This window comes from Streptomyces sp. NPDC058086 (assembly GCF_042885015.1).
Classification (GTDB): Bacteria; Actinomycetota; Actinomycetes; order Streptomycetales; family Streptomycetaceae; genus Streptomyces.
Window position 1 is genome coordinate 1 of record NZ_JBHVST010000056.1, and the last position, 56753, is coordinate 56753.

The window sequence follows — 56753 nt, forward strand, 5'->3', positions numbered from 1 at the left end:
CAGACCCAAGTACGTCCAGTACGAGGGCCTGTGCCCGGCACGCCGAGAGCACGCACCTGACGCCGCAGGGCCCGCCCTCCGGGCGGACGACGGGATTTTGACGACAGGCCCTAGTGGTGGAAGCCGGTCGCCGCCTCCTTGTCCTGGGTCAGCGGATGCGGCAGCTTGCGCAGTTGGGGCACCAACCGGCTCAGGTCCTCGATGAACAGGTCGGCGAGATCCACCGAGAAGCCGTTGCGGCACACCACACGCAGGACGGACAGGTCCTCCCGGTTGGCCGGGAAGGTGTACGCGGGCACCAGCCAGCCGCTCTCCCGCATGCGCCGGGACACGTCGAAGACGTCGTACGCGGTCACATGGGGCGCCGTGGTGAAGGCGAAGACGGGCAACTCGTCACCCCGGGTGAGAAGTCGGAAGTCCTCCAACGCCTCGATCCGCTCGGCGAGCCCGCGGGCCAGGTCTCTGGTCGTCTGCTGAACGGCCCGGAAGCCCTCCCGGCCCAGCCGTAGGAACGTGTAGTACTGCGCCACGACCTGCGCGCCCGGGCGGGAGAAGTTGAGGGCGAAGGTCGGCATGTTGCCGCCCAAGTAGTTGACCCGGAAGACGAGTTCCTCGGGCAGCTCGGCCTCGGTCCGCCACAGCGCCCAGCCGACGCCCGGGTAGACCAGCCCGTACTTGTGGCCCGAGGTGTTGATCGAGGACACGCGCGGCAATCTGAAGTCCCAGATCAGGTCCGGGTCGAGGAAGGGGGCGATCATCGCGCCGGACGCGCCGTCGACATGGACGGGGATGTCCAGGCCCGTACGCTCCTGGAGCTGGTCGAGGGCCGCGCACAGCTCGGCGATCGGCTCGTACGACCCGTCGAAGGTGGAGCCGAGGATGCCGACGACCCCGATGGTGTTCTCGTCGCACAGCTCGGCCGCCGCCTGGGGGTCGAGGTGGAACCGGTCGCCCTCCATGGGCACCTGACGTGCCTCGACCTCCCAGAAGTTGCAGAATTTCTCCCAGCACACCTGGACGTTCACCCCCATCACGAGATTGGGGCGTGCTCCGGGGTAGCGGTCCGCGTTCCGCCGTATCCAGCGGCGCTTCAGCGCCATGCCGGCGAGCATGCACGCCTCGCTCGATCCGGTCGTCGAACAGCCGACGGTGGACGCCGGATCCGGCGCGTTCCACAGATCCGCGAGCATCGCCACGCAGCGCCGCTCCAGCTCGGCGGTGCGCGGGTACTCGTCCTTGTCGATCATGTTCTTGTCCTGGCACTCGGCCATCAGCACCCCGGCCTGCGGCTCCATCCAGGTGGTGACGAAGGTGGCGAGGTTCAGCCGCGCGTTCCCGTCCAGCATCAGATCGTCGTGGACGACCTGATACGCCGTGTTGGGCGGCAGCGGGCCGTCGGGAAGCCGGTGCTTGGGCGGGGCCTCCGTCATGCCCCCGACCGGATTCGCCTCCCCGAAGAAGGGGTTGACGGACACCGGTCGCTCGTCGGGCTTCTCGGGACCTTGGTGGAGCGGCATGGGATCTCCTGTCGAGTCGGCGGTCGGCGGGCGCTACTGGTTGATCGGAGGGTCCTACTGGTTGAGCGGATCGGGGGCCCTACTGGTTCATCGGACCGGAGGGGCGTGTCGGTTCACCGGATGGGACTCCCGTCGGCGCGCAGCTGCATCTGCGGGCGTCCGGTGACGATCAGCCAGGCCGGTACCGAGGCCAGCACCAGCAGGGGCAGCACGGCCGGCTGGGCCACCAGGACGGTCGCCGTGAACAGACTGATCCAGCCCTGCCGGGTGACGGCCAGGAGCACACCCAGGACCGCGCACACCACGGCGAGCGTGGGATCCACCTGCGGTACCAACGCGTGCGCGCACAGTCCGAGAGCTACCCCGGCGAACACGGAGGGAAAGATCCGGCCGCCCCGGAAGCCGCACGAGGTGGCTACCAGCAGCGCGGCCAGCTTCACCACGAACATCAACGCGAGCCGTCCCGCCGACCAGCCCTCCGGGTTCGCGGCGAGGGTCTTCACCTCGTCCAGGCCCTTGAAGAGCGTCAGAGACCCGCCCAGCGCCCCCAGCAGCCCCAGGACGAGACCGCCCACGGGAATCGCCACCATGGGGTGTCCGAGCCGGGAGAAGGCGCCGTGGACGTACGGGAGGGCGCACACCGCGGTCATCCCGATCGCCGCGGCCGCCGAGGCGACCACCAGGGCGCTCAGCAGGTCGCCCCAGTGGGGGCCCGGGTAGGCGGGCAGCGCGAGGTCGAAGCTCGGGTGTTCCAGCAGCACCATGGTCAGCGCGCCCGTGCCGCCCGCGAGCAGCGGTGGCAGCAGCCGGTCCCAGAGGGCGCCGGGCGCCGGCTGCCCGGCCAGCACCTCGGAGAAGATCAGCGCGGCGGCCACCGGCGTGCCGAACAGGGCGCCGATCGTGCCCGCGACCGCCAGGCCCACCCACAGCCCCACGGCGGAGCCCGGGATCACCCGGGTGCCGAGCCAGTAGGCGAGGGCCACGTTGACGGCCGTGATCGGGTTCTCGGGGCCCAGGCTCACCCCGCCCGCCAGCGTCAGGACGGTGGCGACGAGCAGCCCGGGCAGAACGCGGGGCGGCAGGGGAGCGTCGACCAGGCCCGTGGTCGCCGGATCCGGGCCCGCGTGCCCCGGCACCTTCCACACCACCAGACCCACCGCGACGCCGGTCGCCGTGAGCATCACGACCATCCACAGCACGGAGTAGCGGCCCACGCCCAGTGCGTCCGGAAGGGTCTCCCACAGGACGTCCTCGAACCGGTCGGCGAGCAGGCTGACGCCCAGCAGGACGAGCGCCGCGGCCACACCGACCACCACGGAGGGCACGATCAACGGCAGCAGACGCCGTAAGGGGGTCGCCGTGGACGCATCGGTGCTCACGGCCACACCCTAAGCGGGCAAAAGCCGCACAACATCCCGAGGGGTGCGCTTCGGTACTCGGGGGAATTCCGGCTTGCACCTCACGTGGCGTGAGGGCCGATGGTGGGACGCGTACCGAGGAAGGAGCGGAAGTGGGCTACTCAGTGGGCCAGGTCGCCGGTTTCGCCGGGGTCACGGTGCGCACCCTGCACCACTACGACGAGATCGGCCTGCTCGTGCCGAGCGAGCGCAGCCATGCGGGGCACAGGCGCTACAGCGACGCCGACCTCGACCGGCTGCAACAGATCCTGTTCTACCGGGAGCTGGGCTTCCCGCTCGACGAGGTCGCGGCCCTGCTCGACGACCCGGAGGCGGACCCGCGCGCGCACCTGCGCCGCCAGCACGAGCTGCTGACCGCCCGGATCGAGAAGCTGCAGAAGATGGCCGCGGCCGTGGAGCACGCCATGGAGGCACGCACGATGGGCATCAACCTCACGCCCGAGGAGAAGTTCGAGGTCTTCGGGGACAAGGATCCCGAGGAGCACGCGGAGGAGGCCGAACGGCGGTGGGGCGGCACGGCGGAGTACGCCGAGTCACAGCGCCGCGCCGCCCGCTACACCAAGGACGACTGGCAGCGCGTCCAGGCCGAGGTCGCCTCCTGGAGCGAGCGCTACGACGCCCTCATGGAAGCGGGCGAACCCGCGACCGGCGAGCGGGCCATGGACATGGCCGAGGAACACCGTCAGCACATCGGCAAGTGGTTCTACGACTGCTCGTACGAGCTCCACGGCTGCCTCGGCGCGATGTACGTGTCCGACGAACGCTTCAAGGCGTACTACGACTCCATGCGCCCGGGTCTCGCCGAGCACCTCAGGGACGCGATCACGGCGAACGCGGCCCGGCACTCCCAGGAAGCCTGACGGTAGGACGGTAAGGGGCACCTGCCACAGCGGGTGCCCCTTACCGGATTCCGGTTCTGCAGCCGGTCGCGCCCTACTCCTTCACCAGGACCACCGCGGTTCCGTAGGCGCACACCTCCGTGCCCACGTCCGCCGCCTCGGTCACGTCGAACCGCATCATCAGCACGGCGTTCGCCCCCCGTGCGCGTGCCTGCTCGATGAGCCGTTCCATGGCCTGGTTGCGGGTCTCCACGAGGGTCTTGGTGAGCCCCTTGAGTTCACCGCCGATCATCGACTTCAGACCCGCGCCGATCTGGCTGCCCAGATGCCGGGAGCGCACGGTGAGGCCGAAGACCTCGCCGATGACCTGCTGGACGCGGTATCCGGGTGCGTCGTTCGTCGTCACGACCAGGACGTCCGACCGGGGTCCCTGGCCGCCTCCGTATTCCTCGATGCCCATGGCCCACAGCTTTGTCCCAGTGGGCACACAGTGCATCCTGGGGGCACTGGTGGAACCTGGCACGGACACTGTGCGTTGATAGCTTTGGCCGACAGTACTGATGTACCGCTGTACTGCCGTACTGCCGTTCCAGGACCGCCGTACTTCTTCCTTCACCCCTCAGGAGCCCGGAACCGTGACGACGCTTGCCCTTGGTCCAAGCTGGCTGGATCCGAACACGCTCCTGGACAACTTCGGCATCTGGGGCCTGCTGCTCATCGTCTTCGCCGAGTCCGGCCTGCTGATCGGATTCTTCCTGCCGGGTGACTCGCTGCTGTTCACCTGCGGTCTGCTGATCACGTCGAACCAGCTCGACTTCCCGCTGTGGGGGGCCGTCGCCCTGATCTGCGTCGCCGCGGTCCTCGGCGACCAGGCGGGTTACCTGTTCGGCAAGAAGGTCGGCCCCTCGCTCTTCACCCGCCCGGACTCCCGCCTCTTCAAGCAGGAGAACGTGGTCAAGGCCCACGAGTTCTTCGAGAAGTACGGGCCCAAGTCCCTGGTCCTCGCCCGCTTCGTGCCCATCGTGCGCACCTTCACGCCGATCATCGCGGGCGTCAGCGGCATGAAGTACCGCTCCTTCATCACCTTCAACATCATCGGTGGTGTCCTGTGGGGCGCCGGTGTCACGCTGCTCGGCTCCTGGCTCGGCAAGATCGACTTCGTCAAGAACAACATCGAGGCGATCCTGATCCTGATCGTCCTCGTCTCGGTGATCCCGATCGCCATCGAGTTCCTGCGGGCGCGCTCCAAGGCCAAGAAGAACCCGCCGGCGCCGGAGGCCCCGCAGGGCCCGGCCGCCTACCAGCAGCAGCCCACGGCCCCCGTCATGGACGACGCGACGCGCCCGCTGCGCATGCACCAGCCCCAGCAGAGCCAGGACCCGTACCAGCAGGACCCGTACCAGCAGGACCGGCACCAGCAGGACCAGTACGCCCAGGGCTACCAGCAGCAGCAGCCCCAGCAGTCGTACGGCAACCAGGACCAGGGTTACTACCAGGGCCAGGGCCAGGGCTACGACCAGAACTACGGTCAGAACTACGACCCGAACTACGACCCGAACTACGACCAGGGCCAGGGCTACCCGCCCCAGCAGGGTTACCCGCAGCAGCAGCCTTACGGCAACCAGGACCAGAGCTACCAGCAATACCCGTACGGCAACTGAGCGCCCCGAAAGGGGCGCGGGGCTGTGACATATGCGGCTCCGCCGCGTGGGCGCGATCAGCCACAACAAGCCCGCAGCCGCCGCCCAACAGAAGCGTCCGAGTCCGTAGGCGCCCGGCGCTCAGAACCCTCGCGTCCGCTTCGCGGCCCTGCGCTCCCCGGCGGAGCCCCCCGGCACCCGCAGGAACAGCCGCGAGATCTCCGACCCCAGGTTCACACCGATGGCGATGGCCATGGCCAGCGCCGCGGCCTTGGAGAGCGAGACCAGCCCCTTGTCGACGTTGCTCTGGGCGATCGACAGCAGCCCGAAGTAGGTGGCCGACCCTGGGAGCAGGGGCCCTATCGCGGCGGTCGTGTACGGCAGCGCGGACGCGAACCGGTAGCGGGACAGCAGCTGCCCGAAGAGGCCCACCAGGCCCGCCGCGACGGCCGTGGAGGCGACCGGCGAGATACCGCCCGCGTAGTGCATCGCCCCGTACACCGACCAGGCGACGCCTCCGTTGAGGGTCACCGCGAGCACGGTTGATCGTTCCTGCTGGAGCAGGACCGCGAAGGTCAGCGACAGCAGCATGGCGGCGGCGATCTGCACCAGGGGCCGCTCGGAGATGCTGAGCGCCTGGTCCGGATTGAGCGCGGCGCCGAACTTCACGCCGAAATAGAGCACGATGAGGACGCCGACGATGATGCCCACGAAGAGGTACATGACCTCCAGGAGGCGCGCGGACGCGGTGATGTAGAAGCCGGTCAGTCCGTCCTGGACGCCCGCGACGAGCGCCCGCCCGGGCAGCAGCGCGAACAGTCCACCGGTGATCACCGCGGACGAGTTCGCGTCGACGTGCGCGAGCTGGAGTGCGACCCCTATCGCGGCCGGCGGCATCGCGGCCACCGTGAACTGGTAGAACTCCGGCAGCCCGCGCCCCGCGCAGAGCCAGGCCAGCCGGTCGCCCAGCATCGCGCCGAGCGCCGCGGCGACGAACACGATCGCGTCACCGCCCACGAGTACCGAGGCCGCACCCGCCAGCAGCCCGGTGCAGCCGGTCAGCACCCAGCCGGGATACGGGTGCCGGTTGCGCCGCATCTCCGCGAGGCGCCGGTAGGCCTCCTCCAGGGAGAACGCGGTCTCCGGGTCGCTCAGGTCGTCGACGAGCCGATAGACGGCCGCGAGCCGTGTGTAGTCGGTGCCCCGGCGGCGTACGGTCCGGGAGGCCGTCACGGGATCGTCCACCAGGGACGGCTGGTGCGAGATCGACAGCAGCGTGAAGGTGACGTTCGGCTCGCAGCGGTCCAGGCCGAACGAGCGGCAGACGGCGAACATCGCCGTCTCCACGTCCTCGGCTCCCTCACCGCCCGCGAGCAGCAACTCGCCGATGCGCAGCGTCAGGTCGAGCACGCGGGGGACGGCCGGGCCGGCCTCGTCCTCCTTGTGCAGCAGTTCGGGTGCCGGACGCTCGGCCACCGGCATGCGCAGCATCGTGCGCATCCGGTCCTGCCAGGGCACGTCCTTGGTCAGACTGACCACGGGGACGCCGGTCGCCGGTGTGAAGGCGGGCGGGGCGTGCTTCGCGCTGTAGGTGCGCGGGGTGCTGAACGCCGACCCCTCGGACTCGGTGCCGGCCGTCTCGGGCGGCACGAGCCCCTTGGGGACCGCGAACTCCGACGTGGTCCCCGATTCGTCCTCGACCGCCGGTGCCACGCCGTCCGGCTGCGCGAAGGCACTCCTCGCCTCGTCCGACTGCGGTTTGCGGTCCTCCGCCTCCGTCACCCACCACTCCCGCTGTTGCCGACCGTGCACCTCCCGTACGCCCCAGTATGCGCACGGATACGCGAACGGGCCGCGCCACCCCCGGAGGGGTCACGCGGCCCGCGGGAATCAGGAGGGATCAGTGACCGCCCTGCTCCTTCAAGCGCTTGTAGGAACGCTCGATCTCGGCCTCGGCCTCCGCGCGGCCGACCCAGTTGGCGCCCTCGACGGACTTGCCGGGCTCGAGGTCCTTGTAGACCTCGAAGAAGTGCTGGATCTCCAGGCGGTCGAACTCCGACACGTGGTGGATGTCCCGCAGGTGCTCCACGCGCGGGTCGTGCGCCGGGACGCACAGCAGCTTGTCGTCGCCGCCTGCCTCGTCCGTCATACGGAACATGCCGATCGCGCGGCACTGGATGAGGCAGCCCGGGAAGGTCGGCTCGTCCAGGATGACCAGCGCGTCCAGCGGGTCGCCGTCCTCGCCGAGGGTGTTCTCGACGAAGCCGTAGTCGGCCGGGTAGCTGGTCGAGGTGAAGAGTCGACGGTCCAAGCGGATCCGACCGGTCTCGTGGTCCACCTCGTACTTGTTCCGCGAACCCTTCGGAATCTCGATCGTGACGTCGAACTCCACCGGTGGCTCCTCCATGATCAACACATAGTTCTGGTGATTAAGTGTCCCTCACGCAGGTGTGTGATCGCGAAAGGGGCTGGTGGTCGTGCCAGAGCTGAGGGCTTGGCGGGCCGCGAGACCGCATGTGGTGCGGATCAAACGGACCGTGCAGCCGCACGTGACGCGGGTCGCGCAGGCCGTGCAGCCGCGTGTGACGAGGGCTGCGCAGTCCGTGCGACCGCATGTCGTGCGGGCCGCTCAAGCCGTTCGGCCGCGTTCCGTGAAGTTCACGACCCCGCAGCTCACAGCCCTCGCCGCCACCGCGGGCCTGGCACTCGCGGCCGGGGCGGTGGCCTTGGTCGGCCCCTGGGACTCCTCCGGTCAGCGTACGGCCGAGCGTGACTGGGCCGCATCGCGAGAACGGGAGGGTGGCACAGATCACGGACGTAGTTCCGATACGTCCCCCGCGGCGCCGAAGCCCGCGCCCAGCGCCGCCTCCGTACTGATCGGTCTCGGCGGCTCCACCGTCTCGGTGCCCGCACCCGGCCAGAAGGCCCTCACGAACACCCTCGACCGGCTTCTGGACGACCCCGCGCTCGGCGGGCGACGCACGGCCGTGGTCGTCGACGTGGCGACCGGCAAGCGGCTGTACGGCAAGGGCGCCGACGACGCGCAGACCCCGGCCTCCACCACGAAGATCGCCACCGCGGTCGCCGCGCTCTCCGCGGCGGGCGCCGACCACCGCATCGAGACCCGCGCGGTCCTGGAGCCCGGCACCAAGGAGGTCGTGCTCGTCGGCGGTGGCGACCCCACGCTGACCGCCCGCAAGGAGGCGGCGGGCTGGGCGAGCCTGCGCACCCTGGCCGACGAGACGGCGACCGCCCTGAAGGCCCGTCATCTGACCGAGGTGACGCTCTCGTACGACACCTCGCTCTACACCGGTCCCGCCCTGCACCCCATCGGCACCAACCCCAACCTCGCGCCGGTCAGCGCCCTGATGGTCGACGAGGCCCGCACCGACGACTCGGCAGGCGGCCCGGTCACCCGTGCCACGGACCCGGCGGCGGACGCTGCCGGGAAGTTCGCGCAGCTGCTGGAGGCCAAGGGCATCAAGGCGGCGTCCCCCGGCCCCTCCAAGGCCACGAACCGCTCGCAGTCCCTCGCCTCGGTCTCCTCGCCGCCCCTGTCCGCCCTCATCGAGCGGATGCTGACGAACAGCGACAACGACATCGCGGAGGCGATGGCCCGCCAAGTCGCCCTCGCCACCGGCCGACCGGCCGATTTCGAAGGCGGCGCGGCGGCGATCGACGCCGAGCTGAACAAGCTCGGACTCCCGCTGGCCGGCGCGCACTTCACGGACGGCAGCGGTCTGAACCGGGACGACAGGCTGACGGCGGACCTGCTCACGGCCCTCCTGGTCAAGGCCGGTGACCCCGCCCACCCCGAACTCCGGCCCATCCTGACCGGTCTGCCGGTCGCGGGCTTCACGGGCACCCTCAGCGACCGCTACGCCGACGACGCGTCCGGCACCGGCCTCGTACGCGCCAAGACCGGCACGCTGACCGGGGTGAACACCCTGGCGGGCACGGTCGTCGACGCCGACGGCCGCCTGCTGGCCTTCGCCTTCCTGGCCTCCGACACGACCGACCCGGCGGCGGCGCAGTCGGCCCTGGACCGCACGGCCTCGGCACTGGCGGGCTGCGGCTGCCGTTAGGACCGGCCCGGCCGGGTCCCGGGCAACGCCCGTACCACGAGCCCCGTGCGCCCCGGAGCACGGGCGTATCCGGCGCCGTACCCCTCACCGCACCTGGGCCCGCTCACGTACGGTTGACGCATGACGAGCATCGGTGGTGCCGAGATGGTCGACTGGAATCTCGCGGTGGCGACCGCGACACGGCTTGTGCGGCCTGGCCCCGAGGTGAGCCGCGACGAGGCCCGAGAGGTCGTCGCGGAGCTGCGACGGCATGCGAAGGCCTCGGAGGAACACGTCCGGGGCTTCACTCGTATGGGCACGGACGGCATCCACGACACCCCCATCCTGGTGGTGGACCGCCCGGGCTGGGTCCGGGCGAACGTCGCGGGGTTCCGGGAGCTCCTGAAGCCTCTGCTGGACAAGATGCAGGAACGGCGGGGGACCACCCCGGGCGGGGCCGTCCTCGGCGCCGTCGGCGGCAAGGTCACCGGTGTGGAGCTGGGCATGCTGCTGTCGTTCCTGTCGTCGCGCGTCCTCGGGCAGTACGAGACCTTCGCCCCGGCGACGAGGGAACTCCCGGCGGGTGAGAACGGCGGCGGCAGGCTCCTTCTCGTCGCGCCGAACATCGTCCACGTGGAGCGCGAACTCGACGTGGAGCCCCACGACTTCCGACTGTGGGTGTGTCTGCACGAGGAGACGCACCGTACGCAGTTCACGGCCGTGCCCTGGCTGCGCGACCACCTGGAGGGCGAAATCCAGTCTTTCTTGGGCGAGACCGAGGTCGACCCCATGACGGTCCTGGAGCGCATCAGGGAGGCGGCCCAGTCGCTCGCGGGCGGCCGTCCCGAGGGCGAGGAGGACGACGGGGGCCGGTCCCTGGTCGAGATCGTGCAGACGCCTGCCCAGCGGGAGATCCTCGGCCGCCTCACCGCCGTGATGTCCCTCCTGGAGGGCCACGCGGACTTCGTGATGGACGGTGTGGGCCCGGACGTGGTCCCGTCCGTGGGCGAGATCCGCGAGAAGTTCCAGCAGCGCCGGGCCAAGGGGGCCTCGCGGCTGGACCTCGCCCTGCGCAAGCTGCTCGGTTTGGACGCCAAACTGAGGCAGTACAGGGACGGTGAACGGTTCGTGCGCGCGGTCGTCGACCAGGTGGGCATGGACGGCTTCAACCGTGTGTGGACTTCCCCGAACACCCTCCCGACCAAGACGGAGATCGCCAAACCGGCGGACTGGGTCGCGCGGGTGCACCGCAAGGCGGAGTCGTGAACCCTACGGCAAGGTCGTGAAACGAATTCGGCCGACGGCAGGTGAACGCCCCTCCAATCACCCGTCCGAGGGACCGTGAGCCAACGGTAGGCGTGCAATGCTCGGGGAACGGCCCGTTTCTGTCACCATCTACACACTCTGTGTGACCAGACTCGGGCTCACCCCCCGAAAACTTCATGAAGGGAACCGGACATGGGTCCCCATCCTGCGGTCGCGGCGATACGCCTGGCGGTCCGCCGCGTACTCCACGACATCCTCACCGACCACACCCGTCCCCCAGGCGAGTCCTCCCCGCTCGTCCTCGTCGCCTGCTCCGGCGGCGCTGACTCCATGGCGCTCGCCTCCGCTCTCGCCTTCGAAGCCCCCAAACTCGGCATCCGCGCCGGTGGCATCACCGTGGACCACGGTCTGCAGCCCGGCTCCGATCTTCGCGCCGACGACGTCGTCTCCCGCCTCGTCGAGCTCGGCATGACCCCCGTCGAGTCCCTCGCCGTCACCGTGGGCCGCGACGGCGGCCCCGAGGCCGCCGCCCGCGACGCCCGGTACGCCGCCCTGGACGCCGCCGCCGTGCGCCACGGCGCCTCCGCCGTCCTGCTCGGCCACACCCGTGACGACCAGGCCGAGACGGTGCTGCTGGGCCTCGCCCGCGGCTCCGGCATCCGCTCCCTGTCCGGCATGGCCGCGGTCTCGGGGGCCGACGGCCGTTACCGCCGACCGTTCCTGCACCTGGACCGGCAGACCGCCCGCAAGGCCTGCATGGTCCAGTCGCTGCCCGTCTGGGACGACCCGCACAACGCCGACCCGGCCTACACCCGCTCCCGGCTGCGCCACGAGGGCCTGCCCGCCCTGGAGAAGGCGCTCGGCAAGGGAGTCGTCGAGGCCCTCGCCAGGACGGCACAGCTGTCCCGTGACGACGCCGACGCCCTCGACGCCTGGGCCCGCCAGGCCGAGGCCTCCGTACGCGACACGGCGGGCCTCCTGGAGTGCGCGAAGCTCTACGCCCTGCCGCCCGCCGTACGCCGCCGCATCCTGCGCCGCGCCGCCATCGAGGCGGGCGCCCCGGCCGGTTCGCTGTTCGCCCGCCACATCGAAGAAGTCGACCGGCTGATCACCGGCTGGCGCGGTCAGGGAGCCATCAATCTCCCGGGCAAAGTCGTCGCTCAGCGGCAGGGTGGCAGACTGGTGATTCGGCAAGGCTGAAACCGGACCCTCCATCGGGACCGCTCACGCGGCTCTCCGGGACCCCTCACTCGGGTCACGGGCGGTCCGGGTGGCCGCCCAGGAAAAGTGGGACCGGACGACCGAAAGTGATGCGGGTGGACGCGAAAGACATGAGCACCGACCTCAAGTCGGTGCTCATCACCAAGGAAGAGATCGACGCCAAGCTGGCTGAGCTGGCCGCGAAGATCGACGCGCAGTACGCGGGCAAGGACCTGCTGATCGTCGGTGTCCTCAAGGGCGCCGTCATGGTCATGGCGGACCTCGCGCGTGCGCTGTCCACCCCCGTCACCATGGACTGGATGGCGGTGTCGTCGTACGGCGCGGGCACCCAGTCCTCGGGTGTGGTGCGGATCCTCAAGGACCTCGACACCGACATCAAGGGCAAGCACGTCGTGATCGTCGAGGACATCATCGACTCCGGGCTGACCCTGTCCTGGCTCATCTCCAACCTCGGTTCCCGCGAGCCGGCCTCCCTCAAGGTGTGCACGCTGCTGCGCAAGCCGGAGGCGGCCAAGGTCGCGATCGACGTGGAGTGGGTCGGCTTCGACATCCCGAACGAGTTCGTGATCGGCTACGGCCTCGACTACGCGGAGAAGTACCGCAACCTCCCGTTCGTCGGTACGCTCGCGCCTCACGTCTACGGCGGCTGAACCTCCGGGTCCCAGTCCTCGTAAGACGATCGGGAACCCCAGCGGGTTTCGCGCCGTTGGAGCATGCGTGGGCGGGATTGCCAGTCGTCCCCTGCAGCTTCGGGTGACAATGCTGGGGTACCGTCCGAAGAACAGTCTTTATAAGTCTTTATCAAACTCACTATGGCAGGAGGGACGGGGCGGCACCGCTCCGTATGGATGGACGTGAAGCGATACTTCCGTGGGCCGGTCATGTGGATCGTGCTGGCCGTCCTTGCCGTGGTCGTGTTGATGCAGGTCGTCGGCTCGTCCGGCGGCTACAAGACGGTGGACACCGGCCAGGTCGTCCAGGCGATCAATGACAACAAGGTCCAAGAGGCCAAGCTGACCACCGGTGACGAGCAGGTCATCAAGGTGCAGCTCAAGGATGGCCAGAAGGTCTCCGGCAGCTCCAAGATCCAGGCGAGCTACATCGGTGACCAGGGCGTCAACCTAGCCAACACACTCCAGGACAAGTTCCAGAACAAGCAGATTCCGGACGGCTACACGGTCTCGCCGTCCAAGCAGAACCCGTTCCTCGGCATCCTGCTGTCTCTGCTTCCCTTCGTCCTCATCGTCGTCGTCTTCCTGTTCCTGATGAACCAGATGCAGGGCGGCGGCTCCCGGGTCATGAACTTCGGGAAGTCCAAGGCGAAGCTCATCACCAAGGACACCCCGAAGACGACGTTCTCGGACGTCGCGGGCTCGGACGAGGCGGTCGAGGAGCTCCAGGAGATCAAGGAGTTCCTCCAGGAGCCGGCGAAGTTCCAGGCCGTCGGGGCGAAGATCCCCAAGGGTGTGCTCCTGTACGGGCCTCCTGGAACCGGTAAGACGCTGCTCGCACGCGCTGTCGCGGGCGAGGCAGGCGTCCCCTTCTACTCGATCTCGGGTTCCGACTTCGTCGAGATGTTCGTCGGTGTCGGTGCCTCCCGAGTCCGTGACCTGTTCGAGCAGGCCAAGGCGAACGCTCCGGCGATCGTCTTCGTCGACGAGATCGACGCGGTCGGCCGCCATCGCGGCGCCGGCCTCGGCGGTGGTCACGACGAGCGCGAGCAGACGCTGAACCAGCTGCTCGTCGAGATGGACGGCTTCGACGTGAAGGGCGGTGTGATCCTCATCGCCGCCACGAACCGGCCCGACATCCTCGACCCGGCGCTGCTGCGTCCCGGCCGCTTCGACCGCCAGATCGCGGTCGACCGTCCGGACATGCAGGGCCGTCTGGAGATCCTCAAGGTTCACCAGAAGGGCAAGCCGGTCGCGCAGGACGTCGACCTCTCGGCCGTCGCCCGCCGCACCCCCGGCTTCACGGGTGCCGATCTCGCCAACGTGTTGAACGAGGCCGCGCTTCTGACGGCCCGCAGCGACATGAAGCTGATCGACAACTCCATGCTGGACGAGGCGATCGACCGCGTGGTCGCGGGCCCGCAGAAGCGGACCCGGATCATGTCGGACAAGGAGAAGAAGATCACCGCGTACCACGAGGGCGGCCACGCCCTGGTCGCGGCGGCGTCTCCGAACTCCGACCCGGTCCACAAGATCACGATCCTGTCGCGTGGCCGTGCCCTCGGCTACACGATGGTCCTGCCGGACGAGGACAGGTACTCCACGACGCGCAACGAGATGCTGGACCAGCTGGCTTACATGCTGGGTGGCCGCGCGGCCGAGGAGCTCGTCTTCCACGACCCGACCACGGGCGCTGCGAACGACATCGAGAAGGCCACCGCAACGGCCCGCTCGATGGTCACGCAGTACGGCATGACCGAGCGTCTGGGCGCGATCAAGTTCGGCGGCGACAACACCGAGCCCTTCCTGGGCCGGGAGATGTCGCACCCGCGCGACTACTCGGAAGAGGTCGCCGCGCTCGTCGACGAAGAGGTCAAGAAGCTCATCGAGAACGCGCACAACGAGGCCTGGGAAATCCTGGTCGAGAACCGCGACGTCCTCGACGCGCTGGTGCTCCAGCTGCTGGAGAAGGAGACGCTGAGCAAGGAGCAGATCGCCGAGATCTTCGCTCCGATCCACAAGCGCCCGGCCCGCCCCGCGTGGACCGGCTCCTCCCGGCGTACCCCGTCCACCCGCCCGCCGGTGCTCTCCCCCAAGGAGCTGTCACTGACGAACGGGGCGAACGGATCGACGTCGGCCATCGCCAATGTGACGGAGTCCGTCCCGGCGAAGGAAGTGGCTCCGGAGGACCGCTCCGAGAGCTGACCCGGCTCCCGGCGGCCCCACCAGGCCCGGAATGGATGCCGCGCCCCCCAGGTTCTAGCCTGGGGGGCGCGGCATTTTCGCACGACCGCATGTTTTGGACGCGTCGACCAGCACGCGCAAGATCCACAGGAACGAGGACCACATGACCGACCCCGTGACGCTGGACGGCGAAGGTGTGATCGGCGAGTTCGACGAGAAGCGCGCCGAGAACGCCGTACGGGAGCTTCTCATCGCGGTCGGTGAGGACCCGGACCGCGAGGGACTGCGCGAGACGCCCGGGCGGGTCGCCAGGGCGTACAGGGAGATATTCGCGGGGCTGTGGCAGAAGCCCGAGGACGTGCTGACGACCACCTTCGACCTCGGACACGACGAGATGGTGCTCGTGAAGGACATCGAGGTCCTCAGTAGCTGTGAGCACCACCTGGTGCCGTTCGTGGGTGTGGCCCATGTCGGCTACATCCCGTCCACGGACGGCAAGATCACGGGTCTGTCGAAGCTGGCCCGGCTCGTGGACGTCTACGCCCGGCGGCCACAGGTGCAGGAACGGCTCACCACGCAGATCGCCGACTCCCTGATGGAGATCCTGGAGCCGCGCGGTGTGATCGTCGTCGTGGAGTGCGAGCACATGTGCATGTCGATGCGCGGGGTGCGCAAGCCCGGCGCGAAGACCATCACCTCGGCCGTACGCGGCCAGCTGCGCGATCCCGCCACCCGCAACGAGGCGATGAGCCTGATCATGGCGCGTTAGCGCCCCGACCCGTACGCCCGCTGCGCGCCCCGTCCGTCAGGCGACGGGGGCCGCGCCCCCGTGTTCGTTGTCGTCGTCCTCCGGGAGCTTGCAGACGCGCTCCAGGAAGAAGGCGGCCGCTATCACGGCGATGCCGGCGAGGACCGAGAAACCGGCGTAGATGGCCTGGTCGCGACGGGCGGGGATGTCCAGGGACTCGAGCAGGAACGCGCCCGTACCGCCGTACATGCCCGACACCAGGGCCGCGACCAGGGCGCTCGCCTGGCCGAAGACGACCGCGCGGGCCGCCATCAGGGGGTCGACGCCCTTGGCGCCGGGGCGGCGTTCACGCTGGGCCTTGAGGCGGGCGCGCAGCGAGAGTGCCGTGGACAGCAGGACGACGGCGATCAGGGCCAGGACGATGGGGGCGGCCAGCGGGACCCGTGGGAGGGTCCCCACCGCGCTCCACAGGCGCGCGCCCGCCCAGGACAGCACACCGGCCACGACGAACACGGCTGCCAGTGTCCTGATGCGCAGCTGTTTCACGTTGTTGTCCCTTTGCCCCTCTTGTAAGCCCGTCTTGGTCGTCCTGACCTTAACGACTACTCGGGCAGCCGGAGTTCCAGGTCGGGCCGGGGCAGGACACCTTCCTGGGTGACGGCGGTGAGCAGGTGGGCCACGGGGCCGCGGTCGGGCAGCTGGGCCTCGGGCTCCACGTCGTGCCAGGGGGCCAGCACGAAGGCCCGTTCGTGGGCGTGCGGGTGAGGGAGGGTCAGGACCGGGTCGCCGGAGACGACATCGGCGTACGCCACGATGTCCACGTCGATCGTGCGCGGGCCCCAGCGCTCGTCCCGTACCCGGTGGAAGGCCTCCTCGATCGCGTGTGCCCGCTCCAGGAGCGAGGACGGCGGGAGGGTGGTCTTGAGGACCACCACCGCGTTGAAGTACGTCGGCTGGCTGCCCGGTTCGACGCCCCAGGGCTCGGTCTCGTAGACGGGGGAGACCGCCTTGACGCGGAGGCCAGGGGTGTCCTCCAGGGCGTCGATGGCGCCCTGAAGGGTCTCCAGGCGGTTGCCCAGGTTCGAGCCGAGGGAGAGCACCGCCCGTTTCGGGTTCTGCAGGGTCGTGTCGGCGGCGTCCACCCGCTCGACCACGGAGGCGGGCACCGGCTGTACGGTCGGGTCGCTCTGACCTTCGGTGAAGTAGGCGGTCATACTCGGCTCCGGGTGATCGTGACGGTCACGTCGTCGAAGGGGACCGTGATCGGCGCGTCCGGTTTGTGCACGCAGACCTCGACCTCCTGGACCCCGTCGTGCTTCATGCAGGTCTGGGCGATGCGCTCGGCGAGGGTCTCGATGAGGTCGACGGGCTCGCCCTCGACGACGGCCACGACCTCCTCCGCCACGATGCCGTAGTGCACGGTCTTCGACAGGTCGTCCTCGGCCGCGGCCGGTCGGGTGTCCAGGCCCAGCGTCAGGTCCACGATGAAGGTCTGGCCTTCCTCGCGTTCCTTCTGGAAGACACCGTGGTGCCCGCGAGCCTTGAGGCCGCGCAGCGCGACACGATCCACGCGAATCACTCCTGCAATCGTCGGTAGCGGCCGATGTCCACCGAGTGCGGTCGGCGCACCGGCCTCAAATGAATCTACCTGCGGGCACTGACAGAGCTCGCCCGTGGGGACACGCGCCCACATGATGGTCTTGAGGCTTCATCGGGCGTTTCCCCTGGGGAACACGGCGGCTCACGGGTTGGTAGCCGCCCCTACCCAGCGGTTCGTGATTCCAACCACTCCTTGGTGCCAGTGGACCGCCCGCCCACCCGACCGGGGGTGTCCGGGGGCTCAGCGGGGGTGTTCTCGTCCTCAGCCGGGGGTGTCCTCGTCCTCCTCCTCGCCCGATTCGGCGAGTACGGGTGAGGCGTGGTGCGACCAGAGCTTCCAGCCGTCGGCCGTGCGGCGGAACACGTTCGTGGCGACGACCAGCTGGCCGACGAGCGGGCCGAGCTCGTCGCTGTCCTCGGGGGCGGGGCCGCCGCTGAGGATGTTCTCGGTGCAGGTCACCAGCGCGGTGTCGCCCGTGACGGAGACGTGCACATCTGTGAGGAAGAACTGGATGTACTCCGTGTTCGCCATGATCAACGCGTACGAGCGCAGGACCTCGCCGCGGCCGTTGAGGACCGGCCAGCCGGGGTGGACGCAGGAGATCACCGCGCCGTCGCCCTCGATGTCGTCGTCGGCGGTGTCCAGGGGGGCCAGCCACAGCGACGACAGTCCTTCGAAGTCACCCTGCTCGAGTGCTTCGTAGAAGGCGGTGTTGGCGAGTTCGACCTGCTCGACGTCGGTGCGGGGTGCGCTCACTGGGCTCCCTCTACGGCCCGGGCGACTCGTACGGCGTCGGCGGTGGCCCGTACCTCGTGGACGCGGACCGCCCAGGCACCCTGGTGGGCGGCGAGCGCGGACACTGCGGCGGTGGCGGCGTCCCGTTCGCGGGCCGGCGGCGGGGCGCCCTCAGGGCCCGCCAGTACGCGGCCCAGGAACCGCTTGCGGGAGGCGGCGACGAGCAGGGGGTGGCCGAGTTCGCTCAGCCGGTCGAGGTGGGCGAGCAGCGACAGGTCGTGCTCGGAGTCCTTGGAGAAGCCGAGGCCCGGGTCGACGACGATGCGGTCGGGGGCGATGCCGCCCGCCAGAACGGCCTCCACACGTGCGTGCAGCTCGTCGGCGACTTCGGAGACGACGTCCGCGTACGTCCCCCTCACGTTGCCGCCCTCGAGGAAGCCGCGCCAGTGCATGACCACGAAGGGTGCGCCGGCCGCGGCGACGGCGGGGATCATCGCGGGGTCGGCGAGACCGCCGCTCACGTCGTTGACGAGGGCGGCGCCCGCGGCGAGCGATTGCTCGGCGACGGACGCGCGCATGGTGTCGACGGAGACGGTGACGCCCTCGGAGGCGAGGCCGCGGACGACCGGGATGACACGCTTGAGCTCCTCCGCCTCGTCGACGCGGGTCGCGCCGGGGCGGGTGGACTCACCGCCGACGTCCACCAGGTCGGCGCCCTCGGTGACCAGGTCGAGGCCGTGTTTGACGGCGGCCGTCGTGTCGAACCAGCGGCCGCCGTCGGAGAAGGAATCGGGGGTCACGTTGACGACCCCCATGACCGCGCAGCGGTCCCAGGTCGGCAGTCCCGCGACGTGGCCGCGGCGGCGCTCGGAGTTCATGCGTCCAGCCTAGGCCTCCGGCGGGGGGCCGAATCGTCTGCGGGTTCGCTCCGGCGGGGGTCTTTTGGCCGCTTCGCGGCCTGTTTCCCGCGCACTCACCCGACTCGATCGGCCGGGCAGTTCCGTCGGGGTGTGGTCTCGGGAGGGTCAGGAGCGCCCTCGGGGTGCGGTCTCGGTCGGGCGAGCAGTCTCCTCGAAAAGGGCGGATGTGTTGATATCGGGCCCTGGGGGAGGCTGTGGCCCGAGCGAGGGTCCCCAGGGCTGGGGTAGGGGCCCTCGCTCGGGCCTGTTCAGGGGGACTACGCCGCCCTGACCCCGCGTTCCGCCACGCCGTGGGCGCACGGGCGCGGAGCCGGTGTGCGGCGGCGCAGCAGGCTCGGGAGGGCCAGGTTCACGAAGCCCTCGGCCTGCATGGCGGCGATGCCGATGCGTGGGAGGTCGCGGGTGGAGCGGTAAACGACGAAGCGGGGCTCCCAGCGGGGGCGGAACTTCGCGTTGAACTTGTACAGGGACTCGATCTGGAACCAGCGCGAGAGGAAGACGAGCAGGCCTCGCCAGGCCCGCAGCACCGGCCCCGCGCCGATCTTCTCGCCGCGTGCCAGCGCCGAGCGGAACATCGCGAAGTTGAGCGAGATCCGCGTGATGTCCAGACGCGGGGACGCCTCGAGCGCCGCCACGATGAGGAGTTCGTTCATGCCGGGGTCGGCCGAGCGGTCGCGGCGCATGAGGTCGAGGGAGACCCCGTCCGTGCCCCAGGGGACGAAGTGCAGGACGGCCTTCAGGTCGCCGTACGGGCCGAGCGCGTCGTCCGCCTTGTGGGCGGTGGCGACCAGGCAGTCGCCGTCGGACGGGTCGCCGATGCGGCCGAGCGCCATGGAGAAGCCGCGCTCGGTGTCCGTGCCGCGCCAGGCCTCGGCCGCGCGCCGTATCCGCTCCAGCTCGCCCTCGCTGAGGTCACGGATGCGCCGCACCCGGGTCTCGTAGCCAGCCCGTTCGATGCGCTTCACCATTTGACGCACGTTGCGCATCGCGCGTCCGGACAGGGAGAAATCCGCGACGTCCACCACCGCCTCGTCGCCGAGTTCGAGGGCGTCGAGGCCGGTCTCGCGGGTCCACACCTCGCCGCCCGTCTCCGAGCAGCCCATGACGGCGGGAGTCCAGGAGTGGGCCTTGGCCTCGTCCATGAAGCGTTCGATGGCGCCGGGCCAGGCCTCGACGTCACCGATGGGGTCGCCACTGGCGAGCATCACGCCGGAGACGACGCGGTAGGTGACGGCCGCCTTGCCGCTGGGGGAGAAGACGACGGCCTTGTCGCGGCGGAGCGCGAAGTGGCCGAGCGAGTCGCGGCGGCCGTGCTTGTCCAGCAGGGCCCGCAGCCGGGTCTCGTCGTCCTCCGTGAGGCGGGCGGCGGGGTGCTCGGGCCGGAAGGCCAGGTAGATCGTCGTGACGGCGGTCAGCCAGCCGAGCGCGCCGAGCGAGAAGGCGACCGTCCAGGACGTGGATCCGGCGTAGTCGACGGGGCCTTCGAAGCCGACCAGGCCGTACAGGACGTGCGTGATGCGGTCGGCCAGGCTCGGGTCGCCGACCATCCGGTTCTGGTGGGCGCTGACGATGACCAGTCCGAGGACGAGGGAACCGGCGCCCATGAGGACGAAGTTGGCGAGCGCCCGCCAGCGGCTGCGTGGATCGGGCAGGGCGGCGAACTCGCTCCGGTGGCGCAGCAGCGGCGCGAGCAGCGCGAGGGAGATGACGACGCCGATGATCGAATGCCGGTACGCGAACTGGGCGACGGCACCCGCCGGCAGCAGGACCACGGCGGCCCGCCACGCCCGGCGCTTGCGGCGCCGCAGCCCGTGTGCGAGCAGCAGCAGGAGTACGCCCGCGCTGAGCGACAGCGCCGCGGCGAAGGGGCCGAACGATCCGGGCAGCACCTCGGCCATGGTGTGCATACGGCTGCGCCGGAAGCGCGGGAAGACCCCCGCGGCGATGTCCAGGACCCCCACGAGTGTGCAGGCCCTGGCGACGAGGGCGGGAACGGCCTCTGGGCGCGGACCACGGAGTATGCGTCGCGTCCTGCCCGTGCGGTCTGGAACCTCGCTCGACATTTCCCCATCTATCCTGACAGACATCGCATCCCGTAGTTCTGCGAGAGACCTTGAATCCGGCGCCATTCCGGCATCCGGCGACATTGCGCCCTCTAGGACGGTGTCTTGGGGACTCAGGTTCACTCCCCAGCGGAAAGCCGGTTCAAAAGGCAAGGAAAGTCCAGGGCAAGGCACCGCGACGGAGCGGGTCGGCCCGGGGCGGAAAGCGCAGGCAGGACAGCTCATGGGTCTCACGAGCAACAAGGTGCTGGTGCTGGCGGTTCTGTTCGCCGTGCTGCTGTTCGTCGGCACGGTGTGGTGGTGGCCGCGGCTGGCGCGGCGCAACTGGCGGGCCGTCAGCGGACGGGTCGGACTGCTTCTGGTCACGCAGGTGGCGATCTTCGCTTCGATCGGCCTGTACGCCAACCAGGCGTTCGGGTTCTACGCGAGCTGGGCGGACCTCTTCGGTCAGGAGAGCGGCCAGGGCGTGGTCGTCTACCACGGCGGCCGGGGCGGTTCCGATGGCGGGCCTCTCCAAGTGGTCGACACCCAGCCGGTGAGCGTGTCGGGCGGGACCCGGCCGCAGATCGGCGGCCAGATCCAGAAGGTCAACATCGTCGGCCGTACGACGCACATCGCCACGCCCGCGTTCGTCTACCTTCCCCCGGAGTACTTCCAGTCGCGCTACCGCACCCGCACTTTCCCGGCGGCCACGATTCTCACCGGCTACCCGGGCACCGCCGCGGCGCTCATCAAGGGTCTGCACTATCCGCAGACGGCCCACGACTTGTCCAAGAACGGGCAGATGCAGCCGATGATCCTCGTCATGATGAGGCCGACGGTCGCGCCCCCGCGCGACACGGAGTGTGTGGACATCCCGGGTGGTCCGCAGACCGAGAAGTTCTTCGCCAAGGACCTCCCCGATGCCGTGTCGGCTCACTACAGGGTGGGCAAAAAGCCCGGAAGCTGGGGCATCGTCGGCGACTCCACGGGCGGCTACTGCGCGCTGAAGCTCGCGCTGCACCACCCCGAGGCGTACGCCGCCGCGGCGGGTCTGTCGCCGTACTACAAGGCACCGATCGACCCCACGACGGGCGACCTCTTCCATGGGAACAAGGAGCTGCGCAACAGCGCGGACCTGCGCTGGTTCATGCAGCACAAGCCCGCCCCCGACACATCGCTGCTGGTCACCAGCAGCAAGGTGGGCGAGCACAACTACAAGGAGACCCTCAAGTTCATCAGCCTCGTGCAGTCCAAGCACCGCACCCAGATCGCGTCGATAATCCTCGACAGCGGCGGCCACAACTTCAACACGTGGCGGCGGGAGATCCCGGCGACGCTTCAGTGGCTCAGCGGGCGGCTGAGCGACAGCTGACAGGCGTCCCCGAATACGTGGGGGCCCTCGTGATACGCGCGAGCCTCCTGGAATTCCTGGAGCCCCTCGAATCTGTCGAATCACGCGAACTCAAGGGAATTGATCAACAAGTGGCCGCATTGCGGGGCAAGCGGGAGCCCTTGTGGGACAAGGCGTTGCCCTTATAGGCGGCTGAGGCGGTGCGAAGCCCCTGGGGTAGCCGTGTTTTTACCGGGCGGGGCTCCAAGATTCGCCTACGCGCGGTAAGTTTCTGGCCATGCCACGTGGACGTCACCGCCATTCCCCACCTCTGCACCGGCTGCTGCCTCCTTCGGCGATCGCAGGCGTCTCGCTCGTCTGCGCCGTGGGGCCCTGGCTGTTCACGGAACCAACGGTGCTTCGCGCCTTGGCCGCGGCCGCCGCGGTGACCGCCGTCGTGGGCGGCGTCGTCATGCGCCGCTGGGACACGGCGGCGGGCAAGCGCGTCGCGGACCTCACGCGCGCGCGTGCGAGTGACGAGTGGCGTCACGAGGAGCGCGTCGCCGAGCTCGAGACCGACCTTGATGAGTCGCGCGAGCTGCGCACCAAGCTCGAGCACAAGCTGCGCGCAAGGCGGACGGAGCTGGCGGGCCTGCGCAACGAACACGCGGCGCTGCTGCGGCGGTACGCCACGGCGGAGACGGAGCGGGCGAGCGCCCTGGAGGGGCGCCGGCTGCTCGAAATAGAGACGGTGGCCCCCGCTCGCGCGCTGCCCGCCGCGACTCAGACCGTGGAGTCGGTGGAGTCCGCGGAATCCGTGGACGCCGTGGACTCGGCGGAGCCGGAGGCTCCCGGGGGCGTGGCTGCCACGGACGAGGACATGAACGAAGGCACTGGTGAGGACACCGAGGGTGGTGTCACCGGCGAAGACGTGACCACCGTGGAGGCGGAGGACGCCGCCGAGGAGTCGACGGACGCGCCCGCGTCTCCCCAGGTCTTCTCCCCGGCCGGGTCGTCGCTCTTCCTGCGTGCCGACGCCGCGCTGAGCCGGATCACGACCGGCGCCGCGGCGACCGACGTCTCCGACGCGGACACTGAACCGGACACCGACCCGGACACCGATCCGGACGACGATGGGAAGCCCGGCGCCGAAGCCGAAGGTGACACTGAGGCCGACTCCGAAGCCGAGGTCGAAACCGCAGCCGCCTCGGATTCCGAGGCTGATGCCGGTGCCCCCGCCTCCGACGAGCGCGAGTCCGCCAAAGGAGAGCTCGCCAAGGGAGAGTCCGCCAAGGGAGGATCCGAAGACGGAGAACCCCCGACGGACGGTCCTCCGAAGGGCAATCGCCCCCTGACCGACGCCAAGACGGCGGCGCTGCCCGTCCCCACCGCACGCGCGGCGTCCAGCGAGGCGGAGCCGGCCGCCCCGGCGGCCCACCCGGTGAAGCCTACGAAGCCCGCCCGTGCCTCCGGGCACTTCACCGTTCCGACCGCGGTGGCCGTCGCCCCGGCCGCGCCCGTGCGGCGCCCCTCGGTCGAGGGCGGGTTCGACTTCTTCGGTACGCAGAAGGGGACGTCCTCGGCCGCCATGGAGGCCATGCAGAACGAGGACCTCGCGGACGTGGTCGGACAGGAGGCGCTCGCCCTGCACAAGGCCGAGACCGAGTCCGGTTTCAAGCCCGTCGACGAAGGGTCCCGCGGTGTCGGCCAGGTCATCGACCTGACCGCGCACGACGAGACCGAGCACATCGACCTGACGGAGCTGCGGACCGCGGCTTCCTGAAGTCGCCCGTACGTGACTCACGCACATGAGGGCAGTGGCTCGGGCCACTGCCCTCGCGTCGTCTCAGGCCGCACGCCGATTCACGCCGATTCACATCGGCTTACGTCATGTCACGCCGTCTCACGCCGTCTCACGCCATCCACCGGTCCGGCCGCGCCTCGCGCCGACCCGTCCGTGACCGGTCGGCCTGCGCCTGAAGAAGCTCCGCGGCCTCCGAGGCGTCCCGCAGCCGCGCCGTCACCGTGTGGTTGGCCCCCGTGTCCACATGGACGTCGGCGACGCCCCTGAAGCGCTCCCAGGGCCCCTGCGTCAGCCGTACGCTCTGCACCTTCGCGTGCGGTACGAGCGAGAGGCGGCGGCGCAGCAGCCCGTGACGCGCCGCGAAGACGGTGTCGGTGACGGCGAGCCCGTACCCCCGCCACCACAGCGGCGCGCACCACCAGGCGCGGCGCGGCGGCCGGGACAGGCCGGACGGCACCGTCACACCCGGCAGCACCCGCGCGATCACCGACTCGGCGACCTCGCGCGGAGCGACGGGCACGAGGACGGAGTTCGAGGACCCCGCCACGTCGAGTTCCACCCGTACCCAGCCGCGTCGCCGCCACAGCAGCGGCTCGACGATCCGTACGGTCTGCACACGTCCGGGCGGCACCGTCTCGTGCGTACGGTCGAGGAGGCCGTGGTCGATGCGCAGCCCGTCCGGGGACTCGCCCACCGTCCAGTCGTACTCGCCGACGAACCGCCCCACGCTGCTCGCGCCCGCGGCGCCGAGCAGTGGCACCCCGGTGGCGAGGACCGTCCACACGCTGTGGGTGGTGAACCACAGGAACGGGGGTACGACGAGCGCGGCGGCCAGGGAACCCCAGGTGGCGCCGGTGAGGACGAGGGAGACGGCGAGGAAGCCCGCGGGCACGTGCAGCAGCTGCCGCACCGGCGCCTCGCCGACCTCGTGAGCCGTCTCGGGGGCGAAACCGGCGGCGCGGGCGAGGAGTTCGGCGCGCAGGGCGCGGGCCTCGTCCTCGCCGAGGAAGGCGAGTTCGTCCTTCTTGTCCGTTCCTATGACGTCGAGTTTGAGCTTGGTGACGCCCGCGACGCGGGCCAGCAGCGGCTGGGTGACGTCGACGGCCTGCAGGCGGTCGAGCCGGATGTGCGCGGTGCGCCGGAACAACAGCCCGGTGCGGATGCGCAGTTCGGTCTCGGTCACCGCGAAGTGCGTGAACCACCAGCTCAGAAAGCCGTAGAGGGCGGCGGCCGGGACGACGACGGCGAGCCCGATGAGCAGCGCGGTCGTCGTCAGCCTGGTCAGCTGCTCCTGCGCCTGGTTGGGGTCGTGCACGGCCCATCCGGCGACCACGGCGACCGGCGCCCAGGCGCGCCGGAACGGCGTCACGGGGTGCAGCCGCCGCTCCATCAGCGGCTTCTCCTCCGGTATGGCGTCCTCCGCGCCGGGCGCCGGCGTGCTCACAGCCCCGCCGATCGGGCCTCGCCCAGCTCGGTCAGCCGGTCACGCAGCCGCTCGGCCTCGGCCGGGTCCAGGCCCGGGATGCACGCGTCGGTCGCGGCGGCCGCCGTGTGCAGCTGCACGCTCGCCAGTCCGAAGTGCCGCTCCACGGGTCCGGAGGTCACCTCGACCAGTTGCATCCGTCCGTACGGCACCACGGTCTCCTCGCGGAACAGCACACCCCGGCTGATCAGCAGGTCGTCCGCGCGCTCGGCGTACCGCCAGGAGCGCCAGTTGCGCCCCAGCATTCCCCAGCCCCACACCAGCAGGGCCAACGGCAGCAGTGCGAAGGCCGCCCAGACGGCGCCCGCGAACACCGCGAGAAGCAGCCCAAGGACGATCGTCAGCAGTCCCAGCCACACCACCAGCAGCAGCCGGCGCATCCGCAGCAGCCCCGGCGGCAGCCCGGTCCAGACCGGCTCCGCCGCCGTGCTTCCCACGGTGTTTCCCGCGGTCTCCGCGCTCCCCGTATCCATGCCGCAAGGGTACGTACGACAGACTGTCCCCATGACTCCTACGACGGAGACCATGGTCGGTATCGGCGGCGCCGCGGAGAGCACCGACATGGTGCTCAACATCGGACCCCAGCACCCGTCCACGCACGGTGTGCTGCGGCTGAAGCTGGTCCTGGACGGTGAGCGGATCCAGCACGCGGAGCCGGTGATCGGCTATATGCACCGCGGCGCGGAGAAGCTCTTCGAGGCGCGCGACTACCGCCAGATCGTCATGCTCGCCAACCGCCACGACTGGCTTTCGGCCTTTTCGAACGAGCTGGGCGTGGTCCTCGCCGTGGAGCGGATGCTCGGCATGGAGGTCCCCGAGCGCGCCGTGTGGATGCGCACACTCCTCGCGGAGCTCAACCGGGTCCTGAACCACTTGATGTTCCTGGGCTCGTACCCCTTGGAGCTGGGCGGGATCACCCCGATCTTCTACGCCTTCACGGAGCGCGAGGAACTCCAGCACGTCATGGAGGAGATCTCCGGCGGGCGGATGCACTACATGTTCAACCGCGTCGGCGGCCTCAAGGAGGACCTTCCGGCCGGCTGGACGACCCGCGCGCGCGGCGCCGTCACGGCCCTGCGCTCGCGGATGGGCGTGTACGACGACCTGGTGCTCGGCAACGAGATCTTCCGGGGACGTACGCGGGGCGTGGGCGCCCTCGCGCCGGAGACCGTGCACGCCTACGGAGTGAGCGGGCCGATCGCCCGCGCCTCGGGCGTCGACTTCGACCTGCGCCGGGACGAGCCGTACCTCGCCTACGGGGAGCTCCAGGACACCCTGAAGGTCGTCACCCGCCAGGAGGGCGACTGCCTGGCCCGCTTCGAGTGCCTCCTCGGGCAGACGCACAACGCGCTCGACCTCGCGGACGCCTGTCTCGACCGGCTCGCGGACCTTCCGCCCGGGCCGATCAACCAGCGCCTCCCGAAGGTCCTGAAGGCGCCCGAGGGACACACCTACGCCTGGACCGAGAACCCCCTCGGGATCAACGGCTACTACCTGGTCAGCAAGGGCGAGAAGACCCCGTACCGGCTGAAGCTGCGCTCGGCCTCGTTCAACAACATCCAGGCGCTGGTGGAGCTGCTGCCCGGGACGCTGGTCGCGGACATGGTGGCGATCCTGGGGTCACTGTTCTTCGTGGTCGGGGACATCGACAAGTAGGCCGTCGACTAGTAGGCCGTCGGCCAGCGGATCGTCGGCAAGCAGGTCGTCGATCACCGGGTTTGGAATTCCAACCGGCTGGAGCAGCCAGCCGAAGTCACCCAGGCCGCCGGTCGCGGTGAGTTCGGCGGCTTCCCCTGCGCCCGCCAGAGCGCGTACGTAGGCGGTGGGGTCCGTGGCGGCTTGCGTGAGCGCCGGCCGGGCGCCGCTCACGCCGAGCGCGCGCAAGGCCGCCCGCTGGGTCACCACGCGTCCTCCGGGCAGCGCGCACGCGTCCAGCGCCACATGCGCCGTGATGTCGCACGAGCCGTCCGGCACGGGCACCGTCTCCCGGCCCTCGCGGAAGCCGGTGAGTGTCCCGAAAGGCGGTCGCGCGGCGGCGAAGTGCGCGTAGTCGACGGCGACGGCGAGACCCCGGTCCACGGAGGCGACCGCACTGGCCCAAGCGGTGTCTCTAGGGACGCCGATCTCGGCGCGGGCCCCCTCGAAGGGCACCTCTTCGGAGGGCGTCCCCGGGAAAGGCGCCTCTTCGGGGGCCAGTGGCCACCACCTCCGCAGCCACTTCGCCGCCGCCCCGGCCACGGGCTCACCCAGGCGCTCGGCCCCGTCGTCACCCCGTACGAGAACCAGCCGGGGTACGCCCGTCGCGTCCACCTCCGCCACGTCCACCGGCACGTTGTCCAGCCACTCGTTGGCGAACAGCAGCCCGGTGATCCCCTTCGGGGGCTGGGTGAGCCACTCGATCCGGTGATCGAGACCGGCGGGGCGGTCGGCACGTTCGACGGCGTACCCGCGCGCGCGGGAGGCCACTTCGGCGGGGAGCGCGGCCAGGACACCGGTCACCAGCTCACCGCGGCCCGCCGCCATGTCCACGAAGGCGAGCTCGGCAGGGCGGCCGAGGGCCTCGTCGACCCGGCACAGCAGCCGGGCGACGGCCGCGGCGAACAGCGGGGACGCGTGCACCGACGTACGGAAGTGCCCGGCCGGCCCCTCGGGCCCGCGATAGAAGCCGGAGGGCCCGTACAGGGCCTCCTCAGTGGCCTCGCGCCAACCTCGCCACGTACCTGTCACCACACGTCTCACTGCACCAGGCTAGGCCCCCCTGAAAGACAGGCCCTAGCCGTCTCGGGCGGGGGAGCATCCACCTTGGGGAGTACGAGCGCCTCTTGCGGATCGACCCTCCGGTTGACCCCTGCACACTGCATGCTTCCCTACGCTGGGTTACGTGCAGCGCCTCTATGACTTCCTCCGCAGGCACCCGACGTGGGTCGACAGCTTCTGGGCCGTCGTCCTGCTCGGGATCTCCGGCGTGAGCCTGACCAATGTCAACGGCGCCTCCGACCAGCGCGGGTCGCTCGCCGCGGCGCTCCCGATCGCCGTCGTACTGAGTGCGGTCGTCGCGCTGCGCCGTCTCATGCCCGAAAAAATGCTGGTCCTGGCCGCAGTGGTAGGTGTCGCACAGGTGGTCCTGGACGTCCCGCCGGCGCCCGCGGACTTCGCGATGTTGGTGATCATCTACACCGTCGCCGCGGACGGTGCCCGCTGGGCTTCGCGCCTCGGGCTGATCGGGGGCCTGTGTGCGGCGACCGTCGGGCAGCTCCGCTGGCCCCTGAGGGATCAGGGTCCGCTGGGCGCCGTCCTGATAGTGATCTTCCAGACGGTTCCGTTCGCGCTCGCCTGGGTCCTCGGTGACTCCATCCGCACCCGACGCGCCTACCTCGCCCAGCTGGAGGAGCGCGCCGCCCGCCTGGAGAAGGAGCGCGAGGCGCAGGCCAAGGTGGCCGTCGCCGCCGAGCGCGCCCGGATCGCCCGAGAACTGCACGACGTGGTCGCGCACAACGTCTCGGTGATGGTGGTCCAGGCGGACGGTGCCGCGTACGTCATGGACGCCGCCCCCGAGCAGGCCAGGAAGGCCCTCGAGACCATCTCCGGGACCGGCCGCCAGGCCCTCGCCGAGATGCGCCGCCTGCTCGGCGTGCTGCGTACCGGCGAGCACCAGGAGAGCGGTGAGTACGTGCCGCAGCCCGACGTCGAGCAGCTCGACGACCTCATCGAGCAGTGCCGCACCTCGGGCCTGCCCGTCGACTTCAAGGTCGAGGGCACCCCGCGCCCGCTGCCCAGCGGGGTGGAGCTCACGGCGTACCGGATCGTCCAGGAGGCGCTCACCAACACGCGCAAGCACGGTGGCCCGAACGCGGGTGCGAGCGTGCGCCTGGTCTACTTCGACGACGGGCTCGGACTGCTCGTCGAGGACGACGGCAAGGGCGCGCCCCACGAGCTGTACGAGGAGGGCGGCGCCGACGGCCAGGGGCACGGCCTGATCGGGATGCGCGAGCGTGTCGGTATGGTCGGCGGCACTCTGGACGCGGGGCCGCGCCCCGGTGGAGGCTTCCGCATCAGCGCCCTGCTGCCGCTCAAGTCGGCTCACTGACACCTGTAACGACACCTTTTGGCAAGTTCCAAAGCTTTTTGACCGTTGATGGAGAGGGAAGAGACCCCGATGGCGATCCGCGTGATGCTCGTCGACGACCAGGTGCTGCTGCGCACCGGCTTCCGGATGGTGCTCGATGCCCAGCCGGACATGGAGGTCGTGGCCGAGGCGGGCGACGGCGTCGAGGCCCTCCAGGTCCTGCGGTCGACCGAGGTCGACGTGGTGCTGATGGACGTACGCATGCCGAAGCTGGACGGTGTGGAGACCACCCGCCGCATCTGCTCGGATCCCAACCCGCCGAAGGTGCTGATCCTCACCACCTTCGACCTCGACGAGTACGCCTTCTCCGGGCTGAAGGCGGGCGCCTCCGGCTTCATGCTCAAGGACGTGCCGCCCGGCGAGCTGCTCACCGCCATCCGCTCCGTGCACAGCGGTGACGCCGTGGTCGCGCCCTCCACCACCCGGCGCCTGCTCGACCGGTTCGCGCCGATGCTGCCCCACGTCGGCAAGGAGCCCCAGCACAAGGAGCTGGAGCGGCTCACCGACCGTGAGCGCGAGGTGATGGTGCTGGTCGCGCAGGGTCTGTCGAACGGCGAGATCGCGGCCCGTCTCGTACTGTCCGAGGCCACCGTGAAGACGCATGTGGGGCGCATCCTGACCAAGCTGGGGCTGCGGGACCGGGTACAGGTGGTGGTTCTCGCCTACGAGACGGGGCTCGTACGGGCGGGCGGGCAGCGTTGATCCGGGACGGGCACCGCTGATCCGGGGCGACGGGCCGATCGTGGGTGCGTGACCGGGGCGTAACCGGGGCCCACTAGGGTCTGCGCATGCTCCTGTGGATCAACGGCCCCTTCGGGGGCGGCAAGACACAGACCGCACACGAGATCCAGCGGCGGCTGCCCGGCAGCGTCGTCTGCGACCCGGAACACGCCGGCTTCGGTCTGCGCCGCATGCTGCCGCCCGAACTGCGCGGGGACTTCCAGGACTTGGCGTCCTGGCGGCAGGGTGTGGTCGAGGTGCTCGACCTCGCCCTCGGCAAACACGACGGCGTGGTCATCGCCCCCATGACGGTCACCAACGCCCGCTATTTCGAGGAGACGGTCGGGCGGCTTACCGAACTGGGCCACGACGTACGGCACTTCGCGCTTCTCGCCGAGCGCGAGACCGTACTGAAGCGGCTGCGTGAGCGCGGCTTCGGACACCTTCTGCAGTACGTCGCCGGGAAGGACGCCCCGTTGCGGCACGAGAGCTGGGCCGTGCGGCAGCTCGACGACTGCCTGGAGCGGCTGCGCGAGCCGGAGTTCGCGGAGCACCTGTGGACCGATCACACGACGGTCGCCAAGACGGCCGACCGGATCGCCGTGCTCGCGGGACTGACGCTGACGCCGAACAAGGACGGGGTGGTGCGGGGGCGGCTGCGGCGGGCGTGGACCGGCGCCAAGCACATCCGGTTCGACTGAGCCTCCGGAGCGCCGGACACGGGTCTGCCGACCTCGACGCGGGTCTGCCGACCTCGACGCGGGTCTGCCGACCTCGACGTGGGCCACCGGGCTCGACGTGGGGCCGACGAGCTCGACGTGGGTCCGCAGGGCTCAGCGCAGGATGCCCTCAAGGAAGTCGCTGCCCAGCCGGGCCACGACGCTGACGTCGAGCTGGTGCAGCACGTACCGCCCGCGGCGCCTCGTGGTGATCAGGCCCGCCTTCTTCAGCACGCCCAGGTGCCGTGATATCTCCGGGGCCGTCATCCCGTTCACCTGCGCCAGCTCGCCCGTGGTGAACGCGCTGCGGGCCAGGCTGCGGCAGATCCGCATCCGGACCGGATGGGACAGGGCGGTCATCCGCAGGGTCAGCTGCTCCAGCGAGAACGGTGCCGCGAGCTCCGGGGAACCGACCGGGTAGTGCAGCACCGGCTGCCAGCCGTAGCGGTGCAGCACCATGAGGTGCGGCCAGCCGAGACTGGTCGGCACGAGGAGGAGCCCGCCCTCCCCGGTGGCCGTCTGGCCCTGGCCCAGCTTGTCGACCGTGATCGTCCGGCCGGTCTCGTCGAGCGTCACCGCCGGGGACACCGAGGCCATGGCCTCGGCCAGGCCCTTGTGCCGCAGGAGGTCCGTCTTGTGGCGGGCGTCCGCCGCGAGCTGGTGGCGCAGCCGGGACCAGGTCTCGGCGAAGAAGGCCTCGTCGCAGTCCTCCAGGAACTGCCGCAGCCATGCCCGGATCTGCGGCGGATCGTCCAGCAGCCGCTTGCTGAACCGCACCTGCTGGGGTCCGCGCGCGGCGGCCAGCTCCAGCGCGCGCTGCTGCAACTCCGGATCGGAGAGCGTGTCGCGGCCCGGCGCCGCGTACGGAAGCGCGCAGGTGAACTCCAGGGCGGCGTCCACGAACTGCTCGTCGGTCAGCTTGTCCAGCAGATCCAGCTCCTCGGCGAGCGTGGCGCCGGGGAGCGTGGTCCTGCCGGGAATCCCCGCGTACGGCAGGAACAGGTCCGAGAACGTCGTCCGCCACAGGAAGTCGGCCTCGCACATCCGGTCCGCGAGATGCGAGTCGAGCCGGGCGGTCACACCGGTCGCCCAGCCCTGCAGCCCGGGGTGGTGACCCGGCTCGGACAGCGCGTGCAGCGCCATGCAGAGCTCGGCCAGGGGCGACGGCACGACGGAGATCCGCTCCTGCCGCAGCCCGGTGACGTCGATGTGCACGCTCATGACCTCATGGTGCACCCCGCCACTGACAACGCCGTCCTCGATTGACGGCGACCGTCAATCGGGGCGACAGCCACCGAGGACGGGCGCAATCTGGGACGACCGGGGCAACCGCGGGCCTTCGGATCCCCCTCCCGTCGCACGTTTCCGTCCCGAGAGGCGATGAGCCATGAGCATCACCCAGCAGTACCTGCTCGACAGCTACCGGGCCCGTCGGCACGGCGAGCCGGCCCCTCCGGCGCCCGGCGCGCACGACTGGCAGGTCGCCCGCGAGCTGCGCGACCTCCGGCGGTTCCGGGCGGTCGTGGCGGGCCGCCCGGCCCACGGCCGGATACGCCAGGCCCTGGGCCGGTGGCTGCGCGGACGGCGGCCGCACCCGGGCCGCTGACCTCCGTGCGGGGTGGCCGACCGCCGACGTCCGTGCGGGGTGGCCGACCGCCGACGTCCGTGCGGGGTGGCCGACCGCCGGCGTCCGTGCGGGGTCGGCCGGGCGCCGGACTCAGTGTGCGCTCAGCCGGGCAGTCGCTCGACGAACTCCCGGACGGCCGCCCGTACGTCCTGCGCCGTCCACTCCAGACCGGGTGCCGCCACCGTGACCTCGGTGAGCGCGAGCCCCGGACCGCCCCGCATCCAGCTCTGAGAGAAGAGCGAGGTCTTCGTCTCCTCGGTCTGCCGCAGCGCCGCGTCCGTGAGGACGTCGGGGTCGTACGGCAGCCAGACCTGGAACTGGTGGGTGTGCGGTTCTTCCGGGTGGACGCGCGCCCAGGCGACCTTGGCCTCCGTGAAACCCTCGCGCAGGGCGGCGGCGACCACACGCGCGTGGGCCACGTACTCCGGCAGCCGGGGCAGCTCCCGGTCCAGGCCGATGAGCGCGGCGAGCACCGTGGGGAACTGCTGGAGGATCATGCCGCCGTACCGGTGCCGCCAGGTCTTCGCCTCGTCGATCAGCGTCTTCGGGCCGGCGATCGCCGCCCCGCCGAAGCCTTCGAGCGACTTGTAGAACGACACATAGACGCTGTCCGCGAGGCCCGCGATCTCGTCCAGCGGGCGGCCGAAGTGCGAGGTGCACTCCCACAGGCGGGCTCCGTCGAAGTGGACCACCGCGTCACGATCCCGGGCGGCTTCCACGGCCTCGGAGAGTTCCTCCCAGGAAGGCAGCACAAAACCGGCGTCCCTGAGCGGCAGTTCGAGCAGCAGCGCCCCGAAGGGCTCCTCGAAGTCCCGTATCTCCTGGGCCGTGGGCAGCCGGGGCTCGTCGGTCACCCGCACCGGGCGCAAGCCGCTGACCTGGCTGAACGCGTGCCGCTCATGGACCTCGGGGTGGCCGAGCGCATGGAGCGCGACGGTCGGGTTCCCGGTGCGGCCCGCCCAGCAGCGCAGGGCGACCTGCTGGGCCATGGTGCCGGTGGGGAAGAAGGCGGCCGCCTCCTTGCCGAGCAGGCCCGCGACCCGCTCCTCCAGGGTCTCGACGATCTGGCCGCCGTAGATGTCGACGGGCCGGTCGAGGTCGTACACGCCCTCGGCGCCCTCGTTCAGCCAGGCCAGCCGCTCCCGGACCGTGTGCTGGTGGCTGGGCCGCCACAGCACGCGCCGGGCCGCCCGCAGCGCGGCACTCCGCCGCTCCCGCAGCCGCTCGGCCGCCTCTTCCGGGTCCTGGCCCGCACTCTCCGGGTCCTGGCCCGCCGTCGCTTCCGCCGTATCGCTCATCCCCGGATGATGTCGCGCGCAGCCCCGCCTCGGCATCCTCGTTTTCCGCGCGCCCGCGACCTGCGGAAACCCACAGCCTGTGGACAACGAAAACGACGCTCGAACCAATCGCGTTAACATGACGAGAAATCGTCCGGTACCCCGAGCGGACTGGAACGGAAGGCCGCCGTCGAGTGAGTACATTCCCCCAGCCAGACCCCAAGGACCGCCCCGCGCGGCTCACCGTCGGCGTTGTCGGCGCGGGCCGGGTCGGCCCCGCCCTCGCCGCGGCGCTCCAGCTCGCCGGGCACCGCCCGGTGGCCGTCTCCGGGGTCTCCGACGCCTCCAGGCGGCGTGCGGCGCTGCTCCTGCCCGACGTGCCGCTGCTCTCCCCGGCGCAGGTCCTGGAGCGCTCCGACCTGGTCCTGCTGACCGTCCCGGACGACGCTCTGCCCGGGCTCGTCGAGGGGCTCGCCGAGACGGGCGCCATCCGGCCCGGACAACTGCTCGTGCACACCTCCGGACGGTACGGCGCGCGGGTGCTCGACCCGGCGCTCAGGGCGGGCGCCCTGCCGCTCGCGCTGCACCCCGCCATGACGTTCACCGGCACCCCCGTGGACGTGCAGCGGCTCGCCGGATGCTCCTTCGGAGTCACCGCGCCCGAACAGCTGCGCCTGGCCGCCGAGGCCCTGGTGATCGAGATGGGCGGCGAGCCCGAGTGGATCGCCGAGGAGTCCCGCCCGCTCTACCACGCGGCCCTCGCGCTCGGCGCCAACCACCTGGTGACCCTGGTCGCCGAGTCCATGGAACTGCTGCGCACCGCCGGCGTGGAGGCCCCGGACCGGATGCTCGGCCCGCTGCTCGGCGCCGCCCTCGACAACGCCCTCAGGTCGGGCGACGCCGCCCTCACCGGGCCCGTCGCGCGCGGGGACGCCGGCACGGTCGCCGCGCACGTCGCCGAACTGCGCAAGCACGCCCCGGGGACCGTCGCCGGCTATCTCGCGATGGCCCGCGCGACCGCCGACCGGGCGCTGGCCCACGGACTGCTGAAGCCGGAACTCGCCGAGGACCTCCTCGGGGTACTCGCCGACGGCGCGACCCTGCCCGACGACGGGAGCGACCGATGACCACCGCCCTGCTGCGCACCGCCGACGAGCTGCACGCGCGCGTACGCCGCGGCAGCCGGGCCGTCGTGATGACCATGGGCGCCCTGCACGAGGGCCACGCCACGCTGATCCGCGCCGCCCGCGAGATCGCCGGGCCCGAGGGCGAAGTCGTCGTCACGGTCTTCGTGAACCCGCTCCAGTTCGGCGCGGGCGAGGACCTCGACCGCTACCCGCGCACCCTCGACGCCGACCTCAAGATCGCCGAGGAGGCGGGCGCGGACGCCGTGTTCGCCCCCTTCGTGGACGAGGTCTACCCCGGCGGCGACCCCCAGGTCCGCCTCTCCGCGGGCCCCATGGGCGAGCGCCTGGAGGGCGCCGTGCGCCCCGGACACTTCGACGGCATGCTCACCGTCGTCGCCAAGCTGCTGCACCTCACCCGGCCCGACGCGGCGCTGTTCGGGCAGAAGGACGCCCAGCAGCTCGCCCTGATCCGCCGCATGGTGCGCGACCTGAACTTCGGCGTGGAGATCGTCGGCGTGCCCACCGTGCGCGAGGAGGACGGGCTCGCCCTCTCCAGCCGCAACCGCTACCTCTCGCCCGAGGAGCGGCGCACCGCGCTCGCCCTCTCCCAGGCGCTCTTCGCGGGCCGCGACCGGCACGCCGCCCAGGAGGCCCTGCGCGCCCGGGCCCGCGAAGTGCCCGCCACGCGCGCGCGTGCCGAGGCGCTCAGTGCGATCGGCGAATCCCGCGCCGCCGCCGACGCGCACGCGGTCGCCAAGGCCGTACCCGGCGGCCCCGCCGCCGTCCGCGCCGCCGCCCGCCTCGTCCTGGACGAGGCCGCCCGCCTCCAGCCGCCGCTGGTCCTGGACTACCTGGCGCTGGTCGACCCGTCCGACTTCACCGACATCGAGGACGACTTCACCGGCGAGGCGGTCCTCGCCGTCGCCGCCCGGGTCGGCACGACCCGCCTGATCGACAACCTCCCCCTCACCTTCGGAGCCGCCTCGTGACCGCCACAGGCACAGGTACACCTACGGGTACTGGCATACGACTGCACGCACCCGCCCCCGGCTGGGCCCTCACCGCGGACGTGGTGGTCGTCGGCTCCGGCGTCGCGGGCCTCACCGCGGCACTGCGCTGCGAGGCCGCGGGCCTGAGGACCGTCGTCGTCACCAAGGCCCGCCTCGACGACGGCTCCACGCGCTGGGCGCAGGGCGGCATCGCCGCGGCCCTCGGCGACGGCGACACCCCCGAACAGCACCTCGACGACACCCTCGTCGCGGGCGCGGGCCTGTGCGACGAGGACGCCGTGCGCATCCTCGTCACCGAGGGCCCCGACGCCGTACGCCGCCTGATCGAGACCGGCGCCCACTTCGACGAGTCCACCGAAGGCGAGCTGGCACTCACCCGTGAGGGCGGCCACCACCGCCGCCGCATCGCGCACGCGGGCGGCGACGCGACGGGCGCCGAGATCTCCCGGGCACTCGTCGAGGCGGTACGCGCGCGTGGTCTGCGCACGGTCGAGAACGCGCTCGTCCTGGACCTCCTCACGGACTCCGACGGCCGCACCGCGGGTGTGACCCTCCACGTCATGGGAGAGGGCCAGCACGACGGCGTGGGAGCCGTCCACGCCCCCACCGTGGTCCTCGCCACCGGCGGCATGGGCCAGGTCTTCTCCGCGACGACGAACCCGTCGGTCTCCACGGGCGACGGCGTGGCGCTCGCCCTGCGCGCGGGCGCCGAGGTCTCCGACCTCGAATTCGTCCAGTTCCACCCGACCGTGCTCTTCCTCGGCCCGGACGCCGAGGGCCAGCAGCCGCTGGTGTCGGAGGCGGTACGCGGCGAGGGCGCCCACCTGGTCGACGCGGACGGCGTGCGCTTCATGGTCGGCCAGCACGAGCTGGCCGAACTGGCGCCCCGGGACATCGTCGCCAAGGGCATCATGCGGCGCATGCAGGAGCAGGACGCCGAGCACATGTACCTCGACGCCCGGCACTTCGGCGCCGACATGTGGGAGCACCGCTTCCCGACCATCCTCGCCGCCTGCCGCGCCCACGGCATCGACCCGGTCGCCGAGCCCGTCCCGGTCGCCCCGGCCGCCCACTACGCCTCCGGAGGCGTCCGCACGGACGCCCGCGGCCGCACCACGGTGCCCGGCCTCTACGCGTGCGGAGAGGTCGCCTGCACCGGCGTCCACGGCGCCAACCGGCTCGCCTCCAACTCCCTCCTGGAAGGCCTCGTCTACGCCGAGCGCATCGCCGCGGACATCGCGCGCAGCCGCTCGGAAAACGGCCTCCACGCGCGCGTGCCCGTACCGGTCCCGCACCCCGAGAAGCCCGCCCACCCCCTGCTCGCCCCCGAGGCACGGTTCACGATCCAGCGGATCATGACGGAGGGCGCCGGTGTGCTGCGCTCCGCCGAGTCCCTCGCGACCGCCACCGGCCGGCTCCAGCAGCTCCACACCGACGCCCGCGACGCCCTCGACGAGAACGGCAAGACCTCCGAGCCCGGCGTCGACACCTGGGAGGCCACCAACCTCCTGTGCGTGGCCAGGGTCCTGGTCGCGGCCGCGCGCCTGCGCGAGGAGACTCGTGGCTGCCACTGGCGCGAGGACCACGCCGACCGCGACGACGCCGACTGGCGCCGCCACATCGTCGTACGGCTGAATCCCGACCGCTCGCTGGCCGTACACACCACGGACACCGCAGACTTCCCCCCGACCCTCCCGCAAACCTCCGGCTCCCCCCGACCAGGGGGGACCCCCGTGCCCCAGCGCCTTCAGGAGCAGTGACAGCAGTGAGCACCCCCGACCTTCCCCTCGCCCAGAGCGGCGGCTGCGGCGACGGCTGCGGCTGCGGCGCCGAAGCGGACGACGACACGTACATGGAGTGCGGCCTCGACCCCGCGCTCGCCCAGCTCCTCGCCGACGCCGGGCTCGACCCGCTGGAGGTCGAGGACATCGCGAACGTCGCCATCCAGGAGGACCTCGACCACGGCGTGGACGTGACGACCGTCGCGACCATCCCCGAGGACGCCGTCTCCACCGCCGACTTCGTCGCCCGTGACGCGGGCGTCGTCGCGGGCCTGCGGGTGGCCGAGGCAGTCATCTCCGTGGTCTGCACCGACGAGTTCGAGGTGGAGCGGCACGTCGAGGACGGCGACCGGGTCGAGGAGGGCCAAAAGCTCCTCAGCGTCACCACCCGCACCCGCGACCTCCTCACCGCCGAGCGCAGCGCGCTGAACCTGCTGTGCCGGCTGTCCGGCATCGCGACCGCCACACGCGCGTGGGCGGACGCCCTGGAGGGCACCAGCACCCGTGTGCGCGACACCCGCAAGACGACGCCGGGCCTGCGCGCCCTGGAGAAGTTCGCGGTGCGCATGGGCGGCGGCGTCAACCACCGCATGTCGTTGTCGGACGCGGCGCTGGTCAAGGACAACCACGTCGTCGCCGCCGGCGGCGTCGCCCAGGCCTTCGAGGCCGTCCGCGAGGCCTTCCCGGAGGTGCCGATCGAGGTCGAGGTCGACACGCTGCACCAGCTGCGCGAGGTCGTGGACGCGGGTGCCGACCTGATCCTTCTCGACAACTTCACGCCCGTCGAGTGCGAGGAGGCGGTGGCCATCGTGGAGGGCCGGGCGCTCCTCGAAGCCTCGGGGCGGCTCACCCTCGCCAACGCCGGGGTTTACGCGAAGACCGGCGTCGACTTCCTGGCCGTGGGCGCGCTGACCCACTCCTCGCCGATCCTGGACATCGGCCTCGACCTGCGCGAGGCGTCGACGGACCAAGCGTCGACGGACCAGGCCTCGACGGACGAGGCGGAGTAGGACCCATGCTGCTCACCATCGATGTCGGCAACACGCACACCGTCCTCGGTCTCTTCGACGGCGAGGAGATCGTCGAGCACTGGCGCATCTCCACGGATGCCCGCCGCACCGCCGACGAGCTCGCCGTGCTCCTCCAGGGCCTGATGGGCATGCATCCGCTGCTCGGCGAGGAACTGGGCGACGGCATCGACGGCATCGCGATCTGCGCCACCGTCCCGTCCGTGCTGCACGAACTGCGCGAGGTGACCCGCCGCTACTACGGCGACGTGCCCGCCGTGCTGGTCGAGCCCGGCGTCAAGACCGGCGTGCCGATCCTCACGGACAACCCCAAGGAGGTCGGCGCGGACCGCATCATCAACTCGGTCGCCGCCGTCGAGCTCTACGGGGGGCCGGCGATCGTCGTCGACTTCGGTACGGCGACCACGTTCGACGCGGTGAGTGCGCGCGGTGAGTACGTCGGCGGTGTCATCGCGCCCGGTATCGAGATCTCCGTGGACGCGCTCGGCGTCAAGGGGGCTCAGCTGCGCAAGATCGAGGTGGCTCGGCCTCGGGCGGTCATCGGCAAGAACACCGTCGAGGCGATGCAGTCCGGGATCATCTACGGGTTCGCGGGGCAGGTCGACGGCGTCGTCAACCGGATGGTGCGCGAGCTGGCGGAGGATCCTGACGACGTCACCGTCATCGCTACGGGTGGGCTGGCGCCGATGGTTCTCGGCGAGTCCTCCGTCATCGACGAGCACGAGCCGTGGCTCACGCTGATCGGTCTGCGCCTGGTCTACGAACGCAACGTGTCCCGCACCTGAGTCCCTCGCCCCCGCCGCCCCTACCCGTCCCATCCTTCTGGGGCTCTGCCCCAGCCCCCGCCAGGGGCGCTGCGCCCCCTGGACCCCCGCATCGGCCTGGACGGCCTCGTCCTCAATCGCCGGACGGGCTGGATGGTGCGGGCCGGGGTGGGTTGAGGGGGCGGGTGGGGCATCGGCCTCCGGCCTGGTCCTCAAACGCCGGCCGAGCCGAGGCCCACCGGCCGTCAGCCGAACGAACTCGGGCGGGCGGGGAATGCGGGGCGAAGCCTCCGCCCTGGGGGCGCGGGGAACTGCGCGCCCAGCCCCCACCGTCCCGCAGCCAAAAGGCCCCGCAGGGGCGCGGGGGACGGCGCGGGCAACCCCCGCCGTCCCGCAGCCGAAGGGATCGAGTGGGCGGGGTTCGGGGCGGAGCCCCGCCGGGGCGTCGTCGGGGAGGACACTCACCTGCGGCCCAACCACCCGCCGACCCCCGGAGGGACACGCGCAGATGCTATGCGGATTTTGTCTGATTAGCGCGTATCGTCGCCGCATGCCCACGCCCTACGGATCCCGCGGCGGCATGGCGTTCGGAGCACAGGAGCTGCGTGTGCTCCGTCGCGCTCTCGCCCTCGCCCTCCACCCCACCCCCGCCTCGGCCGAAGACGTCCAGGACTGCCTCCGCCTCGCCGAGTCCGTCGACGAGGCGGCCCGCGAGGGAGCCAGGCTCAGGGCCTTCCTGCTGGCCGACCTCGCCCGCTACCGGGCCGCCCTGCCCGGCACCGCCGCGGGCTATCTCGTCCTCCTGGAGGAGGCACTCGGCTCGGGCTACCGTCCCGACCCGGACGACCTCACCGCGCTCCGGGCGCTGAGCGGCAACCCCGCCGCCGCCGCCCTCCTGGACCGCTGCCGCGCCCTCGCCGAGCAGGACGTCCGCACCCGCCTCGCGGGCTTCTCCGCCCCGCCCACGGTCCCCGCCTCCCGTAACCGCCTGACGGCCCTGCCGGGCGGCCTGGCCGCGACCTCGGCCTCGGAGGAACCCGTGAAGAAGCCCGCGGGCAGCCCCGCCGCCGAGCCGCGGCCGCAGTCCCCGGCCAGGAGCCCGCGCCCGGACCGTCCGATCCCGACCCCGGGAGAGGTCTTCCCACCGAAGCGCAAGCCCGCGCCGCCACCGGCGAACCCGCCGCAGCAACTCGCCGCGGGCTAGCTACTCTGGAGGCATGGACTATGTCTCCGCGCTGGTGCCCCCCGTAGTGATGGCCGTGTTCTTCATCGGGTTGATCGTGACGATCGTGAAGACCCAGGGCGGGGCCAACAAGTCCAAGGAGGACGCGGTCGTCGACGCCGCCCTCGCGCGCGCGGAGAGCGCCCGCCAGGCCTCTCCCGACATCAAGGCCTGAGGCGACAGCAGGACCACAGCCCCGGCCGACGCGGCCCGCGCCCCCGCCGGGGCACTCATCGGCGTACGACTCATACGTTCTCATACGTTTTTCGAGTCGTACGCCCTTTTTGTTGCTGATCTACCATTATTGTTCTGAGCTGTGCCTCGCCCATTGGGAGAACTCGAAGACGCGGTCATGACGCGGGTGTGGAAGTGGAACCGCCCGGTGACCGTTCGAGAAGTCCTGGAAGACCTTCAGCAGGAACGGTCCATCGCGTACACCACGGTGATGACCGTTTTGGACAATCTCCATCAGAAGGGCTGGGTCCGCAGGGAGGCGGAAGGCCGGGCCTATCGATATGAGGCGGTCTCCACGCGTGCCGCCTACTCGGCCGCACTGATGAACGACGCGTGGTCCCAGAGCGACAACCCCGCCGCCGCTCTCGTCGCCTTCTTCGGCATGATGAGTGAGGAGCAGCGGCGCGCGCTGCGGGATGCCGTACACATCGTGCAAGGGCCTGAGGAAGGCCCCGAACAAGGCGGGGCCGGCGGCGAAACACGTGTAACCCCGGACGCTGCCGACGAGAAGCGGGTCGAGAAGCCAGTCGAGAAGCCCGATGAGGCATCGGGTGAGAAGCCGGGCGAGAACCCCGACTCCGGCCCGGGCGGCACCGGGCGATAGCGTCCGCCCATGCCAGCAGAGCATCCAGCACCGCGTCCCGAAGACACCGCGAAAGCCGTCACCGTCCGGCGGGCCAGAACCAGTGATGTCCCGGCCGTGCGCCGCCTCCTCGACGCGAACGTCCGCCGCGGCATCCTGCTCGACAAAGCGACGGTGACGCTTTACGAGGACATCCAGGAGTTCTGGGTCGCGGAACGTGATGACAACGCCGAGGTGGTGGGGTGCGGTGCGCTGCACGTCATGTGGGAAGACCTCGCCGAAGTCCGCACTCTCTCGGTGAACCCCGTGGTCAAGGGCGTCGGTGTCGGTCATCAGTTGCTGGAGAAGTTGCTGCAGACCGCCCGCTGGCTCGGCGTTCGCCGGGTTTTCTGTCTGACCTTCGAAGTCGACTTCTTCGCGAAGCACGGCTTCGTGGAGATCGGCGAGACGCCCGTCGACAGGGATGTCTACGCCGAGCTGCTGCGTTCCTATGACGAGGGCGTGGCAGAGTTCCTCGGTCTCGAACGAGTGAAACCGAACACCTTGGGCAACAGCCGGATGCTTCTGCATCTGTGATCGGCGGCGACTATTCCGCCCGACCGCCTTGCCCGCGTTCCCTATGTCCGAAACGCGCACGTTTCCGGTCTTCCAGCGGCCCCCGAGTCTCACCCAGGGGTTTGTGTTTTTCCAGCAAAAGCGGTTTGCTTTCCGACGTACTGCAGTACTGCATATAACAGGGGACGTGAAACAGCGGCAGACGCCGCAGGCCCTCGGCCCTCAAGTTATCGATGAAAGGAAATCCGGTGGCACAGAAGGTTCAGGTCCTTCTTGTCGACGACCTCGACGGTGGCGAGGCGGACGAGACCGTGACGTTCGCGCTGGACGGCAAGACGTACGAAATCGATCTCACGACCGCCAATGCGGACAAGCTCCGTGGCCTTCTCGAGCCCTACGTGAAGGGTGGTCGTCGTACCGGAGGCCGTGCTGCGGGGGGGCGTGGAAAGGCGCGTGTCGCTTCCGGTGGCAGCCAGGACACCGCACAGATCCGCGCGTGGGCGAAGGAGAACGGTTACGAGGTCAACGACCGTGGCCGCGTTCCGGCGTCCATTCGCGAGGCCTATGAGAAGGCCAACGGCTGAGTCGAGGCCCATGGCCCAGCTGCCCAGCCAAGGTCTACGAGTAGGCCGGCGGCTGGGCGCACGCGCGTCGAAGCCGGACCCGGTGGCACTGTGTCGCCATCGTGTCCACGAGTCGTACGAGATCGGGGGCGCCCCCATCGCCCCCCACGGCCGACAGAGTCGGCAACGAGGGTTCCACCTCGCACCCCGGCTCGGGGGGCCGCAGCCAGACGGCGGCCCCCTGTGGACCGGACCCGCCGGCCCCGGCCGTCCCTGCCCCGTCCGTGGTGAGTGGCCCCTCGGGCATCCCTGGCGGCAGCGGAGCCTCGATGCTCCCGCCCGCGCCGATCGCCGTGAGATCGAGCGCGAGAGCGCCCCACTCCAGCCAGTCGAGCAGCCCCGGCAGTTCCTCCGCGCTTCCCGCAGCCACCAGTAGCCACATCCGCGTCCCGTGCCGAGCCGGCCACTTCTCACGCCGAGCCGCCGGATCCTCGCGCGGCGCCGAGCGACTGGTGTGCAGTGCCACCGGAGAGGCCGGTCCCAGGTGTCGCAGGGCCCTGACACCCGCCTCCGCAGGGACGTCCAGGACGTCGAAGCGCAGGCCGGCGGCCAGTCGTAGCGGCGAACCGGGCACTGTCGCCCAGCCGAGTTCGTTCGCGTACCACCGCCGCACCGGGTCGCTCGGGTGGAGCGGGCGGCGAGGGAGGGGGACAGTGGGAAGCATGTCAGGAGCAACCGTCAGAAGGGCTCCGTGGTTACGCTGGGTGTTTCGTCATGTGCGCTGAGTATCGAAAGAAGAGGTGTGCGGGGGCGATCGGTGGCGCAAGGATGTTCGCCCATAGCGGAGGGAACCGGTGTGCGCGGCATGGAGTGTCAGTGCGTACGGGTAAGACATCCCTAGTGAGAGGGGCGACACGCATGGCTCGGGCATCTCACGTTCGCCATCGGCGTACAGCCGGTGCGGGTATCTGCCTGGCCTGCGGGAACATCGTCTCGCACCATCAGGTTGAAGCAGATGTCGGCGTTCGGGGTCAGGAGGCCAAGGACGGTGTCGGCAGTTGGAATGAGCGGTCCCCGCTTGCGGGACTAAGCTGCGGAAGGACAGGGAGGGGAGCGTCCCCTTACTGCCTGACCGCTCTGAGGAGCGATTAACGATGTTCGAGAGGTTCACCGACCGCGCGCGGCGGGTTGTCGTCCTGGCTCAGGAAGAAGCCCGGATGCTCAACCACAACTACATCGGCACCGAGCACATCCTCCTGGGCCTGATCCACGAGGGTGAGGGTGTCGCCGCTAAGGCCCTGGAGAGCCTCGGGATTTCGCTCGAGGCGGTCCGCCAGCAGGTGGAGGAGATCATCGGGCAGGGGCAGCAGGCCCCGTCCGGGCACATCCCCTTCACCCCCCGTGCCAAGAAGGTCCTGGAGCTGTCGCTCCGCGAGGCCCTTCAGCTGGGCCACAACTACATCGGCACGGAGCACATCCTGCTCGGCCTGATCCGAGAGGGCGAGGGCGTCGCCGCCCAGGTCCTGGTCAAGCTGGGCGCAGACCTCAACCGGGTGCGGCAGCAGGTCATCCAGCTGCTCTCCGGCTACCAGGGCAAGGAGACCGCCACCGCCGGCGGTCCTGCCGAGGGCACCCCCTCCACGTCCCTGGTCCTCGATCAGTTCGGCCGGAACCTCACCCAGGCCGCTCGTGAGTCCAAGCTCGACCCGGTCATCGGGCGCGAGAAGGAGATCGAGCGGGTCATGCAGGTGCTGTCCCGCCGGACCAAGAACAACCCGGTCCTCATCGGCGAGCCCGGCGTCGGCAAGACCGCCGTCGTCGAGGGCCTGGCGCAGGCCATCGTCAAGGGCGAGGTGCCCGAGACCCTCAAGGACAAGCACCTCTACACCCTCGACCTGGGCGCGCTGGTCGCCGGTTCCCGCTACCGCGGTGACTTCGAGGAGCGGCTGAAGAAGGTCCTCAAGGAGATCCGCACCCGCGGCGACATCATCCTGTTCATCGACGAGCTGCACACGCTCGTGGGTGCGGGTGCCGCCGAGGGCGCCATCGACGCGGCGTCGATCCTGAAGCCGATGCTGGCGCGCGGTGAGCTCCAGACCATCGGTGCGACGACCCTGGACGAGTACCGCAAGCACCTCGAGAAGGACGCGGCCCTCGAGCGCCGCTTCCAGCCGATCCAGGTGGCGGAGCCTTCCCTCCCCCACACGATCGAGATCCTCAAGGGCCTGCGCGACCGTTACGAGGCGCACCACCGGGTCTCCATCACGGACGAGGCGCTGGTCCAGGCCGCCACCCTGGCCGACCGGTACATCTCGGACCGCTTCCTGCCGGACAAGGCGATCGACCTCATCGACGAGGCCGGTTCCCGGATGCGCATCCGCCGGATGACCGCGCCGCCGGACCTCCGCGAGTTCGACGAGAAGATCGCGGGCGTCCGCCGCGACAAGGAGTCGGCCATCGACTCCCAGGACTTCGAGAAGGCGGCCTCTCTCCGCGACAAGGAGAAGCAGCTGCTGGCGGCGAAGGCCAAGCGTGAGAAGGAGTGGAAGGCCGGCGACATGGACGTCGTCGCCGAGGTCGACGGCGAGCTGATCGCCGAGGTCCTCGCGACCGCGACCGGCATCCCCGTCTTCAAGCTGACCGAGGAGGAGTCCTCGCGTCTGCTGCGCATGGAGGACGAGCTCCACAAGCGGGTCATCGGCCAGAAGGACGCCGTCAAGGCGCTCTCGAAGGCGATCCGTCGTACGCGGGCCGGTCTGAAGGACCCGAAGCGTCCGGGTGGTTCGTTCATCTTCGCGGGTCCGTCCGGTGTCGGTAAGACCGAGTTGTCCAAGGCCCTCGCCGAGTTCCTCTTCGGTGACGAGGACGCGCTGATCTCCCTCGACATGTCGGAGTTCAGCGAGAAGCACACGGTGTCGCGTCTCTTCGGTTCGCCCCCCGGATACGTGGGCTACGAAGAGGGCGGTCAGCTGACGGAGAAGGTGCGGCGCAAGCCGTTCTCGGTCGTCCTCTTCGACGAGGTCGAGAAGGCCCACCCGGACATCTTCAACTCGCTGCTGCAGATCCTGGAGGACGGTCGCCTGACCGACTCCCAGGGCCGGGTCGTGGACTTCAAGAACACGGTCATCATCATGACGACCAACCTCGGCACGCGGGACATCTCGAAGGGCTTCAACCTGGGCTTCGCGGCCACGGGTGACACGAAGTCGAACTACGAGCGCATGAAGAACAAGGTCTCGGACGAGCTCAAGCAGCACTTCCGCCCCGAGTTCCTCAACCGCGTCGACGACGTGGTCGTCTTCCCGCAGCTGACGCAGGAGGACATCCTCAAGATCGTCGACCTGATGGTCGGCAAGGTGGACGAGCGCCTCAAGGACCGGGACATGGGCATCGAGCTCTCCCAGTCCGCCAAGGAACTGCTGTCCAAGAAGGGTTACGACCCCGTCCTGGGCGCGCGGCCGCTGCGTCGCACGATCCAGCGCGAGATCGAGGACACGCTCTCGGAGAAGATCCTCTTCGGCGAGCTGCGCCCCGGTCACATCGTGGTCGTCGACACGGAGGGCGAGGGCGACACCAAGACCTTCACCTTCCGCGGTGAGGAGAAGTCGGCGCTGCCCGACGTCCCGCCGATCGAGCAGGCCGCGGGTGGAGCAGGGCCCAACCTGAGCAAGGAGGCGTAGCGCTCGGCGCTCGCCTGAACGAAGGGGCTGCCCCGGGACTTCGGTCCCGGGGCAGCCCCTTTTTTTCACACCACGCTGTCGGTCTTCTCGATGGTGACGGTGGCGGTCTCCGGGAGGAACGCCAGGAGATGTTCCGGTACGTCGGTCACGTTCGAGGCGAGATGGAACGTGACCCTGCGCAGGCCGGGAAAGAGAACCCGGACATTTGAGAGGTCTTCGTTTCCCGTGAACTTGTTGAGCCGCAGTCTCGTCACGTTCGGCAGCACCGGACCCGCGCTCCACCCGGCGGCATTCCAGTTCACACGAAGTTCTTGTAGAGCGGGAAGCCGGGTGATCTCTTCGAAGTCCTCGGGGGTGAGGTTTTCGGGGAGTGTGGCCAGACTCAGCTGCTTCAGCGAGTGCATATGACTCAGGCCGCGCAATCCTGTGTGCCGCAGAGCGTTCCTGGTGAACCGCAGATACGTCAGTGGCAGATTCCGGGGGAGTACCTCATCGAGGGAGTCGCCGTGCAACGGGATGCCGATGTCGAGCAGGCGCAGAGTGCGGGATGCCGAGAGCGGTACCAGCGCGTCCGGATTCTCGAGTCCGGGCAGACCGGCGAGCAAAAGCCATTTCAGGGGCAGCTCGGCGAGCGGGGTGAGGTCGTCGACGTACGGGCTGCCGCCGCTGACGTCCAGATGCGCGAGTTGCCCCTGATCCGACAGGAAGCGCAGATCGCGCAGGACGCGGTTGTCGCTTACGACGAGTTTGGACAGCTGGTCCGGCAGCAGCCCCCCGCGTATGTCGTCCGAGTCGATGTCCCCGATGACCTGGACCAAGGGGCGGCCGCCGAGGTCGCGCAGGGCGTGCAGCTGGTCGACGGAGTGCGCGCAGAAGTACAGGTCGTCCGGTGGCAGATGGGCGATGACGTCGGCCGTGTAGCGCCGGGTGTCGAACCGGTGGGCGGTCCAGGCGAGTTGGGCTCGTACGAGCAGCGACGGATGCGACCGGAAGCGGGACAGGACCGGGAGTGCCGCGTCCGTGCCGATGAGTGACGCGGTGATGACCACGGCCCTGGCCTCGTCGTCGGTGAGCCCCTCGGGTCCGGGCAGCAGCTCCAGGACGAGCGGGCCCGCGTCGGCGAGGGTGCGGGCCTCCTCGGTCGTACGGGGCGGGATGAGCGAGGCGGCGTTGCGCTCCACGGCCGTACGGACGTGGGGGTCGAGTTCCGTGGCGTGTTCCAGCGCGGCCAGGGCGAGCAGTCGTATACGCGTACCCGCCGCTCCGGACGTCTCTTCGGCGGACTTGGTCAAGTCGGCCAGGAGGGCGGCCCGTTCGCGGGGGCGGGCGTGCGCGACCGCCATCCGGATGACGTCCGACCACTGGGAGTCGAAGGCGTTGCGCACCAGCAGCCCGAAGTCCCCGTCCTCTACCGCCGCCCGCGCGCCCAGGTAGTCCTGGAAGGTGCGGTGGACGAACTCGACGGTGCCGAGGGTGGGTTCGCGGAGCAGGCCGCTGCGGACGAGGAGATGGCGCAGGATCGCCGGGGCGTCGCCCTGCGCGGCGGCGGACGGGAGGGACGGCAGGACGTCGGCGACGATGCGTTCGGCACGGTCGCGGTCCATCTCGGACTGGTTGTTGCGGATGAGCCAGTAGGCCAGCCGCTGGAGGAGCTGGACCTGCGGGAGTTCCGTGAGGTGGATACCGCCGGTGCGGTCGGGCGCGAACATGTCGCGCTCCTCGTCACGGCGCGACAGCAGCATGGACAGGGCGGCGTCGTACAGCTCCTGCCGGCCGTGCGGCAGATAGCCCCGCCGGTCGCGGTGCAGCGCGCAGATCAGCCCGCACATCAGCGGGTTGGTGGCGAGCCGGCCGAGGTCGGGCTTGGTGCCGACGGCGGTGAGGAGGGAGTGTTCGTAGCCGTCGAGGCGGTCGGTGTCCGGGGCGTCGAGCCGGGCCGCCGTGTGCCAGCGGCGGATGAAGGCGGTGACGTCGTCGCGGCTCATGGGGGTGAGGGCGAGCTCGGTGAAGCCGTCGGGGGTGAGCCAGTCCTCGCGGACGGCCGAGGGACGGGAGGTCACCAGCCACTGGTTGCCGGGATAGACGTCCAGCAGCTCGCGCAGCCAGCGGCGGGTCCGCTCGCGGTCGCGTTCGGGGATCTCGTCGATGCCGTCGACGAGGAGCAGCCCGCGCCCGGCGCCGAGGACGCGGTCGCTCCAGCCGTCCGGCTGGGTGGCGTGGAAGGGCACGCGGGCAGCGGCGAGGAATCCGTCGGGCGCCGGGAGTCCGTCGGGGCGGCGGACGAGGGTACGCAGGGGCAGGACGAACGGGATCCGGTCGCCGCGCTCCCCCTGGGCCGCGGTCACGGCCAGCCACTGCACGAGGGTGGTCTTGCCGGAGCCGGCCACTCCGCGCAGCAGCACCAGGTCCTGTTCGGCGAGGGCCTGCTCGGCGGGGAGGGTGCTGCCGGCGGCCGCGATGTGCGTCCCGTTCGGGCCGGTCGCCTCCGCGTCCTCGGCGGCCCGCACGGCCTGCAGGCCGAGGTAGGCGGCGTCGAGGGGCCAGCGCTCGGGGGAGTTGACGAGGTCGATGCCGTAGATGGTGAGCCGGCTGTGCTTGGTCGCGACGTATGCGAGGTACCGCTGTTCGAAGGCGGGGTCCGTGCCGCCGGGCGGGGGAGTCCGTGCGATCAACTCGTCCATCTTGGAGATGAGTTCGCTCTGCCTGCGGCTCTGCTCCATCAGCGTGCGGGCCACGAAGGCCGAGCGCTGGGTGAAGAAGTGCAGGATGTGCAGGCAGGCCGCGCTCAGGATCCGCTCGTAGAACAGGGTCGCGTCGAAGGAGAGGTCTCGCTCGGGGTTGCCGCTCGCGGCGCGCAGCCGCAGGGCGAGTGCCTCGTGACCGAGTTCCACGGCCTGTACGTCGGTCATGGCGAGGTCGCCGAGGGCGTGCAGGGTGTCGGCGAGGGCGTGGACGACGGCCTGCTCCTCGTCGGCGGCCAGCGGGCGTTCCCCGGTGCGCAGGGCTCGGGCGACCAGCTCGGCGGCCAGCGTGGTCAGTTCCTTCTCCCCGAGGGTCCGTTTCTCTCCGCTGAAGGAGACGAACCCGGAGATCCGCACCGGCTTCTCGACGAGCCCGGCGCCCGGCCCGTCCGCCACGAACAGCTTCTTGACGAGCGGCGCGACCACGCTCGAGGCCAACTTGGCACCTATGGCTGCTGGTTCCATGACGCTCCCCCGGACGGCACGGTGACGGCTGCTCAGATCACCCTAGGGCCTGTCGCAGGTTGGGAGTGGCGCCGCGGAGAAGATCGTGTGCGGGTCGTAGTGGCGTTCGGCGGGAGGAGCCTTGCGGCGGCGCCGTGGAACGTGGGGATGGTGATGCCGGACAGCGGCGAGGTCAGGGCGGAGCCCGCGTCGAGGAGCGCCCGTACGACGTCCGAGGTGATCGCGGTCACGGTCCGGGTACGGATCGCGTAGTGGTTCCCCGGGACGCCGCAGGAGTGAGCTGCCGCCGTACCCGTACCCGTACCCGTACCCGGAGCCGAGGACGGGGACGGGGCTGGAGACGGCGACCCGGTCCGGGCCCAGCCGTGCCGACAGCGCATGGGCCGCCGCCGAACAGCCTTCAGACACGCCCTTGCGGTGACATGACGCACAGGCGATTTGTCCCCTACTAGGGCGGGTAGTGGACAGCGGGGAGCGGGCAAAACGGACGTAATGGTGCGGAACCCCCATGGGGTGTGCGGTGTCGCGGTCGGCGGTGCGACGAGGGCCCTATCGGCCCGGAACGCAGTGCCCGTAAGTGGGTTTAAACGTCTCTACTCAGAAAAATCGGGCGTATTCGATACGGGATGGGGCGTCTGTCAAGAAGGTGGAAATTTCAGGGTGAACTACGACCTGGCGTCGTAGATGAGGACTTTGTGCGTCGGTCAGGACTCGGGTTACCAAGGGATGGCCCACTCGGCGACAGCTTGTCCGTCGGGTGGACCTGACCCCCGTCTCCGTTCCCACGAGGTTCCGAATGTCGAAGCGCGTCACGTCCCGCCACTCCCGTATGTCCCTGCTCCGCTCCCGGGCGGCCGTCCTGGCCGTCGGCGTGGGTGCCACGGCCGTACTGGGCGCCGGGGTCGCGGCCGCCGCCACCGAGGCGGCCCCGCAGGCCGCCGTGAAGACGGCCGCCACCAAGGCGTCCGCCTCCTGGGTCGACCCGGTGAAGAAGTACACGCTCTCCGCGGGCTTCAACCAGGCCGGCAACCTGTGGCAGCACAACCACTCCGGGCAGGACTTCGCCGTGCCCACCGGCACCGAGGTCGTCGCCGCGCACGGCGGCACCGTCGTCAAGGCCGGCGGCAACGGCGCCGGTGACGGTCCCGCGTACGGCAACGCCATCGTCGTCAAGCACGGCAACGGGACCTACTCGCAGTACGCCCACCTGTCCCGGATAGACGTGCGGATCGGGCAGGTCGTCGCGACCGGCCAGCACATCGCGCTCTCCGGCAGCACCGGCAACTCCACCGGCCCGCACCTGCACTTCGAGATCCGTACGACGCCGAACTACGGCTCCGCGGTCAACCCGGTCGTCTTCCTGCGCGCCCAGGGCGTGACCGTCTAAGACGCCTCAGGGGTGACGCCGGCGCCGCCGTGCGCCTGCGTCACCAAGTCGATCGCGACCTCCAGGACAGCCTTGCGCTTCTCCTCGGGGTCGCCTTCGACGTCCTTGAGCAGGAACATCCCGGCGTGCATCGAGAACAGCGCGCTGATGCAGCGCACCTGGTCCGTCAGATCGGCGTCCGGCTCCTTGAGTAGGCCGACCATCCGGATCATGCGGTCCTTGAAGTCCTCGCCCGTGCGCAGCTCGCGGACGGCCGCCTGGTTCTCCTGCATGAAGCGGAAGAGCGGGGCCGCCTCGGCGAGTGCGTTGCTGTAGCGGCGCAGGATCTCCTGCTTCGTCTCCAGCGTGCGAGGCTGCTGCCGCGCCCACTCGATCAGCTCGTCCATGGGCCTGGAAAGGTCCTGGAAGAGACTGATGAGGATGTCTTCCTTGGTCTTGAAGTGGTAGTAGAGCGCCGCCTTCGTGACGTCGAGGTGCTCGGCGATCTCGCGCAGTGAGGTCTTCTCGTAGCCGTGCTCGGAGAAGAGTTCGAGGGCGACGTCCTGGATGCGCTGGCGGGTGTCCCCGCGGCGCTGTCGCTTGGTGCCGTCCATGGTGTCGCCGCCCATCCCTGTACTCCTCGCACTCCCTGAAACGTACGTGTCGTCCGACTGGCAAATCCAGGAAAACTTACTTGACGCCCGGCTAGTTGCCGGTCTAACTTCCCTCAGTGTAGTCAACTTGCCGGGCGGCAAGTAAGTACCCAGGGGAGTGGAACCGTGGCGGACAACAAGGAAGCGGTCATAGAGACCGAGAAACAACCGCGCAGCGTACGCGTCGTGCTGCTCGCGCTCATGATCACAATGATGCTGGCAATGCTCGACAACATGATCGTGGGCACGGCCATGCCGACGATCGTGGGCGAGCTGGGCGGCCTCCAGCACCTGTCATGGGTCGTCACCGCGTACACCCTCGCGACAGCCGCCTCCACCCCCATCTGGGGCAAGCTCGGCGACATGTACGGGCGCAAGGGCGCCTTCATGACCTCGATCGTGATCTTCCTGGTCGGCTCCGCGCTCAGCGGTATGGCCCAGGACATGGGGCAGCTCATCGGCTTCCGTGCCGTTCAGGGTCTGGGCGCCGGTGGTCTGATGGTCGGCGTCATGGCGATCATCGGTGACCTGATTCCGCCGCGGGAGCGCGGAAAGTACCAGGGCATGATGGCCGGCATCATGGCGCTCGCCATGATCGGCGGACCGCTCATCGGCGGCACCATCACCGACCACTGGGGCTGGCGCTGGTCCTTCTACATCAACCTGCCGCTCGGCATCGTCGCGCTCCTCGCCATCAGCGCCGTACTGCACCTGCCGAAGAAGCGCGTCCAGGCGAAGATCGACTACCTCGGCGCCGGACTGCTGGCCCTCGGTATCTCGTCCATCGTGCTGGTCACCACCTGGGGCGGCAGCGAGTACGCCTGGGGCTCGGCCAGGATCATGGAGCTCATCGGCATCGGTGTCGCCGCGCTGGTCGGCTTCGTCTTCGTGCAGACCAAGGCCGCCGCGCCGATCATGCCGCTGCACATCTTCCGCAGCCGCAACTTCACGCTGATGTCGATCATCGGCTTCATCACCGGCTTCGTGATGTTCGGCGCCACGCTCTTCCTGCCGCTGTACCAGCAGTCCGTGCAGGGCGCGTCCGCGACCAACTCCGGGCTGCTCCTGCTGCCGATGCTCGGCGCGATGCTGGTGACCTCGATGGTCGCCGGCCGGGTCACCACCGGCACCGGGCGCTACAAGGCCTTCCCGATCGTCGGCGGCGTGCTCATGGCGGTCGGCCTGTTCCTGCTCTCTCAGATGGACACCGGTACGACCCGGTTCACCTCCGGCCTGTACATGGCCGTGCTCGGCCTCGGCATGGGCTGCCTGATGCAGATCACCATGCTGGTCGCGCAGAACAGCGTCGAGATGAAGGACATGGGCGTCGCGTCCTCGTCCACCACCCTCTTCCGTACGCTCGGCTCGTCCTTCGGCGTCGCGATCATGGGTGCGCTGTTCAATCAGCGGGTTCAGGACGTGATGACCGAGCGGGCCGGGGCGCTGGGGTCCAAGGTCACCGAGCAGTCGGCGCAGCTGGACGCGGCGAGCCTGGCCAAGCTGCCGGCCGCGGCGCGGGAGGCGTACCAGTACGCGGTGTCCTCCGGAACGCACTCCGCGTTCCTGCTGGGTGCGGTGGTGTCGGTGGGGGCGCTGGTGGCCGCGGTGTTCGTGAAGGAGGTTCCGCTGCGGGGGGCGGGTGCGGATGCGTCGGAGCCGGAGGGCTCGGCCGAGGGTGCGGTGAGCGACTCGGCGCCGAAGCCGACCGTCGCCGAGACCGTCTGATCTAGCCCGACCCGACCTAACCCGATCCGACCCCGCTTGATCCGAAGACCCCCGGAGTGTCCGCCCCGGGGGTCTTCTCCTGTACGCGCCCGGTGCGATCTCGAAACGCCGGTCGAGCCGAGGCTTTCAGGGGCGCGGGGAACTGCGCGCCAAGCCCCCACCGGCCCGCAGCCGAACGCATCGGCTGGGCGGGGGACTGGCCGAGCCGGGCCAGGCCGACGGCAACGGCAACGGCAACGGCAACGGCAACGGCAACGGCAACGGCAACGGCAACGGCAGCGGCAGCGGCAGCGGCAACCGGTACTCGCTCACCGGCATCAGGTCGGCAGCATCGGATAGCTGCCGGTGCTCGTCGGCGCGTGCTCCGGGAGCCACAGCACCGCGACCGCGCCCTCCGCGGGCACGTGCTCGGGAGCCCCGGCGGGCCGGACGTTTCGGAAGGTCAGCCGCGCGCCGAGCACGCGGGCCTGACCGGCCGCGATGGTGAGGCCGAGGCCGTGACCGTGGCCCGAGCGGTCGCTGCTGCCGGTACGGAAGCGGCTGGGGCCCTCGGCGAGGAGCTCCTCGGGGAAGCCGGGACCGTGGTCGCGGACCCGGATGACCCGGCCCTCGACCGAGACCTCGATCGGCGGCTTGCCGTGCCGTGCCGCATTGGTCAGCAGGTTGAACAGCACGCGCTCCAGGCGACGCGGATCCGTCGTGACCTCCGACTCGTGGATCACGCGTACGTCGACGTCGGCGTCCTTGGCGGCCACGCGCCGCGACACGAACTCGCCGAGCAGGATGTCCTGGAGTTCGGCCCGCTCGGAGGCGCCGTCCAGCCGCGCCACTTCGAGGACGTCCTCGACCAGGGTCCGCATGGCCTGGGCACGGTCGCGGACGAGCTCCGTGGGGCGGCCGGGGGGAAGGAGTTCCGCGGCCGTCAGCAGGCCGGTCACCGGAGTGCGCAGTTCGTGGGCGATGTCGGCGGTCACCCGGCGCTCGGCCTCGATGCGCTGCTGGAGCGCGTCCGCCATGGCGTCCACCGCGCGCGCGAGGTCGTCGGTCTCGTCCCGTACGACCCCGCCGATCGCTTCCCGGACCCGTACGTCGGTCTCACCCTTGGCGACCTGGTTCGCCGCGGCGGCGGCCTTGCGCAGCCGGCGCGAGAGCTGACCGCCGATCAGCACGCCGAGCGCGCTGCCGCCGAAGACGACCGCGATCGAGCCGATGATCAGCGCCTGGTCGAGGTCCTTCATGACGTCGGTGTTGCGGTCCGTGAAACCGGTGTGGAGCGAGAGGACGCGGCCGTCCTTGAGGGGTACGGCCGCCCAGATGTCCGGGACCCCGTTCGGACGGTCGGCCACAAAGGTGGCCCGCCGGCCCTGCATGACCTTCGCCAGCAGGTCCTTCGGGATGGCCGGGTCGTCGACCTTGACCCCGAAGGCCTGGGTCCGCCCGGACACGTACATGCGCTCGGCGACCGTGATGCGCTCGTCCGCCAGGTCGCGCGAGTTGTCGAGCATCGAGACGCGCGCCGCGTTGTGCACGACGAGGCTGAGCGCGACCGCGACCAGCGCGCCGACCATGGCGATCGCCGCGCTGAGCTTCCACCGGATGCCCGTGCGAATGCCGGAGTTCCCGGCGGCGGCCATGCGCATGCCCACAGGCACGCCACGGTCGGCAGATGGGCTCCGACCGACGGATGCGACCCGCCCGGCAGATGGGCCCCGGCCGACGAGTGTGCCCGGTCCGACGGGTGTGCCCCGGCCGACAGGTGTGTTCCGGCCAGCAGGTGTGTTCCGGCCGGTCCGACTGCTCCCGATCATCGGACTGTTCCCCGTCACCGAGCCGTACCCGTCGGCGGAGCCGTACCCGTTGACCGGCCCGCGCCCGTCGCCCCTGTCGCGCCCGTCGCGCCCGCCGGCCGGTCTGTTGGGGCCGGTCGGGCCGTTGCCGCCCGCCGGAGTCCGGCGCCGAAATATCCCCCGCATGTCCCTGCTCAGGCCTTCAACTTGTAGCCGAAGCCGCGGACCGTCTCGATCCGGTCCTGGCCGATCTTCGTCCGCAGCCGCTGTACGTGGACGTCGACGACTCGGGTGTCCCCGCCCCAGCCGTAGTCCCACACGCGTTCGAGCAGCTTGTCGCGGCTCAGCACCGTTCCCGGCGCGGAGGAGAACTCCAGCAGCAGCCGCATCTCGGTGGGCGTCAGGGCCACCGGCGCACCGCCCTTGAGTACCTCCATGCCCTCGGTGTCGATCTCCAGGTCGCCGAAGGAGAGCACCCCGCCGTCGACGGGCGAGGCCTCTTCGGGGGCTCCGTTCGGACCGCTCGCGTGTCCGAAACGGCGCAGCACCGCGCGGATCCGGGCGACCAGCACGGCCCCGTCGAAGGGCTTGGTCACGTAGTCGTCGGCGCCCGCCTCCAGGCCCAGCACGACGTCGATCGAGTCGGCGCGCGCGGACAGCATGATCACGGGGACGGTGGACTCGTCACGGATGCGGCGGCACAGCGAGACGCCGTCGAGTCCGGGGACCATCACGTCCAGCAGGGCGATGTCGGGACGGTCGGCGCGGAACGCCTCCAGGCCCGACAGCCCGTCGGGCATGGCCGTCACCGCGAAGCCGTCGCGCTCGAGAGCGAGCTGTGTGGCCTCGCGGATGACGTCGTCGTCCTCGACGAACAGGACGTGGGTCTGTTCTGCCATCCGGCTGCTCCGTCTGCGCTCAGTTCGCGGGAGCGGGCGTGTCCGCGCCGCCCACCGCGTTGCTGTAGTCGTTGTGCGTCCGGGACCTCTCGGTGAAGTGGGTCGCGGTCCACCCGTAGGTGATCACCTCTTCACTGGAGGGGTACTCCACCGGGTCGCCCTTCTTGTACAACTGCTGGGTGATCACCAGGTCGCCACGGTCGATCTCCGCGTAGACCGGCGGCTCCTCGGCCTTGAAGACATTCTCGTACCTGCCGCTTTCCTCGCGGTAGACGTACGAGCCGATCCCCACGGCATCCCCGCAGGTCATGACGTTGACCACGACGTCATCCGTGGTTCCTCCGGTCAGATCCCCGTACGACACGTCGACCGGGTACTCGTCGGCGACGCACGGTTTCGTCAGCGCGCTCTTGACCGAGTCGCTGACCTCCGGATCGTCCTTGACGAGCTTGACCGCGTCCACGCGCTTGGGCGTCTTGGACGGGGAGGCGGAGCGCGCGGGGCTCGGGGCCGCCCCCTTCGCCACCGCCTCACTGCTCGCCGGGCCCTCGTCGCGGGCGCCCGTGCCACCCGTGGCGCAGGCGGTCAGGAAAAGGCCGAGGGCGGCGAGCGCGGC

General features: G+C 70.3%; 51 protein-coding genes (1 of these 51 running past the window's edge). 29 read left to right on the plus strand and 22 right to left on the minus strand.

Annotation, left to right across the window (positions count from 1 at the left end):
• Positions 1-110: 110 nt before the first annotated feature.
• Both ACFVWD_RS34275 and ACFVWD_RS34280 read right to left on the minus strand, forming a co-directional pair.
• Positions 111-1517, minus strand: a complete 1407-nt coding sequence (locus tag ACFVWD_RS34275; RefSeq protein ID WP_389601792.1) for a glutamate decarboxylase — start codon at positions 1515-1517, stop codon at positions 111-113.
• Between the two features lie 113 nt (positions 1518-1630).
• Positions 1631-2896: an ion channel protein gene (locus ACFVWD_RS34280; protein ID WP_389601794.1), complete on the minus strand. Its 1266-nt coding sequence runs from the start codon at positions 2894-2896 to the stop codon at positions 1631-1633.
• A 131-nt stretch (positions 2897-3027) separates the two neighbouring features.
• Between ACFVWD_RS34280 and ACFVWD_RS34285 the strand changes: the two genes are divergently transcribed.
• The gene (locus ACFVWD_RS34285) at positions 3028-3795 is read left to right on the plus strand and encodes a MerR family transcriptional regulator (RefSeq protein ID WP_389601795.1); all 768 of its coding nucleotides are present in this window, start codon (positions 3028-3030) and stop codon (positions 3793-3795) included.
• 73 nt (positions 3796-3868) lie between these two features.
• On the opposite strand, the gene ACFVWD_RS34290 is transcribed toward ACFVWD_RS34285, so the two are convergent.
• On the minus strand, positions 3869-4234 hold the full coding sequence (locus ACFVWD_RS34290; protein WP_389601863.1) for a YbjQ family protein: 366 nt from the start codon (positions 4232-4234) through the stop codon (positions 3869-3871).
• A 175-nt stretch (positions 4235-4409) separates the two neighbouring features.
• On the opposite strand from ACFVWD_RS34290, the gene ACFVWD_RS34295 reads away from it, so the two are divergent.
• Positions 4410-5435, plus strand: a complete 1026-nt coding sequence (locus ACFVWD_RS34295) for a VTT domain-containing protein (RefSeq protein ID WP_389601797.1) — start codon at positions 4410-4412, stop codon at positions 5433-5435.
• A 120-nt stretch (positions 5436-5555) separates the two neighbouring features.
• Here the strand turns inward: ACFVWD_RS34295 and ACFVWD_RS34300 are convergent, their stop codons facing one another.
• Complete coding sequence (locus tag ACFVWD_RS34300) at positions 5556-7196, minus strand: threonine/serine exporter ThrE family protein (RefSeq protein ID WP_389601798.1); 1641 nt, start codon at positions 7194-7196, stop codon at positions 5556-5558.
• A 118-nt stretch (positions 7197-7314) separates the two neighbouring features.
• Positions 7315-7806 carry an inorganic diphosphatase gene (locus ACFVWD_RS34305; protein ID WP_054237475.1) on the minus strand — a complete coding sequence of 164 codons (492 nt, stop codon included), beginning with the start codon at positions 7804-7806 and terminating at the stop codon, positions 7315-7317.
• A gap of 79 nt (positions 7807-7885) precedes the next feature.
• On the opposite strand from ACFVWD_RS34305, the gene dacB reads away from it, so the two are divergent.
• From dacB to folE, 6 genes are all read left to right on the plus strand, one after another.
• Positions 7886-9499 (plus strand): D-alanyl-D-alanine carboxypeptidase/D-alanyl-D-alanine-endopeptidase, encoded by a 1614-nt coding sequence (gene dacB / locus ACFVWD_RS34310; RefSeq protein ID WP_389601800.1) that lies wholly within the window; start codon positions 7886-7888, stop codon positions 9497-9499.
• Between the two features lie 120 nt (positions 9500-9619).
• Complete coding sequence (locus tag ACFVWD_RS34315) at positions 9620-10744, plus strand: zinc-dependent metalloprotease (RefSeq protein WP_389601802.1); 1125 nt, start codon at positions 9620-9622, stop codon at positions 10742-10744.
• A 192-nt stretch (positions 10745-10936) separates the two neighbouring features.
• A complete protein-coding gene (tilS, locus tag ACFVWD_RS34320; protein ID WP_389601804.1) occupies positions 10937-11944 on the plus strand; it encodes a tRNA lysidine(34) synthetase TilS in 1008 nt (335 codons plus the stop codon).
• A gap of 110 nt (positions 11945-12054) precedes the next feature.
• On the plus strand, positions 12055-12615 hold the full coding sequence (gene hpt, locus ACFVWD_RS34325) for a hypoxanthine phosphoribosyltransferase (RefSeq protein ID WP_389601805.1): 561 nt from the start codon (positions 12055-12057) through the stop codon (positions 12613-12615).
• A 198-nt stretch (positions 12616-12813) separates the two neighbouring features.
• Positions 12814-14841: an ATP-dependent zinc metalloprotease FtsH gene (ftsH, locus tag ACFVWD_RS34330; protein WP_385373610.1), complete on the plus strand. Its 2028-nt coding sequence runs from the start codon at positions 12814-12816 to the stop codon at positions 14839-14841.
• A gap of 142 nt (positions 14842-14983) precedes the next feature.
• The gene (gene folE / locus ACFVWD_RS34335; RefSeq protein ID WP_054237481.1) at positions 14984-15589 is read left to right on the plus strand and encodes a GTP cyclohydrolase I FolE; all 606 of its coding nucleotides are present in this window, start codon (positions 14984-14986) and stop codon (positions 15587-15589) included.
• Between the two features lie 36 nt (positions 15590-15625).
• Here folE and ACFVWD_RS34340 read toward each other — a convergent pair whose 3' ends face one another.
• From ACFVWD_RS34340 to ACFVWD_RS34365, 6 genes are all read right to left on the minus strand, one after another.
• Positions 15626-16114 (minus strand): DUF3180 domain-containing protein, encoded by a 489-nt coding sequence (locus ACFVWD_RS34340; protein ID WP_101399891.1) that lies wholly within the window; start codon positions 16112-16114, stop codon positions 15626-15628.
• 56 nt (positions 16115-16170) lie between these two features.
• Positions 16171-16782 carry a 2-amino-4-hydroxy-6-hydroxymethyldihydropteridine diphosphokinase gene (gene folK / locus ACFVWD_RS34345; RefSeq protein ID WP_389601807.1) on the minus strand — a complete coding sequence of 204 codons (612 nt, stop codon included), beginning with the start codon at positions 16780-16782 and terminating at the stop codon, positions 16171-16173.
• On the minus strand, positions 16779-17138 hold the full coding sequence (folB, locus tag ACFVWD_RS34350; RefSeq protein WP_389601809.1) for a dihydroneopterin aldolase: 360 nt from the start codon (positions 17136-17138) through the stop codon (positions 16779-16781). The genes folK and folB overlap by 4 nt, the downstream gene beginning before the upstream one ends.
• Positions 17139-17429: 291 nt before the next feature.
• The gene (locus ACFVWD_RS34355) at positions 17430-17924 is read right to left on the minus strand and encodes a nuclear transport factor 2 family protein (protein ID WP_389601810.1); all 495 of its coding nucleotides are present in this window, start codon (positions 17922-17924) and stop codon (positions 17430-17432) included.
• Complete coding sequence (gene folP, locus ACFVWD_RS34360) at positions 17921-18781, minus strand: dihydropteroate synthase (protein ID WP_101399895.1); 861 nt, start codon at positions 18779-18781, stop codon at positions 17921-17923. Before folP ends, ACFVWD_RS34355 begins: the two co-directional genes overlap by 4 nt.
• Before the next feature lie 299 nt (positions 18782-19080).
• Positions 19081-20886, minus strand: coding sequence for a phosphatidylglycerol lysyltransferase domain-containing protein (locus ACFVWD_RS34365; RefSeq protein ID WP_389601812.1), 1806 nt, complete (start codon positions 20884-20886; stop codon positions 19081-19083).
• Between the two features lie 223 nt (positions 20887-21109).
• Between ACFVWD_RS34365 and ACFVWD_RS34370 the strand changes: the two genes are divergently transcribed.
• Together ACFVWD_RS34370 and ACFVWD_RS34375 are read left to right on the plus strand one after the other, a co-directional pair.
• A complete protein-coding gene (locus ACFVWD_RS34370; RefSeq protein WP_389601814.1) occupies positions 21110-22240 on the plus strand; it encodes an alpha/beta hydrolase in 1131 nt (376 codons plus the stop codon).
• 256 nt (positions 22241-22496) lie between these two features.
• Entirely contained in the window at positions 22497-23981 is a 1485-nt protein-coding gene (locus tag ACFVWD_RS34375) for a hypothetical protein (protein ID WP_389601815.1), read from the plus strand.
• 130 nt (positions 23982-24111) lie between these two features.
• Here the strand turns inward: ACFVWD_RS34375 and ACFVWD_RS34380 are convergent, their stop codons facing one another.
• Together ACFVWD_RS34380 and ACFVWD_RS34385 are read right to left on the minus strand one after the other, a co-directional pair.
• Entirely contained in the window at positions 24112-25392 is a 1281-nt protein-coding gene (locus ACFVWD_RS34380; RefSeq protein ID WP_389601866.1) for a PH domain-containing protein, read from the minus strand.
• A 50-nt stretch (positions 25393-25442) separates the two neighbouring features.
• Positions 25443-25958, minus strand: coding sequence for a PH domain-containing protein (locus tag ACFVWD_RS34385; RefSeq protein WP_389601817.1), 516 nt, complete (start codon positions 25956-25958; stop codon positions 25443-25445).
• Positions 25959-25989: 31 nt separating this feature from the next.
• On the opposite strand from ACFVWD_RS34385, the gene ACFVWD_RS34390 reads away from it, so the two are divergent.
• The gene (locus tag ACFVWD_RS34390; protein ID WP_351700266.1) at positions 25990-27141 is read left to right on the plus strand and encodes an NADH-quinone oxidoreductase subunit D; all 1152 of its coding nucleotides are present in this window, start codon (positions 25990-25992) and stop codon (positions 27139-27141) included.
• Here ACFVWD_RS34390 and ACFVWD_RS34395 read toward each other — a convergent pair.
• Positions 27106-28224, minus strand: a complete 1119-nt coding sequence (locus ACFVWD_RS34395; RefSeq protein ID WP_389601819.1) for an SAM-dependent methyltransferase — start codon at positions 28222-28224, stop codon at positions 27106-27108. The two genes, ACFVWD_RS34390 and ACFVWD_RS34395, sit on opposite strands and share 36 nt — an antisense overlap.
• Before the next feature lie 142 nt (positions 28225-28366).
• Between ACFVWD_RS34395 and ACFVWD_RS34400 the strand changes: the two genes are divergently transcribed.
• The 3 genes from ACFVWD_RS34400 to ACFVWD_RS34410 all read left to right on the plus strand — a co-directional run bounded on the left by ACFVWD_RS34400 (position 28367) and on the right by ACFVWD_RS34410 (position 31032).
• Complete coding sequence (locus ACFVWD_RS34400) at positions 28367-29572, plus strand: sensor histidine kinase (RefSeq protein ID WP_101399903.1); 1206 nt, start codon at positions 28367-28369, stop codon at positions 29570-29572.
• Between the two features lie 69 nt (positions 29573-29641).
• On the plus strand, positions 29642-30313 hold the full coding sequence (locus ACFVWD_RS34405) for a response regulator (RefSeq protein WP_389601821.1): 672 nt from the start codon (positions 29642-29644) through the stop codon (positions 30311-30313).
• Positions 30314-30399: 86 nt separating this feature from the next.
• Positions 30400-31032, plus strand: coding sequence for an AAA family ATPase (locus ACFVWD_RS34410; RefSeq protein ID WP_168494249.1), 633 nt, complete (start codon positions 30400-30402; stop codon positions 31030-31032).
• Between the two features lie 132 nt (positions 31033-31164).
• Here the strand turns inward: ACFVWD_RS34410 and ACFVWD_RS34415 are convergent, their stop codons facing one another.
• Positions 31165-32271: a DUF5937 family protein gene (locus ACFVWD_RS34415; protein ID WP_168494251.1), complete on the minus strand. Its 1107-nt coding sequence runs from the start codon at positions 32269-32271 to the stop codon at positions 31165-31167.
• A gap of 166 nt (positions 32272-32437) precedes the next feature.
• Between ACFVWD_RS34415 and ACFVWD_RS34420 the strand changes: the two genes are divergently transcribed.
• Positions 32438-32656, plus strand: a complete 219-nt coding sequence (locus ACFVWD_RS34420; protein WP_168509988.1) for a hypothetical protein — start codon at positions 32438-32440, stop codon at positions 32654-32656.
• Positions 32657-32778: 122 nt separating this feature from the next.
• Here the strand turns inward: ACFVWD_RS34420 and ACFVWD_RS34425 are convergent, their stop codons facing one another.
• Positions 32779-33975 (minus strand): threonine aldolase family protein, encoded by a 1197-nt coding sequence (locus ACFVWD_RS34425; RefSeq protein ID WP_389601823.1) that lies wholly within the window; start codon positions 33973-33975, stop codon positions 32779-32781.
• 173 nt (positions 33976-34148) lie between these two features.
• On the opposite strand from ACFVWD_RS34425, the gene ACFVWD_RS34430 reads away from it, so the two are divergent.
• The 10 genes from ACFVWD_RS34430 to ACFVWD_RS34475 all read left to right on the plus strand — a co-directional run bounded on the left by ACFVWD_RS34430 (position 34149) and on the right by ACFVWD_RS34475 (position 42842).
• The gene (locus tag ACFVWD_RS34430; RefSeq protein WP_075032433.1) at positions 34149-35081 is read left to right on the plus strand and encodes a Rossmann-like and DUF2520 domain-containing protein; all 933 of its coding nucleotides are present in this window, start codon (positions 34149-34151) and stop codon (positions 35079-35081) included.
• Complete coding sequence (panC, locus tag ACFVWD_RS34435; RefSeq protein ID WP_389601825.1) at positions 35078-36070, plus strand: pantoate--beta-alanine ligase; 993 nt, start codon at positions 35078-35080, stop codon at positions 36068-36070. Before ACFVWD_RS34430 ends, panC begins: the two co-directional genes overlap by 4 nt.
• A complete protein-coding gene (locus ACFVWD_RS34440; protein WP_389601827.1) occupies positions 36067-37851 on the plus strand; it encodes an L-aspartate oxidase in 1785 nt (594 codons plus the stop codon). The genes panC and ACFVWD_RS34440 overlap by 4 nt, the downstream gene beginning before the upstream one ends.
• A gap of 5 nt (positions 37852-37856) precedes the next feature.
• Positions 37857-38882, plus strand: a complete 1026-nt coding sequence (gene nadC, locus ACFVWD_RS34445) for a carboxylating nicotinate-nucleotide diphosphorylase (RefSeq protein WP_389601829.1) — start codon at positions 37857-37859, stop codon at positions 38880-38882.
• A 5-nt stretch (positions 38883-38887) separates the two neighbouring features.
• On the plus strand, positions 38888-39685 hold the full coding sequence (locus ACFVWD_RS34450; RefSeq protein ID WP_054237503.1) for a type III pantothenate kinase: 798 nt from the start codon (positions 38888-38890) through the stop codon (positions 39683-39685).
• A 559-nt stretch (positions 39686-40244) separates the two neighbouring features.
• On the plus strand, positions 40245-40868 hold the full coding sequence (locus ACFVWD_RS34455; protein WP_389601868.1) for a hypothetical protein: 624 nt from the start codon (positions 40245-40247) through the stop codon (positions 40866-40868).
• 13 nt (positions 40869-40881) lie between these two features.
• Positions 40882-41061 carry a hypothetical protein gene (locus ACFVWD_RS34460; protein WP_095853288.1) on the plus strand — a complete coding sequence of 60 codons (180 nt, stop codon included), beginning with the start codon at positions 40882-40884 and terminating at the stop codon, positions 41059-41061.
• Between the two features lie 177 nt (positions 41062-41238).
• A complete protein-coding gene (locus ACFVWD_RS34465) occupies positions 41239-41724 on the plus strand; it encodes a BlaI/MecI/CopY family transcriptional regulator (RefSeq protein ID WP_389601830.1) in 486 nt (161 codons plus the stop codon).
• 9 nt (positions 41725-41733) lie between these two features.
• On the plus strand, positions 41734-42279 hold the full coding sequence (locus ACFVWD_RS34470) for an amino-acid N-acetyltransferase (RefSeq protein WP_168494265.1): 546 nt from the start codon (positions 41734-41736) through the stop codon (positions 42277-42279).
• A gap of 227 nt (positions 42280-42506) precedes the next feature.
• Positions 42507-42842: an Lsr2 family protein gene (locus ACFVWD_RS34475; protein WP_054237508.1), complete on the plus strand. Its 336-nt coding sequence runs from the start codon at positions 42507-42509 to the stop codon at positions 42840-42842.
• Positions 42843-42876: 34 nt separating this feature from the next.
• On the opposite strand, the gene ACFVWD_RS34480 is transcribed toward ACFVWD_RS34475, so the two are convergent.
• Positions 42877-43545: an SCO3374 family protein gene (locus ACFVWD_RS34480; RefSeq protein WP_389601832.1), complete on the minus strand. Its 669-nt coding sequence runs from the start codon at positions 43543-43545 to the stop codon at positions 42877-42879.
• A 430-nt stretch (positions 43546-43975) separates the two neighbouring features.
• Here ACFVWD_RS34480 and ACFVWD_RS34485 point away from each other — a divergent pair, with 430 nt between their 5' ends.
• Positions 43976-46501, plus strand: a complete 2526-nt coding sequence (locus tag ACFVWD_RS34485; RefSeq protein WP_054237510.1) for an ATP-dependent Clp protease ATP-binding subunit — start codon at positions 43976-43978, stop codon at positions 46499-46501.
• A 65-nt stretch (positions 46502-46566) separates the two neighbouring features.
• Here ACFVWD_RS34485 and ACFVWD_RS34490 read toward each other — a convergent pair whose 3' ends face one another.
• Positions 46567-49707: an NACHT domain-containing protein gene (locus tag ACFVWD_RS34490; RefSeq protein WP_389601834.1), complete on the minus strand. Its 3141-nt coding sequence runs from the start codon at positions 49705-49707 to the stop codon at positions 46567-46569.
• A gap of 87 nt (positions 49708-49794) precedes the next feature.
• Here ACFVWD_RS34490 and ACFVWD_RS34495 point away from each other — a divergent pair, with 87 nt between their 5' ends.
• The gene (locus tag ACFVWD_RS34495) at positions 49795-49959 is read left to right on the plus strand and encodes a hypothetical protein (protein ID WP_389601836.1); all 165 of its coding nucleotides are present in this window, start codon (positions 49795-49797) and stop codon (positions 49957-49959) included.
• Positions 49960-50503: 544 nt separating this feature from the next.
• Positions 50504-51094 (plus strand): M23 family metallopeptidase, encoded by a 591-nt coding sequence (locus ACFVWD_RS34500; protein WP_389601838.1) that lies wholly within the window; start codon positions 50504-50506, stop codon positions 51092-51094.
• Here ACFVWD_RS34500 and ACFVWD_RS34505 read toward each other — a convergent pair.
• Positions 51091-51702: a TetR/AcrR family transcriptional regulator gene (locus ACFVWD_RS34505; protein WP_248003057.1), complete on the minus strand. Its 612-nt coding sequence runs from the start codon at positions 51700-51702 to the stop codon at positions 51091-51093. The genes ACFVWD_RS34500 and ACFVWD_RS34505 overlap by 4 nt on opposite strands.
• A gap of 150 nt (positions 51703-51852) precedes the next feature.
• Between ACFVWD_RS34505 and ACFVWD_RS34510 the strand changes: the two genes are divergently transcribed.
• Positions 51853-53451 (plus strand): MDR family MFS transporter, encoded by a 1599-nt coding sequence (locus ACFVWD_RS34510; RefSeq protein WP_389601839.1) that lies wholly within the window; start codon positions 51853-51855, stop codon positions 53449-53451.
• 317 nt (positions 53452-53768) lie between these two features.
• On the opposite strand, the gene cseC is transcribed toward ACFVWD_RS34510, so the two are convergent.
• The 3 genes from cseC to ACFVWD_RS34525 all read right to left on the minus strand — a co-directional run.
• Positions 53769-55091, minus strand: coding sequence for a two-component system sensor histidine kinase CseC (gene cseC, locus ACFVWD_RS34515; RefSeq protein WP_389601841.1), 1323 nt, complete (start codon positions 55089-55091; stop codon positions 53769-53771).
• Positions 55092-55432: 341 nt separating this feature from the next.
• On the minus strand, positions 55433-56137 hold the full coding sequence (gene cseB, locus ACFVWD_RS34520; RefSeq protein WP_266627242.1) for a two-component system response regulator CseB: 705 nt from the start codon (positions 56135-56137) through the stop codon (positions 55433-55435).
• A gap of 19 nt (positions 56138-56156) precedes the next feature.
• Positions 56157-56753, minus strand: partial view of a hypothetical protein gene (locus ACFVWD_RS34525; RefSeq protein ID WP_389601843.1) — the 3' portion only. Its footprint extends 57 nt past the window's final position; 597 of the gene's 654 nt are visible here — the last part of the coding sequence; the start codon falls outside the window, past its right edge — the gene reads right to left on this strand; the stop codon is at positions 56157-56159.

Excerpts from the sequence above, each read along its gene's own strand:
- ACFVWD_RS34275 (WP_389601792.1), bottom strand. The coding sequence starts at position 1,517 with ATGCCGCTCCACCAAGGTCCCGAGAAGCCCGACGAGCGACCGGTGTCC.
- ftsH (WP_385373610.1), top strand. The coding sequence starts at position 12,814 with ATGGACGTGAAGCGATACTTCCGTGGGCCGGTCATGTGGATCGTGCTG.
- ACFVWD_RS34380 (WP_389601866.1), bottom strand. The coding sequence starts at position 25,392 with ATGGAGCGGCGGCTGCACCCCGTGACGCCGTTCCGGCGCGCCTGGGCG.
- ACFVWD_RS34470 (WP_168494265.1), top strand. The coding sequence starts at position 41,734 with ATGCCAGCAGAGCATCCAGCACCGCGTCCCGAAGACACCGCGAAAGCC.
- ACFVWD_RS34405 (WP_389601821.1), top strand. The coding sequence starts at position 29,642 with ATGGCGATCCGCGTGATGCTCGTCGACGACCAGGTGCTGCTGCGCACC.
- ACFVWD_RS34480 (WP_389601832.1), bottom strand. The coding sequence starts at position 43,545 with ATGCTTCCCACTGTCCCCCTCCCTCGCCGCCCGCTCCACCCGAGCGAC.
- ACFVWD_RS34415 (WP_168494251.1), bottom strand. The coding sequence starts at position 32,271 with ATGAGCGTGCACATCGACGTCACCGGGCTGCGGCAGGAGCGGATCTCC.
- folP (WP_101399895.1), bottom strand. The coding sequence starts at position 18,781 with ATGAACTCCGAGCGCCGCCGCGGCCACGTCGCGGGACTGCCGACCTGG.
- folE (WP_054237481.1), top strand. The coding sequence starts at position 14,984 with ATGACCGACCCCGTGACGCTGGACGGCGAAGGTGTGATCGGCGAGTTC.
- ACFVWD_RS34385 (WP_389601817.1), bottom strand. The coding sequence starts at position 25,958 with ATGGATACGGGGAGCGCGGAGACCGCGGGAAACACCGTGGGAAGCACG.
- ACFVWD_RS34290 (WP_389601863.1), bottom strand. The coding sequence starts at position 4,234 with ATGGGCATCGAGGAATACGGAGGCGGCCAGGGACCCCGGTCGGACGTC.
- ACFVWD_RS34450 (WP_054237503.1), top strand. The coding sequence starts at position 38,888 with ATGCTGCTCACCATCGATGTCGGCAACACGCACACCGTCCTCGGTCTC.
- ACFVWD_RS34500 (WP_389601838.1), top strand. The coding sequence starts at position 50,504 with ATGTCGAAGCGCGTCACGTCCCGCCACTCCCGTATGTCCCTGCTCCGC.
- ACFVWD_RS34375 (WP_389601815.1), top strand. The coding sequence starts at position 22,497 with ATGCCACGTGGACGTCACCGCCATTCCCCACCTCTGCACCGGCTGCTG.
- tilS (WP_389601804.1), top strand. The coding sequence starts at position 10,937 with ATGGGTCCCCATCCTGCGGTCGCGGCGATACGCCTGGCGGTCCGCCGC.
- ACFVWD_RS34485 (WP_054237510.1), top strand. The coding sequence starts at position 43,976 with ATGTTCGAGAGGTTCACCGACCGCGCGCGGCGGGTTGTCGTCCTGGCT.
- ACFVWD_RS34505 (WP_248003057.1), bottom strand. The coding sequence starts at position 51,702 with ATGGGCGGCGACACCATGGACGGCACCAAGCGACAGCGCCGCGGGGAC.
- ACFVWD_RS34370 (WP_389601814.1), top strand. The coding sequence starts at position 21,110 with ATGGGTCTCACGAGCAACAAGGTGCTGGTGCTGGCGGTTCTGTTCGCC.
- folK (WP_389601807.1), bottom strand. The coding sequence starts at position 16,782 with ATGACCGCCTACTTCACCGAAGGTCAGAGCGACCCGACCGTACAGCCG.
- panC (WP_389601825.1), top strand. The coding sequence starts at position 35,078 with ATGACCACCGCCCTGCTGCGCACCGCCGACGAGCTGCACGCGCGCGTA.
- ACFVWD_RS34455 (WP_389601868.1), top strand. The coding sequence starts at position 40,245 with ATGGCGTTCGGAGCACAGGAGCTGCGTGTGCTCCGTCGCGCTCTCGCC.
- ACFVWD_RS34425 (WP_389601823.1), bottom strand. The coding sequence starts at position 33,975 with ATGAGCGATACGGCGGAAGCGACGGCGGGCCAGGACCCGGAGAGTGCG.
- ACFVWD_RS34420 (WP_168509988.1), top strand. The coding sequence starts at position 32,438 with ATGAGCATCACCCAGCAGTACCTGCTCGACAGCTACCGGGCCCGTCGG.
- ACFVWD_RS34315 (WP_389601802.1), top strand. The coding sequence starts at position 9,620 with ATGACGAGCATCGGTGGTGCCGAGATGGTCGACTGGAATCTCGCGGTG.
- cseC (WP_389601841.1), bottom strand. The coding sequence starts at position 55,091 with ATGCGCATGGCCGCCGCCGGGAACTCCGGCATTCGCACGGGCATCCGG.
- ACFVWD_RS34490 (WP_389601834.1), bottom strand. The coding sequence starts at position 49,707 with ATGGAACCAGCAGCCATAGGTGCCAAGTTGGCCTCGAGCGTGGTCGCG.
- cseB (WP_266627242.1), bottom strand. The coding sequence starts at position 56,137 with ATGGCAGAACAGACCCACGTCCTGTTCGTCGAGGACGACGACGTCATC.
- hpt (WP_389601805.1), top strand. The coding sequence starts at position 12,055 with ATGCGGGTGGACGCGAAAGACATGAGCACCGACCTCAAGTCGGTGCTC.
- ACFVWD_RS34465 (WP_389601830.1), top strand. The coding sequence starts at position 41,239 with ATGACGCGGGTGTGGAAGTGGAACCGCCCGGTGACCGTTCGAGAAGTC.
- ACFVWD_RS34410 (WP_168494249.1), top strand. The coding sequence starts at position 30,400 with ATGCTCCTGTGGATCAACGGCCCCTTCGGGGGCGGCAAGACACAGACC.
- ACFVWD_RS34390 (WP_351700266.1), top strand. The coding sequence starts at position 25,990 with ATGACTCCTACGACGGAGACCATGGTCGGTATCGGCGGCGCCGCGGAG.
- ACFVWD_RS34365 (WP_389601812.1), bottom strand. The coding sequence starts at position 20,886 with ATGTCGAGCGAGGTTCCAGACCGCACGGGCAGGACGCGACGCATACTC.
- ACFVWD_RS34460 (WP_095853288.1), top strand. The coding sequence starts at position 40,882 with ATGGACTATGTCTCCGCGCTGGTGCCCCCCGTAGTGATGGCCGTGTTC.